Genomic DNA, 41,953 nt, shown 5'->3' with positions numbered 1-41,953 from the left:
CTTTCGGGGCATTGCTTTGGCGACGAGGGTTACGCAAACTGCGCCCCAGATGCTTCCTTTGCCAGCAGCACGGCCGCGCCCTACCGAATCAAGGCGAGCAAAGAACCGGAGAGAGGTCAAGCGCGGTGTTCTGAATCATCACAGGATGATTACGTTGAGGCCCATCCCGAGCCAGGGCGTGCCCAAGCGGATCAGTCAGTTACCATAGATCTACACCTCAGCCATCAGGGCCTTTGCTGGCACGGCTTTCGGGGCATTGCTTTGGCGACGAGGGTTACGCAAACTGCGCCCCAGATGCTTCCTTTGCCAGCAGCACGGCCGCGCCCTACCGAATCAAGGCTCGCGAGGTGGCACTCTCAAAGTGTAGGGCCATGGTATGCGTAGGCGCCGGCGATCGGGCGCATAAGCCCTAGATTTCGATGGTGAAGGCCGCCGTCGCCGCTCATAGACATTTCAGCGGCATGCCTGATCCGCTCCTGAAGGTTCTCACCGTTCAGTCGATGGAGGTTGGAGTGCCCTTCTATGAGCAGGAAGTTGTCAAATGCCTTTGCGGGGCTGAGTCTGAAATCATAGAGGTCCGTTCAGCCGGTAAGGCGGCACAATTGTGCTGCAGTCATGTCCTAACCCCTCCTTGATGTCTTCGTATGTCGATCAGCATACCGTAAACAACATCAATTTACATAGCAAACTATAGTAATTTGCGGTAAAGTTTTCGATACCGAGCGTGCACTTCCGGATCGTGTCAGCGGCATGGTTCGCGGCGCACTGTCCCGCAAAGATGTGGACCGTGCTGCGCCGGTGCCTTCCGCGCCCGCTGCTCCGGCTCGTCCAGGCGTGACTGCATAATCCCAACTTTCGTTCATAAGAGGAGAACCGGCCGTGAAACGCGAACAAATGTTGCCTGTCGAAAAGCAGGCCCTCGAAAACCTCCTGAAGCACGCCCAGGGGGACACCCATCAGAGCCGCCGTGTCGCCGATTTCCTGCTCGCCTGGTGGAACCCCAGCGCCTGCGGCAAGTACGACCTGACCACCGGGTGGGGCGTCGATGACGACATCATGGAAGACATGTGCGTGGTGTTTCGCCTTGCCTCACGTGCGCACAGCTATCCGGACTCGCTCGGCTACGAAAAGGAGTTCGAGGCGATCGTGCGTGAATGGCGTCCCGAGCTCCTGCAGGGCCGGGAGGACTGATGGCGAAGACACCTCCGACGCCAAAACTCGCCTATGACCTCGCACAGGCACGCGCCGTCATTGAAGCCGGCGGCATCCTCTCGGCGACCCTGACTGCCGAGGGCGGCTTCTGGCACGTCGATTTCGTCACCCGGGAGGCCGGTCTCGCGCAGTTCGTGACCGATCGCCGCGAACGGCGGCAGTTCGGGCGCAGTGACCTTGCACTCAGAGTCTTGCGTCGTATTGGTTTAACAAGGGCATCGGTGGACATGGTCGGGCTGAACATTTCCTCTGCTCCGGCCAAGCGGTGGACCCGTCCGGACGCAGCAGCGGAAATGAGTGCGGCGCACGAAGCCAAACGCTCGACCGGCATGCGGCCAAAACGCGTGGCCAGGCCGAAGAAAGACACCAAGTAACACCCCGTGCGCGCCGGCTGGCGCGCACATAACCAGGCGGAATTTTCCGCCGTCCTGCCGAGGTTGTAATGAGTAGTCCTAAAACTATAAAGAGTCTTCGTCGTGTCACGTCGGCTTCTGCAGAGGCGCGACACGACCACTCCCGACATCAATCCGCACCGCCTCAGTGGTGGCCTGCTTCCTGTCGAGATCACGCGCCGGGGAGGGCTGGGCAACCGTCAGCCGGGTCGCCGACAGCGTCCACGGCCAGCGCGCGCATATTCCGGGCGGCGCAGATCGCGCCCGCTAGAACCCTTAGCTTTTAAGTCCCGGCCCTTTGGGCCGTTATGCAGCAACCAAACCGCTTCACACGGAAACAACGGAGATTCAAATGAAAAGAAGCATCATGGCCGCGACGCTCACGCTGCTTGCAGCGCACGCGGAGGTCGCGCTGGCGGATCAGTTCATGCCGGTTACGGGCAACGATGTCGGCGCCGGTGAGTCCTATTGGACCGACCCGATTTCGCGTGGGTCGGGCGACGCGGCAGTCGCCGAGATCCTGGTCAATTTCGCCACGCCCCAGCCGAACCGTGACAAGGGTCGCCCGCCCTTTCGCTCCGCGATCATGCTGCTTCAACTTGATTGCCACCTGCACCTGGCGTCGCTCCGATACGTAAGTGGCTTCGCTGAGCCTGGAGGCAAGGGCCAGGCCGTGATGTATGGCGAGGTCCCGCCCGTAATGAAATTGCCGCCGCCCGGCTCGGTGTGGGACATGGTGGTCAAGTATCACTGCGGGAAGTAACCGGCGTGCAACCGGACGCCAAGATTGACGATTGGAGGAAATATGTCCGAACTGATTCAAAAGTGCTGGTCGATCGACGAAGCCATCGATTATTTGAAGGCGTGAAAATTCGAGGATGTTTCGGTTTTCACCGAGTTCACCGAGCCCGGCCTTGTATTCGGCGGACGACGCCATCGCGATGTCGCTGACGTTCGACCAGCTCAGAAAAACCGCTGTTCGCCAGAAGACGCGCTAGGCCGCTTCCGATGCGGCCTGGACTAATGACGAAGAAAGTGATGACCAAGTACGAAAGCGAGTATAAAAACGAGTCCTTCGGCGTCGCTAAGGATATCGAAGAAGTGGTCACGGTACGGCTACCGGCGGGAACTGAAAGTCGATGAATGGCGGGAAATCAAAACTGTCTTGACCGGTGAGATGGGATGCGCACTAACCGAGGAAGAAGAGGCCGGTTGGGCGGCGCATCTGGCCAAGTTGGTCGGCTCGACCGAGGCCTGAAACGGAGCAAAAACAGGAAAGCGCTGACGCAAAGGCGCGGAACCAACGCAACGACAACCGAAGGGGTGCATAGCTCTTGTTATGCACCCCTTTTGTCTGCTGCCGCAAGGGCTCCTGTCCTTCGCTGACTACGGTTCGACGCCCCGGACACTGGCCACGCCGGCTTCGACATCCTCGATGAGGACATCGTGTGTCCCGTCTTTCAGGCGGCGTACGCCAGCCTTATCAATCACACCCTGGATGATCTCATCAGCATCGGCGATAGAGCGTCCTGCTAGACGTTCAAGCAGCCCAGCGGAAACCTCGGACCCGATCACATAGCCGGCCTCGGTATGCCGCCGCAGCGCACGGGCGACGTAGATCGCCATATCCAGCGCATCAGGTACGTCGAACTGCACCTTGAGCCCGAAGCGACCGCCGCGAACGATGGCCGGATCCAGTGTCTCGAAATGGTTGGTGGCCGCGATGTAGATAACGTCGCGTGCCCTTCCCTTCGCCCCATCCAGTGTCCGCAGGATCTTGTTGGTGAGCGACACGACATACGGGCTCGAGTGCTTGCGCGCGCGAAGGATGTCCTCGGCTTCATCGATAAAGACGATAGCCGGCCGGATGTCGAGGGCCTCGCGGACCTTCTGGTCCCAGAGGCTCGGTTTCGACATCATCTCGTCGCCCGATACACTCAAAAAGGCGTACCCGCTTTCCTTCGCGAGCGCCATCGCGGCCTGGGTCTTCCCAGTGCCCGGCGCCCCCCAGAAGACTAGCCCGCTCGGGATTTTCGAATTGATCTTCTCGAGATCCTGCGCATTCTTGAGCCGGTAGGCGAGGTCCCGAAGCACATCGCGACTGGCCATCGGCATGATGATCTCGTCAATTGACTTGGCGTCTTCGGGCAGGCGGTCGCCCGCGCGGCCCTGGAGACGCCGCATGGCCTGCATGCCCATCTCGACTGTCAGCAACTCACCCAGTCCGATCGTCTCATCGCGCACCATGTCCTTGAGCTCCTTGCCCAGCGCGGTGAGACGCGCGGCACTGAAGCCTTCCCAGCGACGGGCGAGGCTGTCAAGGGCCTCCGCATCGATCACCGGCTCGCCCAGCGCGGCGGCAATGCCACGGCGCAGCAGCGCCTGCCGGGCTTCGAAGTCTGGCGGCGGCACTTCGACCTTGAAGTCGAAACGTCCCTCGCGGATGCCCGCGCCGTCCATCTCGTCCAGCAGGTTGGTCGCGGCCACGAGGATGACTTTGGTGCCCCGAAGCGCAACGATTTCCGTGAGCATAGTGTTCGTCATGTCACGGTCCATCGAATGGCCGGCCGAACCGTCGAGTCCGCCTGAGCGGTTTTTCAGGAATGAGTCAACCTCGTCAATGAAGAGCACGCCGCGGCCCATGCGCCTGGCTGCCTGGAAGACTGCCCTGATGTTCTGGGGAGTGTCGTTGATCCACTTACTCGCCACATCACCATAGCTGATGGAAAAGAACGGCACCTTGAGATCGCCCGCAAGAGCCTCCGCGAACAGCGTCTTTCCGTTCCCGGGCTCACCGAACAGCAGCATGCCGTTCCGTGCGTCCGGGCCGCCCGCGAGAATCTCTGCCGCCGCGGCCCGCAGACGCTGCTTGGTGTCATTCATGCCGACGATGTCGGAAAAGGTGTAGCAAGGCGTACGCATGTTGTCGCGGTAGGCAGGCGCGGCTGCCGCCGCCTGCTTCGGCGGTGACTGGGTCGCAACCGACGGCGCAGGCTGCGCCGAGCCAACGTTGGCGAGGCCGACGTGCGTGTGCAGCCAGTAGACAGCAGCCACACTCGAGGCCGCGCCAGGCAGGCTTAAAAGATTCCAGTCCAGGAACAGGACAAGGCCCCCCAGCCCGAGAATCGCGCACGCCCCCTGGATATACCGTGGGTGACCTTGCTTCCAGAACCAGACGGCCCCGAAGGCGATCCACGTCGTGGCAAGCAGGAGCATCGACAGGCCAAAGCTGGAGCGATGCTCGATATTGATGAGGAGAACGTAGGCCCACCCGACGATCACGCCGATGCGCATCCAGAAGGGATCAAGACGACTAAGCATGGTGATTCGCCCCGTTGATTTGGAAGGTGATACCGCCGGCGACTGCGGCCGGCACACGCACAATTGATTGAAGGACGGTCGCGGCCGGCCCTGCGTGTGCGCCCAACTGCCTGGAAAAACTTGCACGCGCCGCGTGCGGGGGTGTAAAGTAAAGGCACATATCGTTTTACCCGCCCTCGTTGGCGGTTGCAGAAAATCCAGGGATAAGGGCCACCAGTGTGTGGCCCTTTCTCTTTTCAGACGCGCTCGGCGACAGCGGGCCGCTGCGCTGCAGGCTCAAGCGCGGCGATCTGCTTCGTCACGAGATCAGGCAGCGAGCGACGGCCGAGCAGCGCCTCGGCGAGCAGTTCGCCCGATACAAAACTCACACGACGGCCACCTGCAGTGACCAACCGCGAGAGCTCCCCGGTTCGCCCCGTATGGACGAATAGGCCCCAGGCCGCACCGCGCGATTCGACCAGCTGGTTGAAAGCGATCACGTGCTTGTTGTCGATGTGGGCGCCGTATCGCTTGCACTGGATCAGCACCTCGCCGGCGGGATGATGAAAAATCCCGTCGATGCCGCCATCGCCGGAATAGCGCAGATTGCGCGTCACGCGCACGTTGCTGCGCTCGACCACCGTCAGCAGCATTTCCTCAAAGACCGACGGATCGATCTTGCGCAAGTAGCCCAGGATGCGCGGCCGGTAAGCATCGACCGACGGATGCTCGGCCGCGATCGCGCGCAGCCTGTCGAGCGTGCGCTCGGCCTGCCGGATATTGCCCAGATGCCGGCCTTTGCCGAGCAGGCGCACCCGGTTGATGAGCCATGAAAGGATGCGGGGTTTTTGCATGTTGTTGGTCTCCTGCGCGCCGACCGCAGCCGGCGCAACGAGCTCAGTCGTCCTGATCGAGCTCAAGGCCGTAATCGTTGTCGTGATCGACTTCGGCGGCCGACTCGCCTACGCTGGCCTCGATGGCCGGTTCGTCCAGCGCGACCCCTTCCGCGCTGAAGTAGGTTTCAAGCGGCTCGCGATCGAGCACGTCGGCCGCGTACACCCGGGCCGCTTCCTGCCAGGCCTCGTCGCTGAGATCGCTGCCCGTCGGCATGAACTCACTGAGAGTCTCGCGCGCGGTCTCGAATTCAGGCGAGCCCGGCTCGGCATCCAGCCCGGCGAACACTTCGGAAGCTGCCTCGCGCTCCTGCGCATCGAGCACGACGGCTTCGCCGACCAGTGCCCCATTGATTTCGCGCCGCTCCTCGGCAGACAGCGGCGGCACGCGCGACAGGAAGTCGGCGTCGTAGACCTGTTCGTGCTGTCCACGCAGATCGGTCACAACCTGGTCGAACTGCTCCTCGGCGAGCTCGACTGTGCCGGGCCAGAGCGTCGCGGTCTGCGTGTCGAGGGTGCGGGCATGCGCCTCCTGCAGGACCGCATCGGCCTTCTGGATGTCCTTCGCCCAGTCGTCCAGTTCGGCCGCCGTCATCTCGCGCGGTGCCAGTTCCGCGAGCCGGTCCATCGCGGCGTCAGAGCCCGTGCTCACGTATTCCTGGCTGGCATCGCGCACCTGGTCAATGTACCGGCGGACGCCCTCCTCGCCGGCCTGCATCTGTTCCTGCCGGAACTCGCTCACGTCGGCGGTGGCCTCGGCGGCCGTGCCGAGGTGCTGGCCAAGGTTCTTGCCGTCGATGAGGTCCTGCAGGCGGGACTGGGCCTCGTTCAGGCCGTCCATCGGCGCATCGAAGCCGTAGCTGTTGTAGAACTCGATGTCCAGACGCTGCAGGGTCTCGTCGAACGCCGCTTCCTTCACCGCCTCGCGCCACGTATCGATCTGGTCAGGCGCCAAACCCGCCGGAGCGAGACTCTCAAGCTCAGTGGTTGCGTCGACAATCGCGTTAATGTCGCCGCTCTTGGTGGCCGCATCCAGGGCGTGGCTCGCTTCAAGGACCTGGTCGATGTAGCGCTCTTTGCCGGGCTGCATCGGCTCGATGTGCTGGATTTCCCGCAGGCCGCCATGCGGATCGACGAATTCGCCGAGCGGTGTTTCAGGCAGATCCTGGGTGAAGTGCTGCAAGGCAACTTCTTCCCAGTGCTTGGAAAAGTCTCCCCCCGGCACATAGAACTGGGTCATGCTCTGGGCCTTGCGGAATTCCTCGCTGCCCGGTTCCGCCTGAATGCCGGCCAGAATCTCCTTCATCGCCCCGCGCTCGGCGCCATCCATCGTCACCGCGCCCTCGAGTACTGCTTGGCGCGCGGCCACGACTTCCTCGCCCTTCGGCAGCGGCATCTCGCGCAGCAGATCCGGGTCCCGCACCTGCTCGTACTGGCCGCCCGCGACCATTTCAACTTGCGTGCGGGCCCGATTCAGGACCGTCATGTCGCCGTTCCAGTAGTCCGAGACTTCCCGCAACGTGCCCTCGGCACAGCGCAGGTCCAGCGCCCAGTCCTGGACCTTCTCGGGCTCGATGTGCGGCGCGACCGTCTTCAGGTAACTCTCGGCCATGCCACGTTCGATGTCGCTCAGCGACGAATCCAGCATGGTCTCGGCGGCGGCACTCAAATTCTCGATGTAGTGACGCGTGCCTGCCTGCACGGCCCGTAGCTGGTCGCCTTCAAACGTTGCCTGCTGTTCCTGCCACGCCTCATACGCTTGACGATCAATGTCGGCGTGCGGCTTGCCGGGTGCATCCATTTCACTCTCCAAAGCAAAGGGCGCTGGCTTGAATGGGTCAGCGTGCGCCCGAGACGCGACCCGGAATGGATTACAGGCTGAGCTCGCGCGCCGGCGGCGGAATCTCAGGTGGATTGACGACGTTCTCTTTCTCGACGATGCGCCAGTCGAGGGCGTTTTCCTTCTGGACCGACCGCGACATCGCATGGATCGAGTCGTGGAGTTCTGCGATCGGTGAATCCTTCCGCCACGGCCCGTCGGCAAGCTTGTCCGATGCGTGCTCCAGCATGTAGTTCCGGATTTCACGGAAGCTGAAATAGTCCGCCGCTTCAAGCTTCGGCTCCTGCCCGAGCTTGACCCGTGTTTTTTCGATTTCGCGGGCGACGTCCGCCCACTCTTTCGGTACAGGTGCGCGTTTCGCGTAGTACTCGACGGTCTCCTTGGAGAAGTAGAGCTTCGCGCCTTCGCGCGCCCGAGTAATTGCCGTATACGCGTTTTCGCGCGTGGACTGGGGCGTAACCCAGTAGCCGGCCCGGTCGGTCGTTGCGCCCTGGTTCTTCGGTACCGTGGCCGCATACCCGTACTTGATCTCGAGCGTGGCCGGCGAGACTTCATGCTCCCGCTGCGTGCCATCGCGCTGCACCCGGTCCTCGCGGATCCGGATGGTGTGCTCGCCGAGCGCAATGACGCGCACGGTGTTGCCATTGGACAGCCCGGTGCCATTCGCGCCATAGTCATTCTTGACGTTCATCAGGCGCTCGCCGGTGGCAATCGCCATCGGCTCGCCAGTGCCCGTCTTGTAAATCCGCTCATCGGCGAGGCGCCCCATGGCTTTGAGCTCCTCGCGGGCGGCCGCATTGATGAGCCCGGCTTCCCGGTTGGTATTGGTGCCGAGAATCACCGGTTCCTTGCCCTGATGCGCATCGAGCTCGTCCTGTTTGGCGATGGCATCACGCGCGATCGCCACCGGGATGTCCTTCTCGGTCGCCAGAATCACGACCTCGCCACGCTGGAGCATACTGAGCACCCCTTCCACGGCCCGGCCATCCCGGAACATCTCGACATCGGCGAGAAACTCGGGGTGATCCTTCTGCCGGTAGATTTCCTTGAGGCGCGCGGTGGACTGCGCTTGGGCGAGCACCTTGTCGGTCGCCGTAAAGGCATTTCCGGCGTCGTACGACTGGGTCTGCTTGCGGTCGCCCACATTGCCAATCCCCGCGCCACTCGCCTCGATGTTTTTGAGAAGGGAATTGTAGTGGCGGGTCCCCATCCGGCCCGCCTCGTCAACCATCACGTGGTGCTTGTCTGTCAGCACGAGACGGCCATTCTCGATGTCCATCAGTCGCCGCTGGATCGTGACAGACGGGATGCCACTGGCCGCCTGCATTTCCTCGGCCGCTTGGCCAAGGGGCGAGGCGCCGATCGCGGTTTGGCCAGCAGCCTGCAAGACATGATTGGCCGCCGCAAGCATCGTTGTCTTGCCGCTGCCCGCGTCCCCCTCAATCTGTGAGGCTGGGTTGAGGACAAGAACCTCCACCGCTGTCTTCTGCTCCGCTGTCAACGAAAATTTCCGCTCCGGCGTTGAGCGCAGTTCCTCGAATTCGCGGATCTTCTCCCGCACGAATTCCACGTCCAGCCGGGCCGGCCGCTGGCTGATTCGAGTCAGGATCTCGACGTTCTCCTTTTCGAGGTCCAGCATCTCCCGCGTCGTCCACCCGCGCTTGAGCACCCATTCCTGCTTGTGCTCGTCGTACATTTCCTTTTCCACTTCGATGCAGCCCTCGAAGGCCGTCTCAGCCAATGCATCGGCATCAGCCTTTGAGCCGAGCATCATCAGCGATTCGTAGGTCGCCAGATAAACGTCCTTCTTGTAGAAGACCGCTTCGGTCGCGGTGACCCGGTGCAGGACCGACTGGACAATCTCATCACGGCCCGCGCCGGAGACGCGGTTTTTCTCGATCTGGGCGAGCTTCTCGGCGTGGATGACCTCCGCTTTTTTAAGCAGCTCAGCCTTGACCGACGGCACCCGCACCTTGGTTTCGATACGCTCCAGAACGCCGGCATATCGCTCGTTCTCTTCCCCCACCCGCTTTCCTGCCCACGTGTCGTCGAGGGAGAGGGGCTTGGCTTCCAGATTCCGACGGATTTTGGACGGATCAAAGCCCATCTCAATCGCGCGCTCCAGAACCTTCTTCTGGACTTCATGAAACTCAAACTCCACCTTGTCCAGACGGGTCTTAAGAGCCGCGTGCTGCGCCGCGATTGCATCTGAACGGCCCAGTTCCTTCAGGACTTCCTCGAGCTCGCGGCGCCGGCCGATAAACTCATCCTCGAGCTCTTTGGGAATAGCCTTCAGGCGGAAATACTCATGGTCCTCACGTGAGTCCTCCTCGAGCTCGAAACCGAGGTTACGCAGGTTCCATGCAAACTGCAGGCGCTGCGCCGCGCCGGAGGCCATCTTGAAGTGGAACACATGGTCGAATTCGAGCGTCCGGCCGGCAAGGTACTCCGACCCAAGGTCGGACTGCTTGACACCCTTCTCACGCTCCTCAGCCCGTTTTTCCTGCGCGTAATTGACGTAGCCGTAAAAGCCGAATTTCGCTGCCGCCTCCGGCTTCGCCTGAGCCCATGACTCGTAGGATTTCTCGGCGGAATGGATCTGCTTTTCAGTCAGTCCCGTGACACCACCGGTCGCATCCATCCATGCGTCCGGTTGAGGCGTTCCATTCTTGCCACCCTCAATGCGCAAACCGATGTTGTGCATGAACGCATGGATGTGCAGATTCGGATCCGGCGCGTGGCCCAGCGCGGTCTGTTCGGCCGTGCGCCGCGACGTGCCGTGCATGAATTTCGTCCAGATCGTCGCAACCTCGACTTGCCCGTCGGCGCCGCCCGAACCAATCCGGCTGAACGAGGCATGCTCGGCCATGACATCGAGGCCCGCGTTCACGGAATTGTTGAACGCCCACTCGATCAAATCCCGGGTTTGCTCGTCAACCATCGACCACGCAACGGAACCGGACTTGACCGAGGAGTACGTCAGGTCGTGACCGGCTCGGCGCTTCTCCCTCCCTGCATTCTGGTTGAGCTTGTACTTCTCGATATGTAGCGTAATCTCGCCGTCTTTGCTGATCTTTTCGACCGGCTTGTCGAACCGCGCCGGGGCGAACCCGTCGACGACCCGATACCAGTCCTCCTCCTTCATCGTGCCGTGCAGACCGAGTATCTCCGCACCCTTCCCGTACCACTCTCCGCCGGTCTCGTTGTAGTAGTTCATCATGTCCTGACCGGGGTTCTCCGCGCTGCCCATCAGGTAGTTGCTGGTTTGCTCCGCAGTACGGGATTTGGAGATGCTCAGCATGTTCAGTTTTCTCCCAACTCTTTGAGCGACTTGACGTGCTCCATTACCTCGGTCTGATTGACGGCCTCGTCAACAACGAGACCGACTTCCACGAGGCTCGCCACCACAAGAGCGATGGCGCTCAACCGCATTGCGCCGGGGCGCTTGAGCGCCTCCAGTGCAGCCGTAACTTCGCGCTTCTTCCATGGCTCGTCCGCGATGGGGACAAGCGCAGCTTGCAGGATGCCGAGCAGCGGCTCGCGTATCGGCGCGAGCGAATCTTCCAGGGCGTCTTTGCCGGATTTTTTCCCAGTGTCGACCGGTGGCTTGCTTGCCAAAGCCACCGCCTCCCGCACCTCCAGTGTCAACCCGGTAAGAGGACCGGCGAGCCGTTCGACCACCGCTGTGGCGACGTCCTTCGCCAGCAGGTTTGTCTTGAGCAGTTCACGGACCTTGGCGGACATGTTGGCCCCAGATAAGGCCTTCAGCTGTGCGTGTTCTTCCGCGGGAAGCCGGAAGGACACGAGGGGATCACGACGCGACGCCATCGCCAGCCTTCATGCCCGTCGAAAGTCCCGATGAGGGTGCTGCGGTCTTGCCTTTAGGCTCAGCTTTGGGTGTCTTCTTGATGCCCTCTTCGGTGGCAATATGCTCGAACCAGCGTGCGAGTTTCTCGATCGGTAGATCGGCAATACCGGTGCTCTTGAGCAGTGCTTCAATTCGCTTGGCCTTCTTCTCGGCCGCCGCTTTCGCGGCCGCCGCGGCGGCCTCCTCGAAGCGCTTTTGCGCTTCCTCGGCCTTTTCTTTGAGCTTCTTAAGCTCGGGGGACAATTCTGTTGCCATGCTGACACTCCTATCGTTGTTTACCGTTGAAAAGCATATTGTTAAGGCGTCCTAGCAGATTCAAAACGATTTTGGTAAACCAACGGATTACCCGTCTCTGCCTTTACACAAAAGGCCGACAGGCGTTTTGTGGTTGTTTGTGTGCACCGGAAGGTGCGTCAGGTGTAGGTTTTAGGGCCATATGGGGTGATCCAACGGATCACCCCATATGGTGAGTCCAGAATTTGACGCTTTGTCGCATCAAATTCGCAAACAGTGCTGTCCGGGAAAGAAGAGCCATGGCTATTCTTTCATGAGGCATTTCGGTTGGTAGTGCGCTCGTTTTTGTGGCGTTATTCGACGTCGAGGTGAGCCGATCGATAGCCTCGTTTTCGTCTGGCGTTAGGTTTGCTTTTGGTGGACGGATCCGGGGTTACGGGTTCGTCTGTGTCGTCGTCATTTTGAAGCCACGGTGGGATCTCGTCGTCTGGAGGCGGACCATCAGATAGGGGCGCGGCTGGCCGACGAAACGGCTTGGAGGGGACCGGCACACGAAACGGCTGCGGATTCTTGTTCCGTGGTTCATACAGTGGAATGTAGACCTTGGCCGGCGGCGAAAGCTGGACCCGGATGAAGGCTGTCAAATCATCCAGAGACGACAATTCGCCGATCGTGACTGCCGGCTCGTCCACCACATAGTGCTCAGTCAGTCCGTCCGATGTCGAGGACTGCTGGGATTTTGAATCGCTGGCACCACGCGTCCACCGGCGCTCCGAGTATTTCCCAAGCCACGCTGAGGCATCCTTTGCGCTGTCGTCATCGGCACACCCATAGATAATTCGCGTGCGAATGTTGTCGAGAAGAGCCCGTGTCCGTGCCTCGCCAAAAGCCTCAAGCAACTGTCCCTTCGACTGCCAGGCCAAGGTGGTACTGAGCCGAGAATCCCGGCCGATCGCCATGAGCTTATCAATGCCATTGATCTCGCCAATCGTGGGCCACTCGTCAATGAAGATACAGAACAAATCTTGGGCGCTAACCTTGCGTACCAAGTGCGTGTTGATGATCAGGCCAAAGATGAACGAATAGAGCGTTTTCAGAACCGGCTGCTGGTCTTGCGGGTACGTGAACCAAATCCGGCGGCCATTGCCGTGACCGGGTACGGCGGACGCCCATTTCCGGATGGAAAACGGGCCGACCGATCCGTCCGGATACGTGAAATGGTTGGCCGCGGCAGCATTCGGAAACTCGTACTCGAAAATTTTTGCCTTGTCGGCGAGGACGGCTCGCATGTTGTTAAACATTTTGGTGTTGTCCGGTTGCAGAAGCACCTGCGAGGTCGAGCCTTTCCAGTAACCCACTTTCGTGAGCTCGGCCTGAGTGGAAACGGAACAGTACTCGATGAACTTTTCGAGCCGGAAATCACCGTCGGCGACCATACCGCGAATGAGAGGTGTGACGAACGTCCGAGCGTAGCCTACCCAGTCCTTGTTGCTGGAGTTCGGGTCATCTGGGAGGAACGCCTGGGCGATCAGTTCAGCGTGTTCCGGTGCCGTCACGTCGCGCAGGAAATTCCAGTGCGGCGAGCGGGCATCGAGTGGGTTCATGACCAGATCCGTCGTCGGATCAAAGAACTCCTCGAACATGTCGCCCTTGGGATCGAGGAGATAGGCCGACAGGTCGAGATCGTAGACGGTACGAATGTTGGGCTTCACGGCAGAACTCTTGCCCGTGCCGGACGGCCCGACCATGCCGATGCATGTGACCTCCGCCTTGCGCGTGATCGGCACCGCGGCCGTGGGATTACCGTTTTCATCCGGTGCTCCGCCCACGCGGAAAACTCCGGCGTTCGGCGTGGTGATCGCTGCGAGCTCTCCAGCGGAAACCTGCTTGCGCCCGTTGACCAGAAGCGGCTCCGGGATGGGACGTTCAACCGCCTGCTTGAGGCGCTTCCTGTTGCGGTATCTCTTCCACCCTGGCTTGGCTGAAAACAGTCCAACCAGCACAACTGCGAACGCAAGGAGCGACTCCTCCACAGTGAACCCGTGCGTCGCGCCAAGGAGCAGAAAAGCCAGTGCGCCGATCGAGCCAAGCGTGACCTGCCACTGGAGGCGGTTCCACCGCCCGAAGTTCGGGCTGAGCATGATGAAACCTTCCGTGAGAAGCCAGCCACTAAAGCAGAGAAGTCCATAGGTCTGCATCCCCGGAAGCATGTAGATGATTAACCAGACCGTGCTCGTGATGAACAGGCGGATCCATGTCCCGGCCCGAAACCCAAAACCTCTCATGATTGATTTCCCTTGCGTGCATCATTCTTCGGTCTGACCGCACCATCACCCGGTCGATTCCGGTAGTACTACTGGGCCGTAGATGAGCTTGCTGCGGCCGGTACGACGGCGACCGGAACGCCCTCACCCGGACCATGCATGTACAAAATTGCTGTGGCAGTTGCGTTCGGAAAATTGCCAAAGACTTCGTGCTGCATGGCGACCACGGCCTTGTGCCATCCGGCGCCCAAGCCCAAGCTGCCTGCGATCGTCACGGGGTCAGCGCGATTGCCGACCATCAAGACGTTTAGTTTGGCGCTCAGTAGTGGATCCTGAGAGTCGTCGATCGCGACAGTAGCGCTGACCGGCGCATTGCCAGCTACGTGGTAGACAAAGGTCGTTTTCTGGTCTTTGTCGAGCTTGAACCAGAAGGTCCAGGTGTTACGCAGCATGCCGTCGGTCGGCGCGGTAGCTGCCAGCGCAGGTGGAGCTTGAGTTGTGAAGCTGGCGACACTGGCCTGCTCGACAATAGAGCCTACCGACGACCAGGCGTTCTGGGCCTGCGACTCGAGGCTGAACTGCATTGCGCGGGGCGTAAGTCCGGCCGGTTCAGGCTGGCCAGGAAGGATCACATCGCCAAGGGCCGCGTTCGGGCCAGACGCCGGGTTGGCTGACCCCGCAGCCTGTGCCGTGGCTTGGGGGACGGGCTGTGAAACGGACTGGAAAGCCGTTGACGGGCTTGCTACAGCCGCATTGGTGGTTACCGTTCCAGAAGCGGGCCGGGGAGCGCTCGTCGGCGTCGGGGTCGAGGCCTGCGATTGGGTATCAGGAGAGGAGCCCAGTGCGTGAATTTTGGCGGCGATGATGCACACAACCACGGCGGCAACAACGCCCCAAATCAACTTTTTCTGACTGGGCAGCGCTTTGAACTGGCCGGGCATGGCCTTGAGTTTTATTGCGAGGTCTGCGATCTCACTGTTTCCGAACATCTCACGCCCCTTCTTGCGAATGTCCGCGGCAGTAGCCGCCGCTGAACGGATTGAAAATTGGTTGTGTCTGACGACGTCGCGCGAAAATCTTGCCGAGCTCGTCCATCGTGATAAGCAGTAGCCACATTTCGGCCGCGAAGGCCGCAAGGATGAACGCCGGCGACAATAGCGAGAGTCCGTGGCGGGCCGCGGCGAACACCGAGAGGCCGAGCATCAGCGGCGATGCGCTACCGGCGACGTGCAGCTTGATCCAGTCCGGATCCACGAGCCACGCCAGGGTAACGTCGAGCGTAAGCATCACAAGGCCGAGGAGACCGGCAGCGCTGGTCATAGCCGTCCATACGCTTGACTTGATCCCAGCGACGTCGGGGCAAAGGGCAAGCGGGAGCGCGCCTGCTGCGACCCCAAACGTGGCCATTAGCAGGCCCCACGGATTGCCCTTACTCAGCGCGTGCAGATAGCGACCCGCCGGTGCATAGCGGAAGCCGCTTTGCCAAACCTGAAGGCGGTAGCAGAGTGGAAAACGCTCCACAGGACGCGAGCGACCGATAAAATTCAGGACAGCCATGTTGACCTCCTAGTCAGGTCTGTGTGGTTAGGGCTCCCGTGCGGTTGCAGCCGCGCGGGAGCCTGACTTCGTTACGCGATGCCGCCAAATTGGGCGGCGACACGGCAAAACAGCAACCCGAGCTGGTTGTCGCTGAGCGCGAGCTCCGGGGAATTCAAGGGCAAAACGGCGTGCACGGCCGTCGCGTCGACAACGGCGGCGAAGCCAAGCAGCGACGACAACTTGCGTACCTCCGCACCCGCTTCACAGGCCGACGGCTTCAACGAACGGAACAGGTCGATCACCTGAGCGCGGTAGGACACCGGTTCCGCGCGCAGACGCGCTGCATACGCAGAGTCGGCTGCCGCGAGAATCCGCAGCAACCCTTCATCGCCACTCCATAGCAGCCGCTCGACAAAGTCCTTGAGATCGGTACTCGCTGCTCTCTGCGTGCTTTCTGTCGACATTGCTCTCTCTTTTCCAATCAAAAATTTCTAACCTGTTTAACGGCCTTCACCCTAAAAGATTGAGGCCGCGCTGCCGTTAATAACTCCGCGCTACCCCGACAGTCACGGTCTGGGTCGTGGTCCAATCTGTCGGCTCGTAGGTGCGGCTCGATTCAAAGGGCGAGGCCCCGTAATACCAATGGCTGACGCCGTAAGCCGCTGTCACATGTCAGTGGCGGCTCGGCGCATAACCGTCAGGGCCTGTCGGCAACCATGAGGGCGCGCCATCGGATTCGAGGGAGGCCAGGTTCTGGCCTCCGATCGATAGCCCTACTTCGTTGTGGACGTCGGTGATCGCCTGATTCCCGTGCGCTGCACTGGCCGCGATTGTTACCACCAGCATCACAGCCAATTTCTCAGGGATGCAGACTGTTCGACCCATCGCTAGCTCCTTCATGTATTTCGATTTATGGTGTCACAATAAATAGGCACTAGCAAGTATTTACTGTGTCACAGTAAAGAAGATAACGGACGCCCTATGGGCGAAGGATGAGCTGGGAGAAAAATGAAAGGGCCCATTACTTCGCGTGCATCTGGTCATACAGAATCGTTGCCCGGGCAGCAACCGCCCTGGCCCGTTTGGAGGGAATCTGCAGATCCTCGACTACCAAGTCAGCGGTAGCTCCATCGTCAATCATGAGGCACGCGACAACTCGTGCTTCCTTCATGAGCAGATCGTCCTCGGACAGCGGCGTCGGCTGTGGAAATTCCGTATCGAGCCAATCCACGAATGCCCGAGCCGCGGGCGTTCCCTCATCTTCAAGCAAGGTCACTACGGCGGAACGGTCAACCATTTTCACCGTGCCGCGCGGGAGCAACGGCACGTCATAGCAGGCGTATTCCACCGACAGTCGCTTAATGGCGCCCCAGTAGCGCGTGAAGTCAAAGCTGCCCAGCGCGTGAACAACGTCGTCGAGCGGAATCGCCACCGTCCCATAACCGCTGTCTACGGCCATGACTTCCTTCTTGTGGTACAGCTTTCTTTCTACCATCACCCCTCCTCCTAGGATCGACCAAAGGGCGCGCACTCCGATCGCCCGGAAACACCTATCGGTGAAATACCGCGGAAATTTAGGGGGATTTTCATGGCTTTTTTAAGGTCGGCTTCGCTTTGCTCCTGAGCGGGTGAGAGCAGCGAGAACCTCGGCGGCGACGCACGGCCCAGCCTGCGTGTTGTTTATGCGTTCTCTGGGGCCAGTTAGGCGGTTGCAACCGGATATCTTGGGATCATGGAGCGTGCCGGCGAGATCCGTCTGCCCGGCACGCATTACGTGCGTGCCTGAAAAAACGGCCCGTGTATGATCACCCCATGGACAAAATCACTGCTCCCAACGGCCGCGAGGTCTTCAGGGTCGTGACCGAGAGCGGCACGACTGGTTTCATTGCCGCCGACGTACCGGTCGGTGCGGTCGAAGAGATGCTCAAGCGCCTGAAAGTGGCCGAAGCGCAAAACGCAATCGAGGTCGCGCAGCTGCTCGATGGTCACCCGCTGCTCGCGCGTGCCACCCGTGTTTTCGGTGACCGCAATCAGGCCCTTCGATGGCTCATGACGCCGCAGAAACAACTGGGCGGCCAGACCCCACTGGAGATCTCCTTGACGGACGACGGGATGCGCCGGGTCCAGCAACTACTGACGCAGATCGACCAAGGCTATTTCTAGATTTTGCTGGCTGGTTGGTAAAGCCGCTCGATCGGGCTTTGCCGCCGGCGCTCGCTGGCCTGTGTATAGGTCGCCGCTGTGGCGGGCGAAGCATGCCCAAGAGACCTAATCGCTTATAGTATGGGCACGTGGGCACTCTCAAAAGCCTCTGGGGCGACGCGATCGAAAAGGCACAGTGCATCAGACCTGCGATTGAGTTGCTGCGCAATAAAACCATGCGGACGTAGGTTAACAGTCGCTATGCCGCAATGGCAACGACTGCATATCTAAACCCAGCAGAGATCGTCTCAAGATCCGGAAACTTGCGCGTGTCAAGGTTGGACAAGTGCCGTCTTCGAGGGTGCGCAAACCAGTCGCCGTTGAAATTGGTAGCACAACAGGTTTGCGCAACCCTCGCACGGCCATCGTATCGATTACGCGCCGGCGTTGCGCAAACGATTGTTTGCGCAATCCCTTTATAGCGTCCAAGGAGCGCGTTCGGCCCAAAGCAGCCACGTACGTTAGAGCCGTTTCTTATTCTCGATAGAAAAAAATCGCGTGCAATGCAACAAATCTGAAGGATGATATTAAACTCGGCGGGCCGATTTTTATAAATCAGGACCCACGCTGCGGGCTTAAGCCTAAGACTGTAAATCGACGAGAGCTAGTACCGACTTCTTAGCCATCCCCAACACTACTTCAACCTACCATGGCGAATCCAGAGTCCACCATAAGTTTCCGACGCTTCAAAAGCAAAAATAGCGAGCTAAGTCGCCTTTATTGGTTCCACGCTCTCAACGCTGAAATGGGCTTACTGACAGCGCAGACTCTCGTGCAAACCCAACGGATCGCCGAGCAGGTGACGGCGAGTTTTACCGCGACAATGATGACGTTAACAGTGGAAGAATATAAAGATGTGAATGACGAAATGTTCAATCGGACACGGTTGCAACTTTTGTTGGTCTGTTCTGCCAATCTGGAGTCGTATCTCAATGACATTACCTTCGCCTACATTGCAAGCAAAGGTCATACTCTGTCGCCGGTAAAGCTTGATGAGATAGGTGCGGCACTGGGCTCTCCCATTCTCGACGTCGCCTCAGTGCCTAGACCCCTGGCTTACGCGGAGAAGCTTTTCGAAGTCGATCTTGGTGTCCTCCGCGAACAATGGACTCATTTCTACAAGCTGCGATGCGTGGTCGCGCATAGCGGTGGAGTAATGACCGCGAGATCAAAGCGAGAGCTCTCATCAATGGCGACGCCACCTCTGAACACACATTTGGGACTCACTTGGGACGACTTGTCCAAGGCTCTCGATTCTGCTTACAAGATTGTCACAGCCATTGACAAAAAGGTACGAACTATCGACGTCAAGAAGGCTGAGCTTCTGCGGGAGTTGACTCTAGTGAAAAAAACGGGCGATCTGCCGCTGGAGAAAAAACTTGCAACGTTTCTCTACAACCAATATGGAATCAAAAGCCCGGAGAAAAAGTTTGGGAAGGAGCTCTTCCGGTCGCTCTATGATGAGACATCCTAAGCATTCCTGTTGGAAGGCTTGCGTGGAGAAATCTGAAAAGCGAGTGGCTTTGTTTTTGCCTGTGTCGGGAAGGAGACGGACTCGGTAGCCATTTGCAAAAGCTAGTCGGAGGTTGGCAGCTTTGGGGATATATTTGCCAAATTCCTATTCTCGGAAAGGAGGAACGATGTCGAAGTCTGGGAAATCGAAGCGTGCTCGCTTAGCGGCGGAAAGGTTGTTTCCTGAACTGGAAGTCACGCCTGTGAGCGCTGAGGCTGGGGCGGGTTCTGAAGCTCCGTTTGAGCGAGATCGTCAACGCATATCTCTGCGCCCAGAGCGTCCCTTTGGGGACGATTTTGCATGGCTAAAAGAGTCGGATGACGAGGACGACGCAGCGAGCATCGTTACATTGCCTCGTGGAATTGAGGTACCAACAGGTTATGACTCGGTCGATCACGTTCGGGAGGCGTTGCGCCGTGCTTGGCGCATCGAATGGGGAAATTTCGAGGCAAACACCGTCGACATCAGTTTGCCTTATGGCTGGACAGTCAATTCCCCAAAAGAAGGCCCTTTCAACATTATCGACAGGTCTGGCGTTCCTCGCGCTACATACGACCGATCTCCACACGCGAAGCTTCACCTGCTGACTTGCTGTTGGCTCGACCAGGAGCTTCATCCGAACGACGGGTATTGCCGTCTTGTCGTAAGGGACCGTGAATCCAGTTCGATCCTCGAGTCATCTTGTTGGACACCCGAAACGGGCAAAGACCATCCTGAATGGTCGCGCATGCAGGCGTGGATGGATCAGCATTGTCCGCACTACGAAGACCCTCTGCGGGGATGGGAAGACTGCGAAGAGAACAACGATCGATGGCTTGATCCAATTGAAGATTGATAGGCTAACCACGTGTCGGCTGCCAGGATTCGTGAAAAGCCCGTCATTGAATTTCAAGGGATTCTTCAGGAAGCGTGGCGCCGGCCGCCCAACAGTCGCCACGGAATGTGAAATCTCCCTCTCACTCTGCCGCATTAAATGAAAAATCCGGCATGTTGTCGTTGATGCAGCGGATTCGAAGGTCGGTCGCGACGCTGACGGGCTGCCTGTCGCCGGTCAGCGACGGGAAGAAACCGGCAAAGTCCGGCCAGTCGCGCGATGCCAACGACTGACGTTCGACCGGCCGATTCTCTCTGACTATCGGTCTATTGCCCGGGCTGTTACTCGCTTTCAGCCCCGGCACGGGTCTGAGTCTGACCGCGCAACATTGACGTATCATTTCCGCCAGAATAATCGAGCAAACATCAGGGGTGCTATGGGAAGGCTTGCGGCTTGGCAGAAGGTCGGCATTGGCTTGTCGATCGCTTGGGCGATAGGTGCGACAGTTCAAACGCACAACCGGGCTGTCCAGAACGCCCAGAATTACGCCTCGTTTGCTTACAGCGTATGCACCGATGGCAAGGACCTTGCCCACAGCTCGGACATGTCAGAGTGTGCAAAAGAAAAGTCCAACAACCTCGCCGTTTGGATGGAGGGGGACGCTGCCAACGTCGCAATAGTTGCGCTGGCTCCGCTGCCATTCGCGTGGATTTTCGCCTACGTGCTCGGCGGTCTGTGTCGTGCACTGGCGATCGGTTTGCCCGTCGTCCTTCCCTGGAAATCAATGTCACGGTTCAGAAAGGTCTTCGTCGTCGCGGGAGGTCTGGTAAGCGTCGGCGCGGCTCTATTCGGCCTGACCTACCTGATGGGTCTCTACACGGATACCCGGGTGCCCGTAACACCCAGTCCACTAAAGGCGATGGTGATAGATCAGGGCGACACGGTTACTGCCGAAGGAACGTGGACGCGAGAGGGGGCGCTTGGACTGGGTTCAAAGCTGGCAAATCCGCTCCAAGCATCCAAGATCATATGCACGCAATCGGACAACCGCTGCGTGGAGGCACGCGCCCAAGTCACCTCGGAAGGGCACGTCCTCATGGTCGACGAGGTGGAATATGACATCGAATCGTGGTCGCCTACGACGATCGTATTCGTTGACGAGACACCCTGCGCTCGCGAAACCTACACCATCGACCGGAAGACGGGGGCGGTCAACGGCGCTGGCACACGTGTGAACCCGGATGCCAAGATGTGCAATATGCGTGCTGCGGGCGAGACCGAGGATAGGTGGGAGTATCACCTTGCAGACGGTTTCAAGACATATTGGGATCTTCGCCAGAAAGCCCGCCCGACCCTCCTGAAGGTCGTTCAGGCTTTCTTCGGAAATTGAAGTTTAAGGATTGACGTGCGCCTTCGTTTTCCGCATCGCAACCCAAGCGACTGCTGTACAAGTCAATGCGGCCGTTAGATTGTCCGTACCGCGTATGACCGCTCCGGGACGATCAGCGACAGCGACGGACGGCCGAGTCCTCGCAGGAAGTGCCGGCCGCCCGGATTCTCGACACCACGCTAGCTGCCGCCAGGCAAATTCCCCATGGTCGACTGGAGGATAGCGCGTTCGTTCGCGAAAATCTGCTGATAGGACGCCTCTGCGACTTTTTGGTTTAATGATATGACTTCCTCACGCACCAGCCCTTCGTCAAGAAACGGACACGTTTCGTCAATTTCGCCTAACCAGAGCGCAAGCGTAGGTGATAAGGGATAAAAGATAGTTAAGGAAGTAGTCTTCAGTCCCATCGCTTGTAGGTTTACCACCGGTTGGTCGCCTGTGATAAAAGGGATTTCTGTGGCATTTTTCAACAACACGAGCTTTCTACGTTTTCGCTCAGCGTAAAGCGAACCGCCTACGTTCTGCGCAAACATGAGACTTAGCATGCTCCAGGCACGTCGCATGTCCGCGTCTCCCACCGGCTTGATTGCAGCGAAGACACGTTCTTTGATTCCCTTGGTTCGCATGTGTTGTTTCGTTAGGTAGTCGAGAAACGCAATGCAACGTTGGTCGTCATAGAAACTGATGTCCCCATCTAGAGCGGACTTTAATAACGGAATGAACTGAGCCTCGACCTGTGTGTGGAGTTCCTCCAGAACGTCCGAGGTGTACTCGTCCAGATACTTTCCTACTGACTCATCTTCGTCAGCTCCGGGGATTGCCGCGATCATGCGAAACGGATACATCAGCTTGTCTAGCAACGATTGGAAGCTCCGCCGTGCGGCGGAATGGGACTTGGCGAACATTAGTTGCACCATCCGCTCATCAGCGGCGGTGAGCCGGTGGAATTTGTAAAAGTCCTTTTCGACGGCGATGCGTGTGGTCCCGGTGGTAAAGACTCGGCCGTTTTGAAGGCACCAGATCGCGCCCCCGCTCGTCCACGACCTAAGATAGAACTGCCACACATGATGGTGCCGGCGCCTTGGTCTTTGTTCTTCGCTCATCCGGCCCCTAGTCTGATTGCAACCGTCAAATAATAAGCCATTTCCCCAACACCCCTCAGTCTGCAAAGCGACTGTCCGAATTCGTGACTTCGAGCTACCGCTTGGCGCCGTGATCGGCATGGCGGGTGGGCTGCTGGTGCATTACGTGCCGGTCTGGTGGTCAATGTGGCAGGGTACGTACGCTTTTTGAACGGTTATTTCGATCCCGATCTGATCAGGCGTGCGTGATACTTCGCGCCCTCAGCGCGCATCCGACGTCGCTCGGCGGTCACGTATGTCGTGGTCGTTTGCAGTGACGCATGCCCCAGGATGCGTTGCACGACGTCGAGCGGCATGTCGGCGGCGACCGACTGCGTGCCGAACGTATGTCGCAGCGCATGCGGCGACGTGCGCGCGAGGTGTCGGCGCTCGGACTCACTGAGATCAGGCAGTTGCTCGAGCACCTGACACATCGCCCAGTGGCTCAGTCCTCGTGCGCCGCGCACCGAATAGCCTTTCTGCAGCGGCACAGTGGTGGCACCCTCCTCGCTCGGGTCCAATCCGAACTTCTTCCGAGCCTTCGTCGTCCTCGGTATGACGAGCGGCCCGACGAGCGCGGCGCTCGCGGCCGGCGCATCGAAGTCGAGCCCGCGATCGCGCCAGTGCGCATGCAGCGCGACGATGCACTCCTCGCTCACCGGAACGAATCTCTCCTTGTCGCCCTTGCCGACCACCCCCAGCAACCACGTCGGCGGCACGTCGCCGTCCGCCGGTAGCCACTCCAGTGCCGCGCGGCTGACCATCGCGGCCTCCGCAACGCGCAGGCCGGAATCGCCCATCAGCAGCAGCAGCGCACGGGCTGCACGCCAACGTGCGGCCTGGAGCGCGGCACTGTCGCCGCGATCGGCAAGAAACACGCGCAGGCGCGTCCAGAGATCGATCGGCAGCGCCCGATCGATCTTCATTTTCTGCGCGCGCTTGACGGTCCTGGGGTCCCTCACGGCCCGCCACGGATTGCCAGCCAGATAGCGCACGTCGACCAGCCAGTCGAACGCAGCACGAATCGCGCGCACCGCGTACCGCTGGCTATCGGGCGACAGGCCGGCCGGCGCGAACGGTCGCCAGCGCTCGGAGGTGCGCGACACCCGCGGCCCCGTAAAAGCATCCGCCGGCGCCGCGAGAAACGCCTTGTATGCCTCGCAGTCCTCGACCGTCAGCGACGACAGCGCCACGCCACGTTCAACGATCGCCCACAGCATCAGCCGCTCGAGCTCGCGCATGTACGCGCGCTGCGTCGCGGCCTGTCCGGCATAACCGGCCAGGTAAGTTCGTATCGCGTCGAGGTCGTGGCGGGCCCGAATGTAGGGAAAGGCCGGCAGGCGGTTCGTGCCGTGTTCGCCCGTCAGGGCATGCGGCAAGGCCATGCGTTCGAGCGGCGCGAGCTGGCCACTCGCCCCACTCGTGCGACCCGGCGGCCCGATCACCCTGCACTCGCCCTGTGTCACCAGCGGCGCTGAGTCATCGACGTCGGCCGCAACCGTCACACCCAGCGTGTCGACGTGTCGCCGCAACCACGCGACGATCACGCGCGCACGACCGAACCCGATGCGCGGCACTGACCGCCACCAGCTGCCGCCGCGGCGGTTCGCCCAGGCCACCAGGTCACCGAGCGTACCAATGCCCGCGGCGCTGAGATGGCGCGCGATCAGCGGGCGGAACCATAAGCTGACGGCGTGCTTGGCCTGCGGTGCGGCGACCGCGAGTGTCGACGCCCGCTCGACCATCTGCAGCGTGACCGTGGCCAGGCGCGCACTGCCGTGCTTCGCAATCGACGCGCGCAGATGATCGGCCAGCACGGACGAGCCGTGCAGGATCGCCAACTGCACCAGGTCATCGCGCATCGCGCGCAGAAACTGCTCAAGCTGCTCCGGATCCTCGGCGTACGGGGTGGTGTCGCTGTCGAAATACAGCCGCGTGATTTTCCCGATCGGCACCCCTTGCACGCGCGCCCGCAACGCGGCGAATTCGGTGCGCGAATAGGTGCGCGGCGGCGCCAGCGTGAGTTGCTGAGGTTGGTTCGCCATGGGCTACAGCAGTCCCACGACTGACGATAAGGTGCCGAGCACGACCGCCGCCGCGGTCCACCGCGCGGCAAGAACGTTCAGGCGGCCGATTTGCTGGTTGGCGCGAAACTGCGCTGCCCACCACGCCTGCTGCTCGAGGTCCAACAAGACCGGCATGATTGCGGTCGGATCGCCGTCCAGCGGATCGACCGGTACTCGCGTCGATTTCTCCCAGAACCAGGCCGCCAGAAGTCCGCAAGTGAGGCCTCCGAACGCGAGCACAACCGCAATACTTTTCGCGAGCGCTGTCGTCATGACTGCGCCTCCGTGCTGGCCTGCGCGAATGACGAATCGGCGAGCGGCGCAAACCAACCGCTTTTCATGGCGTGTCCTCGACAGTCGCGTTTCCAGGCGTCGCATCGGTGCCGTCCCGGTGCCGGCTGAGCAGGAAGATCGCGACGGCCGCTGCCGCGTTCTTCGCAAGCATCGCCCAGGACGCATCGAGCGATGGCAGGTGGCTTGACGCGCCGTGCGCCGTGCCAAAGTGGGACCGCAGGGTGCCAATTCCACCAGCAATCGATTTAACGCCCGCGAACAACTGCTTCGCGTCGGTCAGTGCAACCTTGTCCGGCCAATCCAGGCACGCGACGCAGGCGTCGAGAAGGGGCACTATCGACTTGTCTTTCGGTAGCGCGGTGCCGCGCTCCCGCAGGATGGTCGCGCAGACCGCTTCGAGGAAGCGGCTGCTGCGGGTCAGCCCGTCGGCGGCGTCCAGATGGGCGACATCGACTGCTTCGTCGAAAAGCCGTTGCAACGTGTCGTCGCCTGTCTTTTCCAGGCGTTCAACCATTTGCCCGTCAAGCTTCGCCGATTCGGCTGCCAGGATCGTCTGCAGGGCCGACAGCGAACCATCGAGTCGACCCTCGCGTTCGCACAGCCTGGCGGCGATATTGCCAAGCAACGACTCAAGCGTCGCTTCATCCAGCAGGCGTTCCAGCCATTCCGGCGAGCAGTTCGCCAGCACCCTCACGGAATACGATCGCTGGTCATCGGGCACACCATGATGCGCGTCTGCCACGTCATCATCGGTCATGCGGTAGCCGACTGTCAGTTCCCCGTCCCGGTAGCAAAGATATCCGTAGGTGTATTCGTCGTAGCCGATCTGCTCCAGCGTCACGTTGGAACTGACACCGGCGATATCGGCCCCGTCGAAGGCCCTGTTCAGTTCGGCATCGAGCGTTCGGGCTCGCTCGATCAGGGCGGCCTTTTTGGCCTCGATGCGCCTCTGCTGCGCCGCGAGCGTCCCGATCCTGTCATTCATACGATCCTCCAGGCGCGCGGCATGCCGAACGCGGCAACTTTAGTGTAAACCCTTATAAAGCGGGACGGGGAGTAACCCACAAACCGCTTTCTCGCTATTTTACCCATTAAATGCCATGCCGCTAACACGACTTAGCGGCATTGATCACTGACTCCTTTTCGAGGCCGATGTCCTCTGTCTGAGCGCCCTGCTCGCCTTCGCACCGCGATACACGCGATACACCGGCATCGTGCCGGACGCTTGCACAGAGGCGCGTTGCGGGATCGCCATGCATTCCATGCATCCGATGTCATGTGCGCCCGTCATGCGGCGGCACCGTCAGCGATCTCCATACGGCCAACTGGGCGCCCTCCTCCAGCTTGCCGCAGCAACTGCTTGAGCTGAGCCAAGCGCGTATCAATCTCCGGGGTCAGCACGCGGGAAACCACGACAGTCGGTTCAGACCGTCCGGAGCTTTCGCGTGGCGTAATCCGTTCGCGTCGGCGGGCAGCAAACGCCTCCTGGTCGTGAGCGGTGGCCACGCGGATTCGGCCTGCACTCAGCGCTGCGACAAAGGCCGGTTTCCAGGCTCCTGCGGCAAGGCGTGGCGCACACTCGGACGCGTCGTGGACGGTCATGGACTCGCCACCCTGCCCGATCACGATCTGACGTTCACCGGCGAGATCGACGAAGACTTGAGCGGCGCACCGCGCGAGCGTCTGCTCAATTTCGATCGCGTCGAGTTGTTCACGATCGGCGCGCTCGGCGCTCGCCTGCTTGACTCGCACCTGGTGGCCAAAATCGACCGGTGAGCGCAGCAAGGTCCGAAGGTAGTTGATGGGCCGCTCGGCTTTACGGAGGTGTTCCCAGGTGGCTTCCACGACGTCGGAGAGCAGTTTCGAATGCAGCTTGGCCTCACGCATGAGCTTGAAAATCAAAAATTCATGAAAGCCCAGGTTCAGCAAGCGCGTGAGATCGCCAGGAACGGTGCCTGATTGTCTCTTTTGAATCTTAGGGTCAAGATCCTTATATATAGCTCCGTCTGCCACGGTGGCAGACGGACGACTCAAAGAAGGCGCTGCCGGCGTGTTCGCGCTGTCTCGGACGGTCGAGTTTGCTGTGTTGTCCGCCACCTGACGTTCGATCAGTCCCAAGGCGAACGTTGCTTTGTTGGTCAGGTGCAGGTAGGCACGGCCGAACAAGCCTGCGTCGCCGTGACGTTTCTGGGGCGGCCGGACGATTAGTCCCGCGGCTTCCAGGTCGTCGAGGCTGCGATAGAAGGTGCGCATGGATTGCATCGCCCTGCCTGTCAATAATTCACGACGGGCAAAGATGGCGGCATAGGGGCGGTTGGCATCGACCGTGCGAGCGAGGGCGGCCAGCAGCGCTCGGGCGCGTGCAGGAAGCGTCGTTGCATGCGTGGCGCGGTGTGCTGCTCGAAAGATCACCCACGGCAGATTTGAGCGGTCACAGGCAAATTCTTCGAGTGCATCCTGATCGGCGTTTAGGGTCGTTGTTTGCAGCGGGAGAGGGCGATCACCATCCTCGCTGGCAACGGAAAGTTGCGCGATAAGCATATCCACACGTCCATTTCTATAAAAATGGAAGAGGAGCGCTTGACTGTCTATCGCTATCCGTTACACTTCGAGGTGTCGAAGCCTGACCCGAATCTAATCGGGGAAGTGCAGTAGGAGGGCAAGCGACAGCAAGCCCAATGTTCAAAAGCCTTCGGTTCCAGCCGAAGGCTTTTGTCTTTTGAAGGTCAGAATTTCATCATGGCGTCTCCGTGCGACCGGTTCTCAATGTCTAACTGATTGATTTTTCGACGATTCCCATTGGGAATCAAAAATCAGGCACCTATCACGCTCGTCCCATCTCTGTAACTCACTGATTGCTAACGAATTCCCAATGGGAACCGCTACTCAGTCTCGCGATTTCAATCTAGATTCGATGAAACTCTGTATGTCTTTCGCCCACTGATCGGCTTGCTCGACCTCGTCGTTTAGCTTCACGCCAATGACGCCGTTGCGAGTCGTAATCTCGCAAAATTTCTTTTTGCCTATCTTCACTAAGAGAGGGGATGGAATATTCCTTTCCGGTCTCTGGGGCTTTACGGCTGCATGCTTAACCGCGCTTTCCTGCGTGAAGGCAATGTCGTCCACTAGCCTCCGGATTGCTTCTATTACTTCTGTGCTTCTCCCTGCAGCCGCAGCGCTCGCAAGTTTCGCTGCAGCATGACTCCCCAACCTCTCCGGACGTTCTGCCAAAATCTCTTTTGCCTCATCGGGCAGCCCTTCAAAAGCAAAGATGCGGCTTACGTGTGACTCAGCCAATCCGGCGGCCTCGGCAAGTTCCTTGCGATTCAATTCAGTGTCTTCTTGAAGCCGTTTGAAATTCCAATACTTCTCGAAATCCGAAAGCGACGGCGATAGCAAATTCGAGAAAAAAGCGACGCGTTCAACCAAGGAGCTTTCTATGACTAAGACGTTTGCTTCTATTTCCTCACGTCCAAGCTCCCTATACACAGCTACACGATTGTTTCCGGCGATGATGTTCCAGTCACCGTCTGGGCGGACCTCCACGCTCACAGGAGTCGAAAGGGGGTACTGCTCCAAGTTTGCCTTTAATTCACCGTACTGCTCTGCCGTCAATCGTCGGCGTCGGTGCGGAACCTCATGCAAGCGGGAGACGGGAAGCTTGACCTTTGCAGCTCCCTGGAGCGCTGCTTTGAGGCGCTCTATCTCTTCGCGCTGCGCAGCTGCGGTCGCTTGTAGATTCATCAGCTGTCCAGGCGCCGTTCGCGGGCCGCCGGGCTTCGTCGCGCTAGCCCGGGCGTGATCAGCCTCTGTTAATTGAATGCTCGAAGCCTTCGCGGCTTGATCCTTTATCCAAGACATAGCTAGACTCCTCTTGCCCACATGGCGCTCACCTTATCGTCTACCCGGTCCACGAGCTGGTCGACTGGAGTACGAATTCGTCGCAGCGTTTCTGCACCGCCTTCGTAATTCGCAAGGTCGTATATCGTGGAGAACCGCATGTTAGTGTTCCTCGCGAGGTCCGTTTCTGGGATCTCGACAGGAATCACGCGTGAACCGTAGATCTGCGAAATCCAAGCCTGTAGAACCTGCGCGGCCGGTTTCGGTGTCGAGCGCGTAACAAGCACGTCAACGAAATCAAACTCTTTGGTTCGCTCGTCTCCGAACGCCTTCATTCCGTTAATCAGATCGGCAAACAGATGCCAGAACTGGACCATTGAGGCGAACGAAAGCATGTCGGGAACAACAGGGACAATCACCCCATCGGCCGCGAAGACAGCGTTGATAGTCAGGTAACTGAGCGTTGGCGCCGTATCGATGATGATGTAGTCATACTCGTCCTTTAGGCTCGCGAGACCGTCGTGCAAAACTTGCTCGAACCTAACCTCGTGGTCAATTGCCGAGGCGCGCGCGGGTAGCATGAATTCTGCGTTGAACAATTCGGTTGAAGACGGAATGAGATCCAGATTGGGCCAATACGTTGGCGCCGGAAGCCCCCGCATATCGAACGACTCGTTGTTCAAGTACGCCTCAATTAACGGCATGATTGTTTGCGACGCGTCTACCTCGGCATGGGGATTGATGCCATAAAGCGTCGTTGCGCTACCCTGGGGATCAAGGTCGATATGCAACACTCGTCGCCCCCTGCGCATTGCCAAGCCCTGCGCGAGCAACGTCGACGTCGTAGTCTTGGTGACGCCGCCCTTGAAGTTGGCTACGGCAAGCACTTTAGCCGGACCTTGCCGTGGTGCAGGCTTCAGTTCAGCCTTGATCCACTCGATTGTCTCAGCCACTGAGAATGACCGCGGAGAGCCCGGTCGCGTCTGGTGTCCCTCCGGCAATTCGCCTTTTTTTAGAACGTAGGCCATCCGCTGTTTGTCGATCCCGCACATCTCTTGAACCCGTGCCGATGTGATCAGGGGAGGCTCTTTCCGAGGAAAGGGTTCAAGCATCTCATCTCGGATTTTCTGGAGCATTACGTCCGACAAGTGCGCAAGGCGCGTAAGATCGTCGGCGGTAGTTTTCCCGGGGTGCGCGAGGCTCGTATCCATTGGCTTTAATACCGTTCTCAATGATTAGACCGGTTTAGCCGGAATGGACCGGCACGGTCGAATTGACGTGAAGATTAGCGACCGTAAACAGTAAACGCAAGTAAACTTTTCCAGAGCGGTCTATCTGAGATGCCCGCCTAGCAATGTATCGAGCCAGATTCCTCAGAATCTACGCGAAGAGATCTAGCGATATCCTCGGTCTTTTCAATTGGCTTTAGGAGTCAACCGGGGAAGTTTTGTGATCTATACAGACGCTAAAGCCGCTTGCTGGAGATGCTTTCTTCCGGACGAGATCGTCCAAGCGTAATCCGCAGGAGGCAGCTACACCGGCAGTTGCGCCCATGAAAGTCATGAACTATTATGGGTTCATGAACTATGATCCTTCGAAAATCCGCTCCCCCCGGACTAATCGCGGTGTGCGTCTCTCTGCGTCGCACCCTGGGCATGGGGCTCCCGATCGTCCCTCCTCTTGGGAGAGCAGCGACACAAGTGTCGCGGGGAAAGCTCGCGACACTGCGGAGCTGGCGCTGCTGTTTAAAAGTTTCCAAGAGATGATGCAAGCTGAACGTTCGCAACGAAACAATCTGTTCCATTGCGGCCATGTGAGTCTTCGCACGCGAGTCAGGGCGCGGGAGCAAATGGCGGATGTGGCAAAGAAGTTCGGTGTTTCTTTGCTCGCCCCCAAAGATCATGAGATTTGGCGTGACATTATGGTGCATCAATGTCTGCGGTCTCCGAGACTTGACATCACCGCGCTGTGGAATCCGAATGGTCGACCAGTCAGGCATGAGTTTGAGCATCTGCGCGCGTTGACAGGGCAAATGGTCGTTGCCTTGATGAAAGATCCCGACCTCCTCGCTGCATTTGTTTCCAACATGGAGGATGTTCTTGCGAAGACGTGGGCGGACCTGGACACGCTGCAACTTCTGGGTGAACAAGAAGGGGCACCCTCTCATCAGGCGACCTCGACAGCCGCAGATCCGCTCGCTGCAGCTCGCGCACGGGGGCGGCAGTTTGCGTTCACGGAATACGAGCATTCGGACAATCTTCCATTGCTGGATGCGCGTACCTATGCCGGGCGCAACGAGCGATCGATCAATGAGGCCCGACAACGCGGCGAGCTGTATGCGCTGGTCCCACCCGGAAAGACGCGAGGATTCCGTTATCCGAAGTGGCAGTTTGACGCAGAACCCCATCGGCTGATTCCAGTGCTTTCGCCTTTCGTTCAAACCCAAGCGAACTGCTGGGTGGTGCATTCGTTCATGCTAGGGAAAAGCGGCGAACTCCAAGGACAGACCCCGGCACAGGTGATTCTCGATCCAACTCAGGATGTCGGCCCGGTGATCTCGATGGCGTCGCGTCAGTTGACCGAAGAGCAGGGTGCGCTGTGAGTGATTCGTCTGAACAAACGGAACACCGATACTGCCCCCTTCCCCCAGACGGTTTTTGCAAGGCCGCGCTCCCAGCGTTTGAGCTCAATCTTGCAAGCACCCAGTTATTGCGCATTCACCGAACCGCACGTCACCCGATTCATTACAATCGGCGCTCCACTTCGCCGGACGTATTTCGCTTTGACGCACCTGATGACCGGTACGGCGTGCTCTACGCGGCCTTGTCGTTCGATGTCTGTATGGCCGAAACGGTAATGCGGGGGCGCTACCAGGGCAAGGACGTGCGGATTCCACACCTTATAGCCGAGAGTGACATAACCGAACGCAGCGTGGCGCTTCTGGGCTTTGAAGAGGCGCGCGTGCTGCGCTTGGCGGATCTCACACAGCCGCTCTGGCATCTCGGCTTTGATACCCGCGTCCTTGCGGTAGGCGACTACGCAACCCCGAATCTCTGGGGTGCTGCAATTCACGATAACCCGGCCAATTTTGATGGGATCTACTTCGTGTCGCGATTTGCCAATCAGCCTTCGATTGGGATATTCAGCGATCGCGCGGTTCTGGTGCGGCGGGGCGAGTCGATTCCGCTCGCCGCCTATCCGGAATTGGCGCCATTTCTCGATCGGTTCAACATTGGACTAGCCGATCCCACGGGCGACGATTGGCGAGCTGAGACGAAATAACGACGCTAAGGACGGCACTAAAGGACTGCGCGGCGTGCCAAGCTGGTCGCCAGTGCCCGTTTGAGCGGCTCGTCGTCGACATACTGGTTGAAGGTGCGCGCATCCGCGTGCCCCATGTTTTCCAGCGCGGCACGGGTGTCCAAGCCATTGGAGACAGCCTGCGCGAGGCCTTTTGCATACGTGTGTCGTAGCCAGTGCGTCGATGCATGCGCGAGCCGCTTCGCATCATCGACCTGTCCGATTTGGCGAGCGTACTCACTGGCCTCGCCGCACAAGCCGGTTACCACGTTCCAAATCGTCGTGCGGCTTTTGATCCCTTTCCAAGTGCCCCATTTCGAGCGTCGTACTGACAGCACCAGGGGCCGGGTTTCGTCGGGCGCTGGTACCGGCGGCAAGCCAAACGCGATCCGATAGGCTTGCAGCGACAGCGCGATCTCATCACAGGGAATCCAGCGGGCCTTGTTACCCTTGCCGTGCTCAATCCTCAGCAGCCATTGGAATTCGGGCGCTTCGGGATGTGCCTGTCGCAGGGCATCCGGCAGCCGCTCAATCCGAATGTGACGCATCCAACCGCGCATTGCCTCCATCGTGCGCGCGCCCGTCAACGCGAATAGATCCACTAAAAATAGATCTCGGGCCTTGAGTAGCCGGGCTTCCCGGGTGGTGTCGGGACGCGAGACGATCGCGTCGCGCAACAGCGCACAATCGTCGACCGACAGGAAGCGAGCCTGTTTTTCGGGTTCGCGCCGGCCCACGGTCGGCAGGCCGGTTGCCGGATTGGCGCGCAGGTAGCCGACATCTCTCAGCCACTCGAACAGGCTCGCGACAATTTTCTGGGTCTGGCCGGCCGAGCGCTCCGAGAGGGGTCCCAGAAACGGCCGCCACTCGGGCGAACCGCGGCGCACCCCGGGGCGCCGGATCGCCCACGGCTCGGGCGCCTGCAGGAACTCCATGTACTCAGAAAACTCATCCAAGGTCCACTCTGAAATCGGCACGTCGACCTGGTGCGCGTACCAGAACAGGCGCTCCGCCTCGATCCGGTACTGCGCGAGGGTGGTGGCCGCGAGCCGCCCGCGCCCGGTCGCCTTGGCTTTGAGCCAACGGCCGACGATCGCCTCGTCGGTCAGTCCTGGCGGCAGGATCGGGCTTTCTAGCCGGTTCGGCGAGCCTGGCGCAGGGGTGACGTCGCCGCCGACCACGGCGCCGCGTTCGCTGATGAGGGGTAGGGCGCGGTCGTTCACGAGATCCCCATGGGCGTGCCGTCCGTGGATATGTCGATCGCCGGTGGGGAGACGAACACCTGCAGCTCGTTGGCCAGCGCCGGCGCGCTCGCCACGAGCGTTACATCAACCAGATCGATCGGATCCGCCGCAGCGGGGCGCACCACCGAATGAGCGACGAACCGGTGCGGCAGTCCATGGAGCGGCTCGTGCAACCAGCCGCGCACGGCTTCGTCGCCAGCGCCCAATGCGACCCATCGGTCGGCGTTGTCGTGGCAGTCCGCCGCAACGGGGTGCCAACCAGGCAGCCCGTCGCCTTGGCGCGATGCGTAGATGGGTTCAGCCCGTAGACGATCGATCAGCGCGTTGAGCAAAGCCCGAACCAGTGCCCGGGAGGGCTGGGGCGCGGATGACGTGGATTCGGCGATCATCATGCGAGTCCGGCCAAGGAAAAGCCCAACTTAACAATGCATGTCAAAAGGGCCAGCGCGGCGAGTCCCGTCGGAACCGCCACGTCTACCGCACCACGCGAAAAGGACGTGGCGCGTAGTGCGCAGCCGGCAAGGATCTGCGCCCGCAAGCGCCGAGGCAGCGTGAACGCATGCCTGTTTCCACCCGAGCGACCGTACCCGCCGGAAGTCCAGCGGGCGTGGAACGACACGCCGGCGATGCTGGCGTACCACGGTTCTTCGCCGGAATCGACGCCGACGACGAGGTCGTCGACCTCGAGGGCGGGACCATCTCGGAGCATTCGCTCCTGGATGTCGCGATCGACAAACCTGCTTTCGAAGTCATCGATCCACCCGACGCTCCTGCCTTTCAGGAAATAGGCGCGCACCGCGCGTTCGAGGTGTTGCCGGACCGCCTGCAGGCGCGTCTTCTGAAAGTCCGTGACCATCGTGGCCCGTTCGGTAGAAGTCTGCTCGCTGAAGTGATAGCGCAAAAAGACGTAAAGCAGCACGACGAGCAGGGCGACCCACACCTTGAGAGGGGAAACATTGCTGACCTCAGCAAAACCGAGCAGCGTGCCGGTCGGCCGGAAGGACAAGTTGAAAAAGGCGATGGCCAAGATGGCGGCCGAAAGGGCGACGACGTTGCGGCGAAGCTTGTCAGGGGTGTCATCCATCGTTTAGAAGCCCTTGTTTTTGGTGGTGGGAACGGGATGGCGCCAGTATAAAACTACTGAACATTATGGGGGTAATGTTCAGTAGCTGAAAACACAGTTATAAATATCGTTGTAAAAATAACGCATGTTCATGGCAAAATTGCAGCATCGTTCACTCGCGGTGCCATCCAATGGCTGACGTCCCTGCATGGCCAGCGTCTCCTCCAGGTTGGGGAGACGACTCTCTGAGCGATTACTTCCGGCAAGCGGCACACAACGGCTACGGGAGCTTCGTGCAGCCGACGACCCGACCTTGGTATGACAAGCTGCTCGCCGTCGACCAGGCGTTCGTCGAGGCGATCGGACTGATGAACGCGACGCCCGCCCAGGTCGGCGAGCCCCTGATGCTGGTCAATGCGCACGCGGCGTTTCGCGCGGCCGCGGAACTCGCCCTGCAGGCTCGTACGTGTGAAGCCTATGCCTTGGTGCGCAGCTGTCTTGAGTGCGCACTGTACGCGGTGCACTTCCATCGCAAACCCGAACTGTTCGAGGTGTGGGCACGGCGCGGGGAGGGCGAGCGGCAACGGCGTGCGGTGCGCAACGCGTTCCGCGCCAACCATCTGCTCGACGGCGTGACGGCGTTGAACAATGCGGTCGGTGAACGGGCGAAACACCTGTACGAGTTTGCGATCGACATGGGCGCGCATCCGAACGAGACCGGGATCTTCGCCCGCGCCGCATTCGTGAACCGTCCGGACGGCCAGCGGGAACTACAAATCCGCTACCTAAACCCGAACCCGGTGGCCCTGACCGCCACGCTGAAAACCACAGCACAGACAGGCGTGTGCACGCTTGAGTGTTTTTGGCTGATCTTTCGTGAGCGCTTCGAGATCATGGGGCTCAAAGACGCCATCGATGCGCTGAAGGCCGGTCTATAGATTGCCGGCACCGCGGCAGCGTGTTTTCTAACTTTTACTTCAACAACGCTATTACTTTTGCTTCATTGAACACCGGGAGAAGCACGATGACGATGCTCAGTCACGATTGCCGCGTCAGCTTGTATCGAATCATCTGGGAAAGCGGGGAGGGCAGCGTCCAGGTGTTCGCACTCGAATCCACGCGAGATGCCGCGCGGCGGTTTTTTGAAGCGGCGATTGCGCTGATCGCCGGGCGGCCCGGCATCGATCTGGAGTTGTACAACCTGGTTTCGTACCGCGACCTGGTCGACAACGGCCTGAGCGAAGATGAGGATCTGCGCGTGTTCGAGATCGGCTCACGTGGCGACTTGGTGACCGCCTGGGCCGATAAGCCGCTCTTTCTGACGACCGATCCGACGTTAGTGGGCAAATGGGCGGAGCTGCAGGCGGAACGCGCTGCGCAGGCCGCGCAAACGGCGATCCGGCGCATCGGGGGAGAGTGATGACGCAGCGCACTTTGAATACCGCGATCGGTGGTCGGGCGGTGACGGTCCTGATGGGCTGGGACAAGCCTGTGCAATATCACGTCATGGTGGTTGAAACCTTCGACGGCGACGACGAACCACGCTATAGCAACCTCGACGACGATGAGGCGGGCCTGGCTGGCCGGCTCGCCTACTTTGCGAAGAAAGCGCGCACGTTTGGCATCGAGCTGCCGCCTGCAATGCTGGCGAAGCTGCAGGCCGATGAAGTGCTGAACTTGGGCGATGCGACATCGAGCTTCGATGCCACCGGCATCGAAACCCAGGAGTAGCGCGTGGCACGTACACCTTTGAGTTGGTCGAACGCGCAGATGCGGCTGATTGTGACCGGTATCGAGCAATGCAACCGGGCGTTCCCAACGGATAACGCGCGTTTCCTCGATGGCGTCATTGACGAGATCCGCGCGGTGACGGGCCGCCTGTACGGGGCCAAGACTTACGCGCGCCTGATTGATGCTGTGCCGGCCTCGATGACGGTCACACGGCGGCCGAGCGTGACGACCATCCAGAAGGCGGTCGAGCGCGCCCAAGCGCTGGCGCCAGCGCCACTGCCCACCGACGAAAGTGCATCAGCGGCGCCGGCGTTCGACGTGCACACGCTGCGTCGGGCAGTGGAGCCGGTTGTGCGGGATGCGCTCGGACCCGTGCACGAGCTGCTCGCCCAGTTGGTGGCGACCAGGTCGTCGTCCGATAACGAAGTGGGCGCGCTGTCGGCCGGAGACCAGACGCTGCACGCAAGATTGACCCAAACGGCGCTGGAAGATGCACATGCGCGTGTGCGCCGCATCGAGGAAGACAACGGACGGCTCAGGCGCGACCTAGGTCAGGCGGAAGCGCGGGCCTCGATCGCCGAGACACGCATCGCGCAGCTGCTCGAGGAATTGCATACCGCGATCGCTGAGTCGGCAAACGGTGCGCGAGCGCTTGGGAAAGTCGCGGAGCAGTTACGCGGGACAGAGCAATTTCTAAAACTCCAAAACGACTCCGTACGCCTGCAGGCGACCTCCGAAGCAGACGCCTTGCGGCGGCACGTGAAGCAACTGCAGGAGCGCGTCGACCATCTGATTCTCGACAATGACCAGTACCGGCGCGCGCTCACGAAGCATCCTGGCCGGAGCGGTCAACCGGGGTGAAAGGTGCTGCGTGACGCACGCCATAGGTAAGAGCGGTGTTAAGCGTCGCGCCCGAACCGACCGGGGGTGGCAATTCGAGCGTTTCCAAATCGTAGGCCGTCGTTGCTATCATGTCCCCCATAGAGCGCCCAAGGCGACAACAGCGGCGAAGAAAAAGCAGCCCGCTGCGAGGCGAGCACGCGTTCAAAGCGGCACGGTACCGGCTCGAGCGCGAACCGCGCACGCTTGACGGTACAGGGACACGCATCCAGCGTCAAAGCAATCGAATCAATGCGAGAAAGCAAATGGAACAGCACGCGGAAAAGGCGCAATTGTTCGTGGAGCGCGTGAGAGCGTTTCTTGTGCGAGCGCGAGAGTGGTGTACAGAACGGGATCTGACTGTTCAAGATAATGTCGTTGAGCTCAACGAGCAGGGCATGCCGAAGTACCACGCACCGAGCCTGCACATATCAAAGGATGGCGTATCGCTGGCCAAGATCGAGCCGCTCGGGGCAGCGATCATCGGTGCGCAGGGTCGAATCGATCTGATCGGCCCTGTCGCGAGGCACGCGTTCCTGTTTCACGTTGGAAAGGGGCCGGGAATCTCGATCCGGGCGATTGTGAACGGTCAGGCGACAAGCGAAACGTCTCGGCCCATGCTCTCGGGTATTGATGGCGACGACTGGTATTGGATCGAGGCAAAGGTCCGGCGCGCGAAGCGTGTTGATGAAAGCCTGTTCCTCGATCTGCTCACGGACGTCTCCGACTATGAGTTTCACTAATCCGCTCGAACCGATCCACGATGCCTTCATCGTGGCGAACGATTGCTTCAAGGTCGCAAGGCGCTCGATCGTTAAACAGCAGGAGGACCTGCTCCATCGCACGCAGTTCGTTGGGGCAACTCTGGAAGAGGCAACGTCCGCACTCGCGAGTGCAGCAGAACAGGCATCAGACCTGGCGATTCTCGCGCTATTTGCCACCTTCGAGCGGTGGGTGATCGAACATCTGCAAAACGCAAAGGGCCTGATTGCCGCCGGCTATCCCGCGAGCTACTCGGCAAAGCTTGCAAGTAAATTCGAAGACGCCGTCGAATGGTGGAAAATTGACGAAACCCTCGGGTTGTTCGAAGTCGAGGTGGATGCACAATTGATCATGCGGGCGAAGCAGATCAAGAAGTATCGGGACTGGATCGCACACCGGAACCCGAGGAAGCCAACGCCCCCGAAAGCGACGCCGGAGGTAGCCTTCGAAGTTTTAACGGACATAATCGAACAGATCCAGGCGACCCATACATCTCCCGCAGAAGCGGAAGCTGACCCGGCGGAGCCTAACTAGGCTAACGCGCAAGCTGGAGCAGATCGCGAAAATTATCGCACCGCATTGAGACCGCCGAAGTCTGGCCTATGATCCGGGATCGCATCGCTCAAGTCGGCATCCGGAGATTTTTATGACTGACACGGTCCCCGCTGTCCTGTACAAATATCGTCACTTTGACGAGCGGACGATCGAGCTTCTGTGCGCCGACACCGTCTACTATGCCGACCCCAGCACCTTCAACGATCCGCTGGATACGAAGCCGTGCGTTGAAGCTGACTGTGACGTTCCGACCATGGAACGTACCGTTTATGAACTAGTCCGTCGTCGCGTTGAAGATGAGATGAAAACTGGCGCGCGCACCGTGAAGTATCGCGGCCCGAAAACCATGGCTCATATCGAGAAACATAGTCATGCCGCCGCGCAGCAGGTGATCGACGGGCTGAAATATGACGCCACGAACCCGGACTATAGCGACGATCCTCCAGGCCCTCTCGCATTCGTGCTCGCATACGCTATCGAACGCGAACTGCTGAAGCAATATAACAAGGGCATTTTGTCGCTGGCGATGCGCTATAACTGTCCGTTGATGTGGAGCCACTACGGAGCGCAGCATCGAGGAATTTGTATCGGATACAGCGTGCCGCCCGAAGCTCAAACACAGCTCCATGAAGTCCAATATGGCGGGAACCGGAATGTGCGCGCGAGCGAGGTCGCCAAGATGGTCCTCGACCATGACGAACAGGCCCGAGTTGCGGTCGATGAAGCCGTGCTGCTGCGAAAAGCGCCCGACTGGCAGTATGAGAAGGAGTGGCGCCTGCTGGGTTCCCGGGGGGCCATCGATTCGCCACTCGAGATGGTCGAGATCGTGTTTGGCACGAGGTGTACCAGGACCGTCATGCACGCGGTCGTGAGCGCCTTGAACGGCCGCGCTAGGCCCGTACAGTTCTATGAGATGAATGAAGTTCGAGGAACGTTTGAGCTGCAGCGCAGCGAGCTAGATGTGGATGAACTCTCGGTGACCTATCCGCGGCGCGCGCTCTCGATCTTCGAAGAGTTCGACACGCTCCCGGAAGGCGACGAACCCCACGACTAAGCGATGCAGATCGCGAGCACGATCAGGCAGCTCGAATTGTCTCAAAACTGCGGACATCAATTGACGGCGGCTGTCCGGCGCCCAGACGCACGGCGGGCCGTTAGTAACGAACAAAGAGATCGATGCGCTCTTGCTGTCGGGGTACATCAATGAGGCGCGGATATTCCGGTTGGAAATCGGACAGGCACTCGCCCACATCGCCGGCGAGAGGCGACAGCCCCATCGACCGAAGGATGGTGACGCCAAATCTCCGCGTGGACTGCTGGAGTACGGCGATCGGGGGCCGAAAAATGACGCGAGACGAGCTATACGACCAGGCGCTGGGGCTAATGGAGAACTACGTCCATCATATTGCCGACCAGTTGGTCCCGCCAGAGCTGACGACAATAGCCAAGATTTCGCATGGGTACCGTTACGCGGAGAAAGGCACGATTCAAGCGATGCTACAGAAGATGGCTCGCCTGGTAAGCGCGCTAAGAGCTGCACGTGTACTCCTCGCGCAGGGCTTCATTGCTGAACAGGCCGCTGTATGTCGCATTGTTGACGAGGCCAGCGAAGACATCAATTTTCTCGCGCTCGGTCTAATGCACGAGGAGACCGAACTGCACAAGAAGTTCATCGAAGCCTTCTATCTCGAAGAGTTTGAGGACGGAGAGCGACTGACGCAAACGGCGGTCAAGCGACCCAACATCCCCAGAGACAGGATCCACGCATATCTGACACAAAACCCTGCGGCGGGCCCGGATCCGAGCATTGGAAAAGCCTCGATGAAGATTCTTCATAAAGCGTACTCCGGCTATGTGCATGGTGCATCTCCGCACATCATGGAGACATATGGCGGACAGCCCGCACGCTTCCACATGAACGGCATGCTTGCTACCCCTCTGTGGCATTCCCATGTTGACGGCTTCTGGAATTACGTGCTCCGGGGATTGATGTCGTTCGTAATGGTGGCAAAGGCGTCGGGCGACGAAGAGTTCTTCACGTCGATTCGCCAATATTGCCGGGATTTCGAAGCAAGCGCGCCGCAAAAGCGTTGACGACCCTCTTCCGGTTCTGGACGCGGATCGCGTGTTTTTCCAGCTAACGCAACCAGTGTTCGCAACGCGTCTGAGCTGAGTCACGCTCGCCCAGGCGACGAACGTTGTCGATCATAGCCTCCCAACCCTGAAGCCGGAATTGCGGTTATCGATACCGCTCGCAGTCGGGGTTTGAGGAGCAGCGGAACGGAAAACCGGGTTAAGCGCGAGCGCTCGCCGCGTGAGGCGGGAATTCGGGTAGCTCGGACAGAGTTCGCTCTGCTGGACTTGGTCCGGCTTCAGAATTGGACAATAAAGCACGGACGTAGCCGCGCGCGGCAGCCGAGGAGATAGCGACCTACCGGTTCGAATGACGCTGATCGACCCGCTGTTCACGACATCGCAGCGAACGCCCGATCTGAATCCGGGAGCGGACATGTCACGTAAGCATCTGATCTGTACCGTTCCTCGCCTTCCCGTAGAAGATGCAATCATCGGCTGCGACGGACACGAGTGACCGACTGTGTCCACAAACAGCGAGAATGGACACAGTGCCTCAGACAGTCGAGTTACCCGTTAGGCGCCAGAACCGACGGCATCCGTTGGAATGGAAACGATCGGTCGTTGAGCAGACGTTTGAACCCGGTGCCTCGGTTGCCCGGGTCGCCCGCGACAACAACATCAACGCCAATCAGCTGTGGGCCTGGCGCAAACTGCACGCCCAGGGTCTGTTGGTCGACATAGTGCAAACGGAGGCCATGTTGCCTGTCGTTGTCGATGTACAGTCCGATCGACCGGCGGTCCCGGCGCCGGAGGCGACCAACGCGCCGGTACCTCCGGGGGCTGCAAACGGCAGCATTCAGCTTCAGCACGGCAATACGTCGGTTTGGATAGAAGGCGTGCCAGACGCGGCGATTTTGCATCTGGTCCTCGAGCGGATTCTCCGATGATTGGCCCGCCTGCAAACACCCGGATCTGGATCGCCGCCGGCGTCACCGACATGCGCTCCGGCTTCAATTCGCTTGCGGCGAAGGTGCAGACGGTGCTTGAGAAGGATCCGTATGGCGGTCATGTTTTTATCTTCAGGGGGCGCCGCGGTGATCTTCTGAAGGCGTTGTACTGGAGCGATGGCGGCCTATGTTTATTTGCAAAGCGTCTTGAGAAGGGGCGTTTTGCATGGCCCCGGGCCGAGGCTGGCGTCGTGGCGTTGACCACCGCTCAGCTCTCGCTCCTTCTCGAAGGGTTTGACTGGCGACAACCGGTCGAGGTGGCACGCCCGCGCAGTGCTTTGTAAACGTCTGTTACCTGGCGCTTCGCGTGCAGCAGATGGTCGTAAACTATCGCGATGGATCTGACCGATACTGACCTGCCCGACGACATTGATGCGCTCAAAGCGCTAGTGCGCGCGCATGCGGCGTCAGCTCATGCGAACGCGCAGCGGGTCGTCGAATTGCAGGACCAGCTTAGTTCCCGGGTGATCGAGATCGAACATCTGAAGCTGACGATTGCGAAGCTGCGCCGCATGCAGTTCGGTCGCAAGTCTGAGAAGCTGGAGAGTCAGATC

General features: G+C 59.7%; 43 protein-coding genes. 20 read left to right on the top strand and 23 right to left on the bottom strand.

Going from position 1 to position 41,953, the window contains the following annotated elements; translation table 11 throughout:
- Positions 1-879: 879 nt before the first annotated feature.
- The 3 genes from ABH944_RS41870 (at position 880) to ABH944_RS41860 (ending at position 2,367) form a co-directional block, all read left to right on the top strand.
- Positions 880-1,191 carry a DUF7673 family protein gene (locus ABH944_RS41870; protein WP_404614782.1) on the top strand — a complete coding sequence of 104 codons (312 nt, stop codon included), beginning with the start codon at positions 880-882 and terminating at the stop codon, positions 1,189-1,191.
- Complete coding sequence (locus tag ABH944_RS41865; protein ID WP_404614784.1) at positions 1,191-1,586, top strand: hypothetical protein; 396 nt, start codon at positions 1,191-1,193, stop codon at positions 1,584-1,586. Before ABH944_RS41870 ends, ABH944_RS41865 begins: the two co-directional genes overlap by 1 nt.
- Before the next feature lie 370 nt (positions 1,587-1,956).
- Positions 1,957-2,367: a surface-adhesin E family protein gene (locus ABH944_RS41860; protein ID WP_404614786.1), complete on the top strand. Its 411-nt coding sequence runs from the start codon at positions 1,957-1,959 to the stop codon at positions 2,365-2,367.
- 623 nt (positions 2,368-2,990) lie between these two features.
- On the opposite strand, the gene ABH944_RS41855 is transcribed toward ABH944_RS41860, so the two are convergent.
- From ABH944_RS41855 to ABH944_RS41800, 12 genes are all read right to left on the bottom strand, one after another.
- Positions 2,991-4,925: an AAA family ATPase gene (locus ABH944_RS41855; RefSeq protein WP_404614788.1), complete on the bottom strand. Its 1,935-nt coding sequence runs from the start codon at positions 4,923-4,925 to the stop codon at positions 2,991-2,993.
- A 236-nt stretch (positions 4,926-5,161) separates the two neighbouring features.
- Positions 5,162-5,758, bottom strand: coding sequence for a restriction endonuclease (locus ABH944_RS41850; RefSeq protein WP_404614790.1), 597 nt, complete (start codon positions 5,756-5,758; stop codon positions 5,162-5,164).
- A gap of 43 nt (positions 5,759-5,801) precedes the next feature.
- Positions 5,802-7,598 (bottom strand): hypothetical protein, encoded by a 1,797-nt coding sequence (locus ABH944_RS41845; RefSeq protein ID WP_404614792.1) that lies wholly within the window; start codon positions 7,596-7,598, stop codon positions 5,802-5,804.
- Positions 7,599-7,668: 70 nt separating this feature from the next.
- On the bottom strand, positions 7,669-10,938 hold the full coding sequence (gene mobF / locus ABH944_RS41840; protein ID WP_404614794.1) for a MobF family relaxase: 3,270 nt from the start codon (positions 10,936-10,938) through the stop codon (positions 7,669-7,671).
- Positions 10,939-10,940: 2 nt separating this feature from the next.
- Positions 10,941-11,381 carry a hypothetical protein gene (locus ABH944_RS41835; RefSeq protein ID WP_404614796.1) on the bottom strand — a complete coding sequence of 147 codons (441 nt, stop codon included), beginning with the start codon at positions 11,379-11,381 and terminating at the stop codon, positions 10,941-10,943.
- A gap of 67 nt (positions 11,382-11,448) precedes the next feature.
- Positions 11,449-11,760, bottom strand: a complete 312-nt coding sequence (locus ABH944_RS41830; RefSeq protein ID WP_404614798.1) for a hypothetical protein — start codon at positions 11,758-11,760, stop codon at positions 11,449-11,451.
- Between the two features lie 332 nt (positions 11,761-12,092).
- Entirely contained in the window at positions 12,093-14,024 is a 1,932-nt protein-coding gene (locus tag ABH944_RS41825) for a type IV secretion system DNA-binding domain-containing protein (RefSeq protein ID WP_404614800.1), read from the bottom strand.
- 68 nt (positions 14,025-14,092) lie between these two features.
- Positions 14,093-14,992: a hypothetical protein gene (locus ABH944_RS41820; RefSeq protein ID WP_404614802.1), complete on the bottom strand. Its 900-nt coding sequence runs from the start codon at positions 14,990-14,992 to the stop codon at positions 14,093-14,095.
- Between the two features lies 1 nt (position 14,993).
- A complete protein-coding gene (locus ABH944_RS41815) occupies positions 14,994-15,560 on the bottom strand; it encodes a hypothetical protein (RefSeq protein ID WP_404614804.1) in 567 nt (188 codons plus the stop codon).
- Between the two features lie 71 nt (positions 15,561-15,631).
- Positions 15,632-16,006 (bottom strand): hypothetical protein, encoded by a 375-nt coding sequence (locus ABH944_RS41810; RefSeq protein WP_404614806.1) that lies wholly within the window; start codon positions 16,004-16,006, stop codon positions 15,632-15,634.
- Between the two features lie 208 nt (positions 16,007-16,214).
- Positions 16,215-16,427, bottom strand: a complete 213-nt coding sequence (locus tag ABH944_RS41805) for a hypothetical protein (RefSeq protein ID WP_404614807.1) — start codon at positions 16,425-16,427, stop codon at positions 16,215-16,217.
- Between the two features lie 136 nt (positions 16,428-16,563).
- Positions 16,564-17,001, bottom strand: a complete 438-nt coding sequence (locus ABH944_RS41800) for a hypothetical protein (RefSeq protein ID WP_404614809.1) — start codon at positions 16,999-17,001, stop codon at positions 16,564-16,566.
- A gap of 353 nt (positions 17,002-17,354) precedes the next feature.
- Between ABH944_RS41800 and ABH944_RS41795 the strand changes: the two genes are divergently transcribed.
- The 3 genes from ABH944_RS41795 to ABH944_RS41785 all read left to right on the top strand — a co-directional run bounded on the left by ABH944_RS41795 (position 17,355) and on the right by ABH944_RS41785 (position 20,092).
- Positions 17,355-17,705: an antitoxin Xre/MbcA/ParS toxin-binding domain-containing protein gene (locus ABH944_RS41795; protein ID WP_404614811.1), complete on the top strand. Its 351-nt coding sequence runs from the start codon at positions 17,355-17,357 to the stop codon at positions 17,703-17,705.
- Between the two features lie 688 nt (positions 17,706-18,393).
- Entirely contained in the window at positions 18,394-19,218 is an 825-nt protein-coding gene (locus ABH944_RS41790) for a hypothetical protein (RefSeq protein ID WP_404614812.1), read from the top strand.
- 166 nt (positions 19,219-19,384) lie between these two features.
- Entirely contained in the window at positions 19,385-20,092 is a 708-nt protein-coding gene (locus ABH944_RS41785; RefSeq protein WP_404614814.1) for a hypothetical protein, read from the top strand.
- 121 nt (positions 20,093-20,213) lie between these two features.
- Here ABH944_RS41785 and ABH944_RS41780 read toward each other — a convergent pair whose 3' ends face one another.
- A complete protein-coding gene (locus ABH944_RS41780) occupies positions 20,214-20,357 on the bottom strand; it encodes a hypothetical protein (protein ID WP_404614816.1) in 144 nt (47 codons plus the stop codon).
- Between the two features lie 150 nt (positions 20,358-20,507).
- On the opposite strand from ABH944_RS41780, the gene ABH944_RS41775 reads away from it, so the two are divergent.
- Positions 20,508-21,461, top strand: a complete 954-nt coding sequence (locus ABH944_RS41775; protein ID WP_404614818.1) for a hypothetical protein — start codon at positions 20,508-20,510, stop codon at positions 21,459-21,461.
- 179 nt (positions 21,462-21,640) lie between these two features.
- Here the strand turns inward: ABH944_RS41775 and ABH944_RS41770 are convergent, their stop codons facing one another.
- The 7 genes from ABH944_RS41770 to ABH944_RS41740 form a co-directional block, all read right to left on the bottom strand.
- Complete coding sequence (locus ABH944_RS41770) at positions 21,641-22,564, bottom strand: DUF4238 domain-containing protein (protein ID WP_404614820.1); 924 nt, start codon at positions 22,562-22,564, stop codon at positions 21,641-21,643.
- A gap of 194 nt (positions 22,565-22,758) precedes the next feature.
- Complete coding sequence (locus ABH944_RS41765) at positions 22,759-24,627, bottom strand: phage integrase family protein (protein WP_404614822.1); 1,869 nt, start codon at positions 24,625-24,627, stop codon at positions 22,759-22,761.
- 3 nt (positions 24,628-24,630) lie between these two features.
- Complete coding sequence (locus ABH944_RS41760; RefSeq protein ID WP_404614824.1) at positions 24,631-24,921, bottom strand: hypothetical protein; 291 nt, start codon at positions 24,919-24,921, stop codon at positions 24,631-24,633.
- Positions 24,922-24,985: 64 nt separating this feature from the next.
- Positions 24,986-25,927, bottom strand: coding sequence for an abortive infection family protein (locus ABH944_RS41755; protein WP_404614826.1), 942 nt, complete (start codon positions 25,925-25,927; stop codon positions 24,986-24,988).
- Between the two features lie 302 nt (positions 25,928-26,229).
- The gene (locus ABH944_RS41750; protein ID WP_404614828.1) at positions 26,230-27,483 is read right to left on the bottom strand and encodes a replication protein O; all 1,254 of its coding nucleotides are present in this window, start codon (positions 27,481-27,483) and stop codon (positions 26,230-26,232) included.
- A 345-nt stretch (positions 27,484-27,828) separates the two neighbouring features.
- A complete protein-coding gene (locus ABH944_RS41745; RefSeq protein WP_404614830.1) occupies positions 27,829-28,686 on the bottom strand; it encodes a ParB/RepB/Spo0J family partition protein in 858 nt (285 codons plus the stop codon).
- Between the two features lie 119 nt (positions 28,687-28,805).
- Complete coding sequence (locus ABH944_RS41740; RefSeq protein ID WP_404614832.1) at positions 28,806-29,894, bottom strand: ParA family protein; 1,089 nt, start codon at positions 29,892-29,894, stop codon at positions 28,806-28,808.
- Positions 29,895-30,334: 440 nt separating this feature from the next.
- On the opposite strand from ABH944_RS41740, the gene ABH944_RS41735 reads away from it, so the two are divergent.
- Both ABH944_RS41735 and ABH944_RS41730 read left to right on the top strand, forming a co-directional pair.
- The gene (locus ABH944_RS41735) at positions 30,335-31,384 is read left to right on the top strand and encodes a hypothetical protein (RefSeq protein ID WP_404614834.1); all 1,050 of its coding nucleotides are present in this window, start codon (positions 30,335-30,337) and stop codon (positions 31,382-31,384) included.
- Positions 31,381-32,064 carry an RES domain-containing protein gene (locus tag ABH944_RS41730; protein ID WP_404614836.1) on the top strand — a complete coding sequence of 228 codons (684 nt, stop codon included), beginning with the start codon at positions 31,381-31,383 and terminating at the stop codon, positions 32,062-32,064. The genes ABH944_RS41735 and ABH944_RS41730 overlap by 4 nt, the downstream gene beginning before the upstream one ends.
- A gap of 17 nt (positions 32,065-32,081) precedes the next feature.
- On the opposite strand, the gene ABH944_RS41725 is transcribed toward ABH944_RS41730, so the two are convergent.
- Genes ABH944_RS41725 through ABH944_RS41715 form a run of 3 tightly spaced genes read right to left on the bottom strand, consistent with a single transcriptional unit; the run spans position 32,082 to position 34,410 of the window.
- The gene (locus ABH944_RS41725; RefSeq protein WP_404614838.1) at positions 32,082-33,305 is read right to left on the bottom strand and encodes a tyrosine-type recombinase/integrase; all 1,224 of its coding nucleotides are present in this window, start codon (positions 33,303-33,305) and stop codon (positions 32,082-32,084) included.
- Positions 33,302-33,718, bottom strand: coding sequence for a hypothetical protein (locus ABH944_RS41720; protein WP_404614840.1), 417 nt, complete (start codon positions 33,716-33,718; stop codon positions 33,302-33,304). Before ABH944_RS41720 ends, ABH944_RS41725 begins: the two co-directional genes overlap by 4 nt.
- Positions 33,715-34,410, bottom strand: a complete 696-nt coding sequence (locus tag ABH944_RS41715) for a hypothetical protein (RefSeq protein WP_404614842.1) — start codon at positions 34,408-34,410, stop codon at positions 33,715-33,717. The genes ABH944_RS41720 and ABH944_RS41715 overlap by 4 nt, the downstream gene beginning before the upstream one ends.
- A 272-nt stretch (positions 34,411-34,682) precedes the next feature.
- Between ABH944_RS41715 and ABH944_RS41710 the strand changes: the two genes are divergently transcribed.
- The 11 genes from ABH944_RS41710 to ABH944_RS41660 all read left to right on the top strand — a co-directional run.
- Positions 34,683-35,327, top strand: a complete 645-nt coding sequence (locus tag ABH944_RS41710; RefSeq protein ID WP_404614844.1) for a hypothetical protein — start codon at positions 34,683-34,685, stop codon at positions 35,325-35,327.
- An 86-nt stretch (positions 35,328-35,413) separates the two neighbouring features.
- Complete coding sequence (locus ABH944_RS41705) at positions 35,414-35,809, top strand: hypothetical protein (protein WP_404614846.1); 396 nt, start codon at positions 35,414-35,416, stop codon at positions 35,807-35,809.
- Positions 35,809-36,120 carry a hypothetical protein gene (locus ABH944_RS41700; RefSeq protein WP_404614848.1) on the top strand — a complete coding sequence of 104 codons (312 nt, stop codon included), beginning with the start codon at positions 35,809-35,811 and terminating at the stop codon, positions 36,118-36,120. Before ABH944_RS41705 ends, ABH944_RS41700 begins: the two co-directional genes overlap by 1 nt.
- A 3-nt stretch (positions 36,121-36,123) precedes the next feature.
- A complete protein-coding gene (locus ABH944_RS41695) occupies positions 36,124-36,981 on the top strand; it encodes a hypothetical protein (protein WP_404614850.1) in 858 nt (285 codons plus the stop codon).
- 284 nt (positions 36,982-37,265) lie between these two features.
- Positions 37,266-37,742: a hypothetical protein gene (locus ABH944_RS41690; protein ID WP_404614852.1), complete on the top strand. Its 477-nt coding sequence runs from the start codon at positions 37,266-37,268 to the stop codon at positions 37,740-37,742.
- Positions 37,729-38,295, top strand: coding sequence for a hypothetical protein (locus tag ABH944_RS41685; RefSeq protein WP_404614854.1), 567 nt, complete (start codon positions 37,729-37,731; stop codon positions 38,293-38,295). The genes ABH944_RS41690 and ABH944_RS41685 overlap by 14 nt, the downstream gene beginning before the upstream one ends.
- A gap of 112 nt (positions 38,296-38,407) precedes the next feature.
- On the top strand, positions 38,408-39,370 hold the full coding sequence (locus tag ABH944_RS41680; protein WP_404614855.1) for a DUF2971 domain-containing protein: 963 nt from the start codon (positions 38,408-38,410) through the stop codon (positions 39,368-39,370).
- 329 nt (positions 39,371-39,699) lie between these two features.
- Complete coding sequence (locus ABH944_RS41675; protein ID WP_404614857.1) at positions 39,700-40,410, top strand: hypothetical protein; 711 nt, start codon at positions 39,700-39,702, stop codon at positions 40,408-40,410.
- 464 nt (positions 40,411-40,874) lie between these two features.
- On the top strand, positions 40,875-41,339 hold the full coding sequence (gene tnpA, locus ABH944_RS41670; RefSeq protein ID WP_404659697.1) for an IS66-like element accessory protein TnpA: 465 nt from the start codon (positions 40,875-40,877) through the stop codon (positions 41,337-41,339).
- Positions 41,336-41,683, top strand: a complete 348-nt coding sequence (gene tnpB / locus ABH944_RS41665; protein ID WP_062093038.1) for an IS66 family insertion sequence element accessory protein TnpB — start codon at positions 41,336-41,338, stop codon at positions 41,681-41,683. Before tnpA ends, tnpB begins: the two co-directional genes overlap by 4 nt.
- A 51-nt stretch (positions 41,684-41,734) precedes the next feature.
- A partial coding sequence (locus tag ABH944_RS41660) for a transposase (protein ID WP_404659695.1) occupies positions 41,735-41,953 on the top strand: 219 nt, incomplete at its 3' end.

It is taken from the genome of Caballeronia udeis (assembly GCF_044909315.1).
Taxonomy (GTDB): domain Bacteria; phylum Pseudomonadota; class Gammaproteobacteria; order Burkholderiales; family Burkholderiaceae; genus Caballeronia; species Caballeronia udeis_A.
Note: the sequence above shows the minus strand (reverse complement) of the source record. Positions and strands in the feature narration are given on the sequence as shown.

Excerpts from the sequence above, each read along its gene's own strand:
- ABH944_RS41855 (WP_404614788.1), bottom strand. The coding sequence starts at position 4,925 with ATGCTTAGTCGTCTTGATCCCTTCTGGATGCGCATCGGCGTGATCGTC.
- ABH944_RS41790 (WP_404614812.1), top strand. The coding sequence starts at position 18,394 with ATGGCGAATCCAGAGTCCACCATAAGTTTCCGACGCTTCAAAAGCAAA.
- ABH944_RS41795 (WP_404614811.1), top strand. The coding sequence starts at position 17,355 with ATGGACAAAATCACTGCTCCCAACGGCCGCGAGGTCTTCAGGGTCGTG.
- ABH944_RS41740 (WP_404614832.1), bottom strand. The coding sequence starts at position 29,894 with ATGCTTGAACCCTTTCCTCGGAAAGAGCCTCCCCTGATCACATCGGCA.
- ABH944_RS41715 (WP_404614842.1), bottom strand. The coding sequence starts at position 34,410 with ATGGATGACACCCCTGACAAGCTTCGCCGCAACGTCGTCGCCCTTTCG.
- ABH944_RS41785 (WP_404614814.1), top strand. The coding sequence starts at position 19,385 with ATGTCGAAGTCTGGGAAATCGAAGCGTGCTCGCTTAGCGGCGGAAAGG.
- ABH944_RS41825 (WP_404614800.1), bottom strand. The coding sequence starts at position 14,024 with ATGAGAGGTTTTGGGTTTCGGGCCGGGACATGGATCCGCCTGTTCATC.
- ABH944_RS41720 (WP_404614840.1), bottom strand. The coding sequence starts at position 33,718 with ATGATGATCGCCGAATCCACGTCATCCGCGCCCCAGCCCTCCCGGGCA.
- ABH944_RS41845 (WP_404614792.1), bottom strand. The coding sequence starts at position 7,598 with ATGGATGCACCCGGCAAGCCGCACGCCGACATTGATCGTCAAGCGTAT.
- ABH944_RS41765 (WP_404614822.1), bottom strand. The coding sequence starts at position 24,627 with ATGGCGAACCAACCTCAGCAACTCACGCTGGCGCCGCCGCGCACCTAT.
- ABH944_RS41690 (WP_404614852.1), top strand. The coding sequence starts at position 37,266 with ATGGAACAGCACGCGGAAAAGGCGCAATTGTTCGTGGAGCGCGTGAGA.
- ABH944_RS41800 (WP_404614809.1), bottom strand. The coding sequence starts at position 17,001 with ATGGCCGTAGACAGCGGTTATGGGACGGTGGCGATTCCGCTCGACGAC.
- ABH944_RS41700 (WP_404614848.1), top strand. The coding sequence starts at position 35,809 with ATGACGCAGCGCACTTTGAATACCGCGATCGGTGGTCGGGCGGTGACG.
- ABH944_RS41865 (WP_404614784.1), top strand. The coding sequence starts at position 1,191 with ATGGCGAAGACACCTCCGACGCCAAAACTCGCCTATGACCTCGCACAG.
- ABH944_RS41805 (WP_404614807.1), bottom strand. The coding sequence starts at position 16,427 with ATGGGTCGAACAGTCTGCATCCCTGAGAAATTGGCTGTGATGCTGGTG.
- ABH944_RS41850 (WP_404614790.1), bottom strand. The coding sequence starts at position 5,758 with ATGCAAAAACCCCGCATCCTTTCATGGCTCATCAACCGGGTGCGCCTG.
- ABH944_RS41750 (WP_404614828.1), bottom strand. The coding sequence starts at position 27,483 with ATGCTTATCGCGCAACTTTCCGTTGCCAGCGAGGATGGTGATCGCCCT.
- ABH944_RS41705 (WP_404614846.1), top strand. The coding sequence starts at position 35,414 with ATGACGATGCTCAGTCACGATTGCCGCGTCAGCTTGTATCGAATCATC.
- ABH944_RS41680 (WP_404614855.1), top strand. The coding sequence starts at position 38,408 with ATGACTGACACGGTCCCCGCTGTCCTGTACAAATATCGTCACTTTGAC.
- ABH944_RS41745 (WP_404614830.1), bottom strand. The coding sequence starts at position 28,686 with ATGAATCTACAAGCGACCGCAGCTGCGCAGCGCGAAGAGATAGAGCGC.
- mobF (WP_404614794.1), bottom strand. The coding sequence starts at position 10,938 with ATGCTGAGCATCTCCAAATCCCGTACTGCGGAGCAAACCAGCAACTAC.
- ABH944_RS41835 (WP_404614796.1), bottom strand. The coding sequence starts at position 11,381 with ATGTCCGCCAAGGTCCGTGAACTGCTCAAGACAAACCTGCTGGCGAAG.
- ABH944_RS41675 (WP_404614857.1), top strand. The coding sequence starts at position 39,700 with ATGGAGAACTACGTCCATCATATTGCCGACCAGTTGGTCCCGCCAGAG.
- ABH944_RS41760 (WP_404614824.1), bottom strand. The coding sequence starts at position 24,921 with ATGACGACAGCGCTCGCGAAAAGTATTGCGGTTGTGCTCGCGTTCGGA.
- ABH944_RS41735 (WP_404614834.1), top strand. The coding sequence starts at position 30,335 with ATGAAAGTCATGAACTATTATGGGTTCATGAACTATGATCCTTCGAAA.
- ABH944_RS41820 (WP_404614802.1), bottom strand. The coding sequence starts at position 14,992 with ATGTTCGGAAACAGTGAGATCGCAGACCTCGCAATAAAACTCAAGGCC.
- ABH944_RS41810 (WP_404614806.1), bottom strand. The coding sequence starts at position 16,006 with ATGTCGACAGAAAGCACGCAGAGAGCAGCGAGTACCGATCTCAAGGAC.
- tnpA (WP_404659697.1), top strand. The coding sequence starts at position 40,875 with ATGCAATCATCGGCTGCGACGGACACGAGTGACCGACTGTGTCCACAA.
- tnpB (WP_062093038.1), top strand. The coding sequence starts at position 41,336 with ATGATTGGCCCGCCTGCAAACACCCGGATCTGGATCGCCGCCGGCGTC.
- ABH944_RS41755 (WP_404614826.1), bottom strand. The coding sequence starts at position 25,927 with ATGAATGACAGGATCGGGACGCTCGCGGCGCAGCAGAGGCGCATCGAG.
- ABH944_RS41815 (WP_404614804.1), bottom strand. The coding sequence starts at position 15,560 with ATGGCTGTCCTGAATTTTATCGGTCGCTCGCGTCCTGTGGAGCGTTTT.
- ABH944_RS41830 (WP_404614798.1), bottom strand. The coding sequence starts at position 11,760 with ATGGCAACAGAATTGTCCCCCGAGCTTAAGAAGCTCAAAGAAAAGGCC.
- ABH944_RS41860 (WP_404614786.1), top strand. The coding sequence starts at position 1,957 with ATGAAAAGAAGCATCATGGCCGCGACGCTCACGCTGCTTGCAGCGCAC.
- ABH944_RS41685 (WP_404614854.1), top strand. The coding sequence starts at position 37,729 with ATGAGTTTCACTAATCCGCTCGAACCGATCCACGATGCCTTCATCGTG.
- ABH944_RS41775 (WP_404614818.1), top strand. The coding sequence starts at position 20,508 with ATGGGAAGGCTTGCGGCTTGGCAGAAGGTCGGCATTGGCTTGTCGATC.
- ABH944_RS41770 (WP_404614820.1), bottom strand. The coding sequence starts at position 22,564 with ATGAGCGAAGAACAAAGACCAAGGCGCCGGCACCATCATGTGTGGCAG.